45 protein-coding genes, 1 tRNA gene and 1 pseudogene (1 of these 47 only partly in view) are annotated in these 57,671 nt (G+C 44.5%); 21 read left to right on the top strand and 26 right to left on the bottom strand.

Features of this window, described 5'->3' with window-relative positions; all coding sequences use genetic code 11:
* From BFP72_RS11175 to BFP72_RS11160, 4 genes and pseudogenes are all read right to left on the bottom strand, one after another.
* Positions 1-192, bottom strand: the start of a protein-coding gene (locus tag BFP72_RS11175) for a hypothetical protein (RefSeq protein WP_099599219.1). The gene continues 291 nt to the left of window position 1, outside the view; the window shows 192 of its 483 coding nt (coding positions 1-192); the start codon lies at positions 190-192; the stop codon falls past the left edge of the window.
* Positions 193-308: 116 nt separating this feature from the next.
* The gene (locus BFP72_RS11170; RefSeq protein WP_099599218.1) at positions 309-923 is read right to left on the bottom strand and encodes an ATP-binding cassette domain-containing protein; all 615 of its coding nucleotides are present in this window, start codon (positions 921-923) and stop codon (positions 309-311) included.
* Positions 924-938: 15 nt separating this feature from the next.
* Positions 939-1,406 (bottom strand): annotated as a pseudogene (gene fabZ / locus BFP72_RS11165) (3-hydroxyacyl-ACP dehydratase FabZ); the annotation flags it as partial.
* 99 nt (positions 1,407-1,505) lie between these two features.
* A complete protein-coding gene (locus BFP72_RS11160) occupies positions 1,506-2,768 on the bottom strand; it encodes an HD domain-containing protein (protein WP_099599216.1) in 1,263 nt (420 codons plus the stop codon).
* 95 nt (positions 2,769-2,863) lie between these two features.
* On the opposite strand from BFP72_RS11160, the gene BFP72_RS11155 reads away from it, so the two are divergent.
* The 3 genes from BFP72_RS11155 to BFP72_RS11145 are packed head-to-tail and all read left to right on the top strand — an operon-like array spanning position 2,864 to position 6,070.
* On the top strand, positions 2,864-4,420 hold the full coding sequence (locus BFP72_RS11155) for a PglZ domain-containing protein (RefSeq protein WP_099599215.1): 1,557 nt from the start codon (positions 2,864-2,866) through the stop codon (positions 4,418-4,420).
* Positions 4,421-4,425: 5 nt separating this feature from the next.
* The gene (tsaE, locus tag BFP72_RS11150; RefSeq protein ID WP_099599214.1) at positions 4,426-4,860 is read left to right on the top strand and encodes a tRNA (adenosine(37)-N6)-threonylcarbamoyltransferase complex ATPase subunit type 1 TsaE; all 435 of its coding nucleotides are present in this window, start codon (positions 4,426-4,428) and stop codon (positions 4,858-4,860) included.
* The gene (locus BFP72_RS11145; RefSeq protein WP_185123726.1) at positions 4,841-6,070 is read left to right on the top strand and encodes an alanine dehydrogenase; all 1,230 of its coding nucleotides are present in this window, start codon (positions 4,841-4,843) and stop codon (positions 6,068-6,070) included. Before tsaE ends, BFP72_RS11145 begins: the two co-directional genes overlap by 20 nt.
* A gap of 103 nt (positions 6,071-6,173) precedes the next feature.
* Here the strand turns inward: BFP72_RS11145 and BFP72_RS11140 are convergent, their stop codons facing one another.
* Positions 6,174-8,792, bottom strand: a complete 2,619-nt coding sequence (locus BFP72_RS11140; protein WP_099599213.1) for a valine--tRNA ligase — start codon at positions 8,790-8,792, stop codon at positions 6,174-6,176.
* A gap of 172 nt (positions 8,793-8,964) precedes the next feature.
* A complete protein-coding gene (gene recA, locus BFP72_RS11135; protein WP_099599212.1) occupies positions 8,965-9,975 on the bottom strand; it encodes a recombinase RecA in 1,011 nt (336 codons plus the stop codon).
* A 324-nt stretch (positions 9,976-10,299) separates the two neighbouring features.
* Here recA and BFP72_RS11130 point away from each other — a divergent pair, with 324 nt between their 5' ends.
* The 7 genes from BFP72_RS11130 (at position 10,300) to tsf (ending at position 15,525) form a co-directional block, all read left to right on the top strand.
* A complete protein-coding gene (locus tag BFP72_RS11130) occupies positions 10,300-10,983 on the top strand; it encodes a response regulator (RefSeq protein WP_099599211.1) in 684 nt (227 codons plus the stop codon).
* Between the two features lie 15 nt (positions 10,984-10,998).
* Positions 10,999-12,039 carry a cell wall metabolism sensor histidine kinase WalK gene (locus BFP72_RS11125; RefSeq protein WP_099599210.1) on the top strand — a complete coding sequence of 347 codons (1,041 nt, stop codon included), beginning with the start codon at positions 10,999-11,001 and terminating at the stop codon, positions 12,037-12,039.
* A gap of 45 nt (positions 12,040-12,084) precedes the next feature.
* Positions 12,085-12,801, top strand: coding sequence for an RluA family pseudouridine synthase (locus BFP72_RS11120; protein WP_099600763.1), 717 nt, complete (start codon positions 12,085-12,087; stop codon positions 12,799-12,801).
* 129 nt (positions 12,802-12,930) lie between these two features.
* On the top strand, positions 12,931-13,374 hold the full coding sequence (rplM, locus tag BFP72_RS11115; RefSeq protein ID WP_099599209.1) for a 50S ribosomal protein L13: 444 nt from the start codon (positions 12,931-12,933) through the stop codon (positions 13,372-13,374).
* Positions 13,375-13,379: 5 nt separating this feature from the next.
* On the top strand, positions 13,380-13,766 hold the full coding sequence (gene rpsI, locus BFP72_RS11110; protein ID WP_099599208.1) for a 30S ribosomal protein S9: 387 nt from the start codon (positions 13,380-13,382) through the stop codon (positions 13,764-13,766).
* Between the two features lie 33 nt (positions 13,767-13,799).
* The gene (rpsB, locus tag BFP72_RS11105; protein ID WP_099599207.1) at positions 13,800-14,558 is read left to right on the top strand and encodes a 30S ribosomal protein S2; all 759 of its coding nucleotides are present in this window, start codon (positions 13,800-13,802) and stop codon (positions 14,556-14,558) included.
* Between the two features lie 136 nt (positions 14,559-14,694).
* Positions 14,695-15,525: a translation elongation factor Ts gene (tsf, locus tag BFP72_RS11100; protein WP_099599206.1), complete on the top strand. Its 831-nt coding sequence runs from the start codon at positions 14,695-14,697 to the stop codon at positions 15,523-15,525.
* A gap of 59 nt (positions 15,526-15,584) precedes the next feature.
* Here tsf and BFP72_RS11095 read toward each other — a convergent pair whose 3' ends face one another.
* The 11 genes from BFP72_RS11095 to BFP72_RS11045 all read right to left on the bottom strand — a co-directional run bounded on the left by BFP72_RS11095 (position 15,585) and on the right by BFP72_RS11045 (position 28,619).
* Positions 15,585-15,974, bottom strand: coding sequence for a response regulator (locus BFP72_RS11095; protein WP_099599205.1), 390 nt, complete (start codon positions 15,972-15,974; stop codon positions 15,585-15,587).
* 167 nt (positions 15,975-16,141) lie between these two features.
* Positions 16,142-18,226, bottom strand: coding sequence for a methionine--tRNA ligase (metG, locus tag BFP72_RS11090; protein WP_099599204.1), 2,085 nt, complete (start codon positions 18,224-18,226; stop codon positions 16,142-16,144).
* 59 nt (positions 18,227-18,285) lie between these two features.
* Positions 18,286-19,941 carry a transglutaminase-like domain-containing protein gene (locus BFP72_RS11085; protein ID WP_099599203.1) on the bottom strand — a complete coding sequence of 552 codons (1,656 nt, stop codon included), beginning with the start codon at positions 19,939-19,941 and terminating at the stop codon, positions 18,286-18,288.
* Between the two features lie 88 nt (positions 19,942-20,029).
* Positions 20,030-21,352: an RIP metalloprotease RseP gene (gene rseP, locus BFP72_RS11080; RefSeq protein WP_099599202.1), complete on the bottom strand. Its 1,323-nt coding sequence runs from the start codon at positions 21,350-21,352 to the stop codon at positions 20,030-20,032.
* The gene (locus BFP72_RS11075) at positions 21,352-22,503 is read right to left on the bottom strand and encodes a 1-deoxy-D-xylulose-5-phosphate reductoisomerase (RefSeq protein ID WP_099599201.1); all 1,152 of its coding nucleotides are present in this window, start codon (positions 22,501-22,503) and stop codon (positions 21,352-21,354) included. Before BFP72_RS11075 ends, rseP begins: the two co-directional genes overlap by 1 nt.
* 16 nt (positions 22,504-22,519) lie before the next feature.
* Entirely contained in the window at positions 22,520-24,016 is a 1,497-nt protein-coding gene (locus BFP72_RS11070) for a GH3 auxin-responsive promoter family protein (RefSeq protein WP_099599200.1), read from the bottom strand.
* Between the two features lie 59 nt (positions 24,017-24,075).
* Entirely contained in the window at positions 24,076-25,122 is a 1,047-nt protein-coding gene (locus BFP72_RS11065) for a M42 family metallopeptidase (RefSeq protein ID WP_099599199.1), read from the bottom strand.
* A 113-nt stretch (positions 25,123-25,235) separates the two neighbouring features.
* Positions 25,236-25,319, bottom strand: a tRNA-Leu gene (locus tag BFP72_RS11060).
* Positions 25,320-25,375: 56 nt separating this feature from the next.
* Entirely contained in the window at positions 25,376-26,341 is a 966-nt protein-coding gene (gene egtD / locus BFP72_RS11055) for an L-histidine N(alpha)-methyltransferase (RefSeq protein ID WP_099599198.1), read from the bottom strand.
* Positions 26,334-27,647 (bottom strand): ergothioneine biosynthesis protein EgtB, encoded by a 1,314-nt coding sequence (egtB, locus tag BFP72_RS11050; protein WP_255397195.1) that lies wholly within the window; start codon positions 27,645-27,647, stop codon positions 26,334-26,336. Before egtB ends, egtD begins: the two co-directional genes overlap by 8 nt.
* A 123-nt stretch (positions 27,648-27,770) precedes the next feature.
* Complete coding sequence (locus tag BFP72_RS11045) at positions 27,771-28,619, bottom strand: pirin family protein (protein WP_369824024.1); 849 nt, start codon at positions 28,617-28,619, stop codon at positions 27,771-27,773.
* 159 nt (positions 28,620-28,778) lie between these two features.
* Between BFP72_RS11045 and BFP72_RS11040 the strand changes: the two genes are divergently transcribed.
* The gene (locus BFP72_RS11040) at positions 28,779-29,294 is read left to right on the top strand and encodes a GNAT family N-acetyltransferase (RefSeq protein ID WP_099599197.1); all 516 of its coding nucleotides are present in this window, start codon (positions 28,779-28,781) and stop codon (positions 29,292-29,294) included.
* Between the two features lie 43 nt (positions 29,295-29,337).
* Positions 29,338-30,441, top strand: coding sequence for a hypothetical protein (locus BFP72_RS11035; RefSeq protein WP_099599196.1), 1,104 nt, complete (start codon positions 29,338-29,340; stop codon positions 30,439-30,441).
* A 2-nt stretch (positions 30,442-30,443) separates the two neighbouring features.
* On the opposite strand, the gene BFP72_RS11030 is transcribed toward BFP72_RS11035, so the two are convergent.
* The 4 genes from BFP72_RS11030 to BFP72_RS11015 all read right to left on the bottom strand — a co-directional run bounded on the left by BFP72_RS11030 (position 30,444) and on the right by BFP72_RS11015 (position 42,287).
* Positions 30,444-31,055, bottom strand: coding sequence for an ATP-binding cassette domain-containing protein (locus BFP72_RS11030; RefSeq protein WP_158233380.1), 612 nt, complete (start codon positions 31,053-31,055; stop codon positions 30,444-30,446).
* Positions 31,049-31,726 carry a molybdate ABC transporter permease subunit gene (gene modB / locus BFP72_RS11025; RefSeq protein ID WP_099599194.1) on the bottom strand — a complete coding sequence of 226 codons (678 nt, stop codon included), beginning with the start codon at positions 31,724-31,726 and terminating at the stop codon, positions 31,049-31,051. Before modB ends, BFP72_RS11030 begins: the two co-directional genes overlap by 7 nt.
* A 138-nt stretch (positions 31,727-31,864) precedes the next feature.
* A complete protein-coding gene (gene modA / locus BFP72_RS11020; RefSeq protein ID WP_143520041.1) occupies positions 31,865-32,599 on the bottom strand; it encodes a molybdate ABC transporter substrate-binding protein in 735 nt (244 codons plus the stop codon).
* 151 nt (positions 32,600-32,750) lie between these two features.
* On the bottom strand, positions 32,751-42,287 hold the full coding sequence (locus BFP72_RS11015; RefSeq protein WP_099599192.1) for a T9SS type A sorting domain-containing protein: 9,537 nt from the start codon (positions 42,285-42,287) through the stop codon (positions 32,751-32,753).
* 482 nt (positions 42,288-42,769) lie between these two features.
* Here BFP72_RS11015 and BFP72_RS11010 point away from each other — a divergent pair, with 482 nt between their 5' ends.
* Positions 42,770-43,114 carry a DUF423 domain-containing protein gene (locus tag BFP72_RS11010; RefSeq protein WP_255397194.1) on the top strand — a complete coding sequence of 115 codons (345 nt, stop codon included), beginning with the start codon at positions 42,770-42,772 and terminating at the stop codon, positions 43,112-43,114.
* Between the two features lie 51 nt (positions 43,115-43,165).
* On the opposite strand, the gene BFP72_RS11005 is transcribed toward BFP72_RS11010, so the two are convergent.
* Together BFP72_RS11005 and gyrB are read right to left on the bottom strand one after the other, a co-directional pair.
* Positions 43,166-44,029, bottom strand: a complete 864-nt coding sequence (locus BFP72_RS11005; protein ID WP_099599190.1) for a peptidyl-prolyl cis-trans isomerase — start codon at positions 44,027-44,029, stop codon at positions 43,166-43,168.
* A gap of 135 nt (positions 44,030-44,164) precedes the next feature.
* The gene (gene gyrB, locus BFP72_RS11000; protein WP_099599189.1) at positions 44,165-46,126 is read right to left on the bottom strand and encodes a DNA topoisomerase (ATP-hydrolyzing) subunit B; all 1,962 of its coding nucleotides are present in this window, start codon (positions 46,124-46,126) and stop codon (positions 44,165-44,167) included.
* Between the two features lie 147 nt (positions 46,127-46,273).
* Between gyrB and murB the strand changes: the two genes are divergently transcribed.
* From murB to BFP72_RS10980, 4 genes are all read left to right on the top strand, one after another.
* Entirely contained in the window at positions 46,274-47,290 is a 1,017-nt protein-coding gene (gene murB / locus BFP72_RS10995; RefSeq protein WP_099599188.1) for a UDP-N-acetylmuramate dehydrogenase, read from the top strand.
* Between the two features lie 678 nt (positions 47,291-47,968).
* Positions 47,969-49,036, top strand: a complete 1,068-nt coding sequence (locus tag BFP72_RS10990; protein WP_099599187.1) for a WG repeat-containing protein — start codon at positions 47,969-47,971, stop codon at positions 49,034-49,036.
* Between the two features lie 250 nt (positions 49,037-49,286).
* Complete coding sequence (locus BFP72_RS10985; protein ID WP_099599186.1) at positions 49,287-49,871, top strand: Crp/Fnr family transcriptional regulator; 585 nt, start codon at positions 49,287-49,289, stop codon at positions 49,869-49,871.
* A 67-nt stretch (positions 49,872-49,938) separates the two neighbouring features.
* Positions 49,939-50,391 carry a DUF1569 domain-containing protein gene (locus tag BFP72_RS10980; RefSeq protein WP_099599185.1) on the top strand — a complete coding sequence of 151 codons (453 nt, stop codon included), beginning with the start codon at positions 49,939-49,941 and terminating at the stop codon, positions 50,389-50,391.
* A 95-nt stretch (positions 50,392-50,486) separates the two neighbouring features.
* On the opposite strand, the gene BFP72_RS10975 is transcribed toward BFP72_RS10980, so the two are convergent.
* Genes BFP72_RS10975 through BFP72_RS10965 form a run of 3 tightly spaced genes read right to left on the bottom strand, consistent with a single transcriptional unit; the run spans position 50,487 to position 53,293 of the window.
* A complete protein-coding gene (locus BFP72_RS10975; protein WP_099599184.1) occupies positions 50,487-51,539 on the bottom strand; it encodes a VWA domain-containing protein in 1,053 nt (350 codons plus the stop codon).
* The gene (locus BFP72_RS10970) at positions 51,532-52,395 is read right to left on the bottom strand and encodes a hypothetical protein (RefSeq protein WP_099599183.1); all 864 of its coding nucleotides are present in this window, start codon (positions 52,393-52,395) and stop codon (positions 51,532-51,534) included. The genes BFP72_RS10975 and BFP72_RS10970 overlap by 8 nt, the downstream gene beginning before the upstream one ends.
* 19 nt (positions 52,396-52,414) lie before the next feature.
* Positions 52,415-53,293 (bottom strand): DUF58 domain-containing protein, encoded by an 879-nt coding sequence (locus tag BFP72_RS10965; protein ID WP_099599182.1) that lies wholly within the window; start codon positions 53,291-53,293, stop codon positions 52,415-52,417.
* 47 nt (positions 53,294-53,340) lie between these two features.
* On the opposite strand from BFP72_RS10965, the gene BFP72_RS10960 reads away from it, so the two are divergent.
* From BFP72_RS10960 to BFP72_RS10945, 4 genes are all read left to right on the top strand, one after another.
* Positions 53,341-54,021 (top strand): DUF4296 domain-containing protein, encoded by a 681-nt coding sequence (locus BFP72_RS10960; RefSeq protein ID WP_099599181.1) that lies wholly within the window; start codon positions 53,341-53,343, stop codon positions 54,019-54,021.
* 11 nt (positions 54,022-54,032) lie between these two features.
* Positions 54,033-56,429, top strand: a complete 2,397-nt coding sequence (locus BFP72_RS10955) for an endonuclease MutS2 (RefSeq protein WP_255397193.1) — start codon at positions 54,033-54,035, stop codon at positions 56,427-56,429.
* 146 nt (positions 56,430-56,575) lie between these two features.
* The gene (locus tag BFP72_RS10950; protein WP_099600759.1) at positions 56,576-56,806 is read left to right on the top strand and encodes a cytochrome b5 domain-containing protein; all 231 of its coding nucleotides are present in this window, start codon (positions 56,576-56,578) and stop codon (positions 56,804-56,806) included.
* Between the two features lie 4 nt (positions 56,807-56,810).
* Complete coding sequence (locus tag BFP72_RS10945) at positions 56,811-57,665, top strand: N-acetylglucosamine kinase (RefSeq protein WP_099599180.1); 855 nt, start codon at positions 56,811-56,813, stop codon at positions 57,663-57,665.
* Positions 57,666-57,671 lie beyond the last annotated feature (6 nt).

Below are 57,671 nucleotides of genomic sequence, written 5' to 3'. Positions count from 1 at the left end.
GTCTGTTTGTCCGTCTTCAGCGTTTACGCTGGTTGCAATTGCCGTAGCATGAGTGAGTTCAGTAGCGATTTCTTCGAGGTTGTTTCCTCCGTCACCATCGTCACCGTCACTGTCGTCATCTCCTCCACAGCTTGCTAGTGTGAGTAGCGATAGGAAAAGTACTGCAGGCAAATAGTTTAAAAACTTTTTCATAATACTAAATTGTTGTTGTTGTTGAAAAAATAAAATTTGATCTATATCAAAAATAATTTTTTTTGTGTTCTCTACCTAATTATATCTCAAGGATATATCATAGTATTTTTGGTGGGCTAGGGATTCATCTCAATGGTCCTCGTACACATGCTGTATTCATGGCTTTGATTGGAGGCGATGAGGAGGGTGCATTCGCTTGGGAGTTGCTGTATTTGCGTCAGGTACCAGTCGATTCCCGTTTGATCTAGGTTGGCTGTGGGTTCGTCCAGTAGCAGCAGGTCGGCTTTGGTGAAAAAACAAAGACCAAGCTTGAGTCGCTGCTTCATGCCACTCGAAAAATTCTTGATGAGTTTGTTTTCTTGTTTTTGGAAGTACATGGTTTGGATCATCTGGTTTATGGATAGATCCTCGCGCATGGTTTTGAACTGGAAGTGAAACGTGAGCATTTCTAGCAAACTGAAATCTTCGATAAGTTCGAGGTAGGGGCTAGAAAATACAAGATGGTCAATCCAGTGATCTTGGTCCAGTGTGCCTTGGTCAGAGCGGTAAATGATCTCGCCATGGCTTGGCAGGGTCATGCCACCAATGGTTTTGAGGAGGGTAGATTTCCCACTGCCATTGGAACCGGTGATGGCGATGCGATCACCGGGAAGAAAGTGCTCTTCTATATCCTTGAAAATCCATTCTTTGTTGGAGAACCGCTTACTGATTTTGTCAAGGATTACTTCCATGTTGAATGGATGTGTTTAGGCGTCTTTTCTTACGATGCTGGCAGTCATTGATCCTTCAGAGGCCAACTTTCCGTTGACGTGCGCGGTGCCTTTCATTTTGGCAATACCTCTTTTGATCGGCTGCAGCAATTCGCATTTGATGTCCAAGGTGTCACCTGGCAAGACCATTTTTCTAAATTTGAAGCCCTCTACACCTAGGAAGTACGTCCAGTAGTTTTCTGGATCTGGTACAGAATTGAGTACCAAAATACCACCGATCTGTGCCATAGCTTCGATTTGAAGTACACCTGGCATGACAGGGTTGTTGGGGAAGTGTCCTTGAAAAAACGGTTCGTTGAAAGTGACGTTTTTGATGCCTGCTACATGAATATCGTCCAAATGGTAAATCTTGTCAATCAACAGAAAGGGGTATCTGTGAGGCAGTATTTGCGCAATTTGATTGATGTCATATACTGGGGGTAAATTTGGATCATAAGCTGGTACACCTGTTGTCTCTTTCTCCATTGTCATTCTATTTACTTGGCTAGATATTTTCTGAGTCGGCAAATTTAGTGTTTTTTACCAAAGTCGATCGCTTAGCTCCTAAAAAATGCGGTGGGAGCTTGGCTTTTGGAAATTAGCCGTGTGTGCCCAACAGAAATAATGCTTGGTGACTATTTTACTCATGGCTTTGATGTTGGGTAGGTCCGTGGCAATTTCTATGTCTACCAGTTCTCCTTTTTTGGTTAGTATTTTGATTTTTTGATCGCTATTGATGTAGGCTGCATTGCTGATTTGGCCTGCACTGGAGAAGAAGGAGGTTTCTTCGTCATTGAGGCCAGTACTCTGCTGTATTTTGTCCTTCATCTGCTGTACGAAGGATGCCTCTGGAGCGTGGTTGTCTAAGATGATTTTAAAGATATTTCTATCCAAGAGGTTTTTGCTGAGTGTAGAGAGGACAAAATCGGAGTGTGTGGACCAAAATTTCATGGAACCCCAAATGTCACTGTCATCTAGTAGTGAAAAACGTTCGATCAGTCGTGGGTCGTTGTTGAAGTCTTGGTTGGTGATGTCATGTTCTAAGAAGAATTTGAGAGCAGGGGTGGCAATCACTTCTACTTGTGCATGAGTCAATTGCTTGGCTCGTTTGATTAGCTGTATGAGCATTTCTTCTGCGCTCACTGCGGTTTTGTGGAGATAGACTTGCCAGTACATGAGCCGTCGCGCACTGAGGAAGTTCTCGATGCTGTAGATGCCCTTTTCTTCCACGACAATTTCGTCCTGCCTTACGTTGATCATGTTGATGATGCGTTCGGACCCAATGCTGCCTTCTGATACTCCTGTGAAGTAGCTGTCACGCTTGAGATAGTCCAGTCGATCTATGTCCAACTGGCTCGAAACCAACTGGTGGAAAAAATTTCTTTCGTAGGTGCCCGAAAAAATATCCAAGCCCATTTGAAGGGCTCCCCCAAACTGTTCGTTTATTTTCTGAAAAAAAAGTAAAGAGATGTCTTCGTGCTTGATGGAGTCTAAGAGGTTGAATTCCAGGGTGTGAGAAAAAGGCCCGTGTCCAATATCGTGAAGTAGAATGGCAAGCAGGGATCCTTCAAGTTCATGGTCGGATATTTCGACACCTTTGGCTCGGAGATTGTGCAGGGTCTGCTGCATCAGATACATTGAACCTATCGCATGGTGAAACCGTGTATGTAGTGCACCAGGGTATACCAAATTGGTCAGTCCAAGTTGTTTGATTCTCCTGAGCCTCTGGAAATAGGGGTGCTCGATTACTTCAAAAATGAGGTCGTTGGGAATCGTGATGAAACCATAAACTGGATCATTGATGATTTTGTTTTTATTGGTAGTCAAAATGAACTGGGATTAATAGGTAGTATGCCTCGATTTTTCTTATTTTGAAATTCTTTACCTTCTGCTGAATAGTGGATCAAATCTAAATAAATATTATGCGTAACAACAAAATATTGTGGGCTGATGACGAAATCGATTTATTGAAACCGCATATTATTTTTCTCAACAACAAAGGGTATGAAGTGACTCCTGTCAATAGTGGGTCGGATGCCTTGGATGCTTTGGCATCTGATGTGTTCGATATTGTGTTTTTGGATGAGAACATGCCGGGATTGACAGGATTGGAGACTTTGTCTCAAATCAAAGAAAACTATCCCAGTTTGCCTGTGGTGATGATCACTAAGAGTGAAGAAGAGCATATCATGGAGGAGGCAATTGGAGCTAAGATTGCAGACTATTTGATCAAGCCTCTCAATCCCAATCAGATCTTGCTTTCGGTCAAGCGAATCTTGGACAACAAACGCTTGGTTTCGGAGCAGACCAATATGAGCTATCAACAGGAGTTTCGCAATATCAGCATGGATATCAACGAAAATTTGGATTTCCAGGAGTGGATAGACGTCTACAAGAAGATGGTGTACTGGGAGCTACGAATCGATGAGACCGAAGAGAAAGACATGGCAGAGATTCTGACCATGCAAAAAGACGAAGCAAATAGCGGTTTTGGTAGTTTCGTGATGGATACCTACGAGTCGTGGCTCAATGACCCTAATGTGGAGAAGCCCCTGCTGTCTCATCGGGTGATGAAAGAGGAGGTGTTTCCCCTGATAGGACAGGGCGAACCCGTATTCGTGTTTATCATAGACAACCTGCGCTATGATCAATGGAACCTCATGGAACCTGTCATTTCTGAGTTTTACTCGATCGAAAGGGAAGTGCCTTTTTACTCGATTTTGCCTACGACTACAGCTTACGCTCGAAATGCCATTTTCAGTGGGATGCTTCCGGATGAGATGGCTAAAAAGCACGCTGACCTATGGGTAGGGGAAGAGGAGGACGAAGGAAAGAATAATAATGAGAAGGAATTTCTCCAGAGAAACCTAGACCGAAACAATATCAAAGCGTCCATTTCGTACAACAAGATTTTGCAAAAGAATCAAGGCAAGCAACTGGTCAATAATGTCAATAACTTGATGACAAATGACCTCAATATGATTGTCTATAACTTTGTGGATGTGCTGTCACATGCACGGACAGACATGAAGATGATTCGCGAGTTAGCTCCAGATGAGTCCGCCTACCGTTCGTTGACCATGTCTTGGTTCAACCACTCTACTCTGCTCGAGATACTGCGTATGTTGTCAGAGAAGAAGGTGAAGGTAGTCATTACGACGGATCACGGCACGATTCGCGTCAAGCGACCAGTCAAAATAGTAGGAGATAAAAATACCAATACCAATTTGCGCTATAAAGTGGGGCGAAACCTCAATGTGAAGAGTAGTGAGGTATATATCTGTAAAAATCCGGATGACTTACATTTGCCTAAGCCAAATGTGTCGAGTTCGTATGTGTTTGCACAGAAGGATTCTTTTTTGGCTTATCCCAACAATTACAACTACTATGTGAATTATTACAAGGACACTTTTCAACATGGCGGGATCTCGCTTGAAGAAATGATCGTCCCCTTGATACATTTAAAACCAAAGAACTAGAAAGGATGGAATTGGAGTTGAAATCTCTAGAAGACATAGCCCAAGTGGCAAAGTCTGTCATCGAGTATGCGGGCGATCATAAGGTATGGTTGTTTGAAGGAGATATGGGTGCTGGCAAGACAACCTTAGTGAAGGCAGTATGTCAGCAGATGGGAATAGTAGATGAGACGAGTAGTCCTACGTTTTCATTGGTCAACGTGTATGAAGACGCCATGGGGCGAGAGTTTTATCACTTTGATTTTTATCGGCTCAACGACGAGGAAGAGGCTTTGGATATCGGGTGTGATGAGTATTTTTATTCGGGACAGCATTGTTTTATAGAATGGGCAGAGAAAATCCCCTCATTGATTCCACCCAAAAACCTGAAAATAAATATTAACTTGACTTCAGATAATAGTCGAGTAATCAGCCTGAGCAAAGATGACGGAACAAATTCGTGAGAGTGTCTCCTCCCTAATAGAGGAATCTAAACTGTATCCACAGGAGAAGTTAGCGCCTATCAAACGCAGTTCGAAACAATTGCATATTGGGATTCCCAAAGAAAATTCTACTTATGAAAATCGCGTGCCACTCACACCTAAAGCGGTAGGTGCGCTCACAGATCAAGGACACAAAGTGATCATAGAACCGGGTACTGGAGAAGCGGCTAATTTTTCGGACCAAGAGTATACAGAGGCCGGAGCGAACTTGGCTGCTGGTGCGGAGGAGGTGTTTCAGTCCGAAATGATTGTCAAGGTGGAGTTCCCTACAGCAAAGGAGATCGACTGGATGACCTCTCGTCAAACGATCATTTCGACGATACATGCGGAAGAAAAGGATATTAGGAGTAGGCTGGACTTGCTGAATCAAAAAAAGGCGATTGCAGTAGGGTATGAGTTTATCGAGGATAAAGTGGGAGGGCTACCCATCGTACGTGCAATGAGTGAGATCGCAGGGGTCTCGGTCATGTCGATTGCTGCAGAATACATGTCCGCTGACCAACATGGCGCAGGGGCCATACTGGGTGGAATCACTGGTGTGCCACCTACCAATGTGGTGATCATCGGTGCAGGGACAGTGACTGAATATGCATCGCGCGTAGCGATTGCTTTGGGGGCTTCTGTCAAGATATTTGATAGGCATCTATACAAACTCCATCGATTGAAGCATATTTTGTCTGCGTCTGTGTTTACTTCTACCATCGATACCGTAGCACTCAAGAAGGCTCTTTGCGAGGCAGATGTGGTGATCTGTGCTGTGCGAAGTGAAAAAGGACAGCTCAAAAAGATTATATCGGAGGACATGGTCAAGGGGATGAAAAATGGAGCCGTCATTGTCGATGTGAGTATTGATGAAGGAGGGTGTGTAGAGACATCCATTCCGACCAACTTGAAGAAACCAGTCTTTGTCAAGCACGGGGTGATTCACTACTGTGTTCCCAATATAGCATCCAAGTATCCAAGGACCTCTACCAAAGCATTGAGTAATATTTTCACACCCATTCTCAATGGGATAGCAGCGTATGGAGGGGTAGATCAGATGATTTTTGAAAACAAGTGGTTCATGAAAGGAGTGTATTCATATAAGGGGTTCATGACCAATTATCATTTGGCTAATAAGTTTGGATTGAGATTCAAAGATTTGAATCTGCTGATGGCTGCTCGCTTTTGATACAGGTCATCGCGTGTTCAAGTTGTGGTTGACCTTATGTCCATATAAAAGGCTGCTGGTATGATTCCCAACAGCCTTTCGTGTTTTGAAACGGCGCACTCACTTAGAGCTTGGACTCCAGCATGGCGATTTTAGCTTCTGCGTCTTCTTTCTTTTTCTTCTCCATGGCTACTACTTCTTGAGGAGCATTGTTGACAAATTTCTCATTGCTCAATTTTTTGTCAATACCCAGGATGAAGCCTTTGAGGCGTTTGATTTCTGCTTCCGCTTCTTCTTTTTGGTCGTCTGCTTTGGCATGCTCTCCGAGCAAGACAAAATATTCGTCTCTATCGATGATAAAGCTCTCCGCATTGTCCTCTTTGTCGTTGGTTTGAGCGATAGATGCCGTATTGGCGAGCTTTTGGATCGCAGCAAAGTAGGGCTCAAGAGCAACAAAGTCTTCTGACTTGACCTTCAGGTCCAAGGCTTGTTTTGGTGAAATGCCATAAGTATTTCTTACGTTGCGGATGTTGGAGATCGCCTCAAAAGCGAAGGCTGTACTTTTGATGTAGGCCTGATCTATTTTTTCTGCTTTTGGCCATTCTGCTACGATGAGGTAGTCTTTGTCTTCTCTATCCTTGAGGTTGTGCCAGATTTCTTCGGACAAAAAGGGCATAAATGGGTGAAGAATTCTCATCAGTTTTTCGATGTATCCGATTGCTTGGTCATAGGTCAGTTGATCTACGGGCTGTTGATACTCGGGTTTGATCAATTCAAGGTACCATGAACAAAAGTCATCCCATATGAGCTTGTAGGTACTCATCAATGCTTCAGATAATCTGAATTTTGTAAACAAATCATCCAGTTCTATCAATACTTGATTGACGCGATTGTCAAACCACTGGTTGGCTAGTGTCGCGCTTGCTTCTTGAGGCTGGTCTACTATTTCCCAAGATTTGATGAGCCTAAATGCGTTCCATATTTTATTGGCAAAGTTTCTGCCTTGTTCGCATAGTTTTTCGTCAAACAAGAGGTCGTTTCCAGCGGCAGAGCTGAGCAACATGCCAACACGAACCCCGTCAGCGCCATACTGGTCTATCAGACCAAGGGCATCGGGAGAATTGCCGAGTGATTTGGACATTTTGCGTCGTTTGAGGTCCCTCACCATTCCTGTAAAGTATACTTTTTCGAAAGGTTTGTCATGACCGAACTCGTACCCGGAGAGAATCATACGAGCCACCCAGAAGAAAATGATGTCCCACCCTGTGACGAGTACTTGCGTAGGGTAGTAGTATTTGTACTCTTCGTTGTCTGGATTTTCGAACCCATCGAATACAGATATTGGAAGTAGAGCGCTGCTAAACCATGTGTCTACGACATCTTCGTCTTGTTTGAGATCATCAAGAGTCAGGTTTGTATCGCCTGTGTCCTGGATGGCCATGGCTAGTGCTTCTTCCTTGGTTTTGCCTACAGCTACTCCGTCTTCGCCATAGTAGTATGCGGGGATTTGTTGCCCCCACCATAGCTGTCGTGAGATTGGCCAGTCTTTGATGTTTTCGAGCCAGTGCTTGTATGTGTTTTTAAATTTGTCTGGAAAAAACTGAATGTTGTCATTCATGACGTTTTCCAAGGCAGGTCCTACGAGTTTTTGCATGTCCACGAACCACTGCAGAGATAGTTTAGGTTCGATGACTGTGTCAGGGTTTCTTTCTGAGAATCCGACGTTGTGTCTGAGGCTTTCGGTTTTGATGAGAATGCCTTGCTCTTTGAGTTGCTTGGAGATGTTTTTTCGAGCTTCTTCGCGTGATTGGCCGACAAAGAATTGGGCTGTCTCATTGAGTGTGGCGTCATCGTTGAGGATGTCTATAGTCTCTAAGTTGTGTTTTTGTCCTAGGTCATAGTCATTGGTGTCATGTGCAGGGGTGACTTTGAGGCATCCTGTTCCAAACTCAATGTCAACATATTCGTCTTCGATGATGGGAATACTGCGGTTGACAATCGGTACGATGGCGCGCTTTCCTTTGAGGTGGGTGTAGCGTTCGTCGTTGGGGTTGATACATATGGCTGTATCTCCTAGTATTGTTTCAGGTCTTGTTGTGGCGATTGTTAGTTTTTCGTCACTTCCCTCTACAGCATATTCTACGTAGTACAAGGCAGCATCTACATCTTTGTAGATGACTTCCTCATTGGAGATGGTGGTTTTTGCTTGAGGATCCCAGTTGACCATTTTGTAGTCTCGGTAGATGTATCCTTTTTTGAAGTAGCTGATGAATACATCAACTACTGCCTTGGAGTTTTTTTCATCCATGGTGAAGAAGGTCCTGTCCCAATCGCAGGAAGCTCCAAGTCTTTGGAGTTGATTGAGGATGATGCCTCCGTATTTTTCTTTCCACTCAAATGCATGCGCAAGGAACTCTTCACGAGTCAAGTCTGCTTTGGTAATGCCTTTTTCACGGAGAAGGTTGACTACTTTGGCTTCTGTGGCGATAGACGCATGATCGGTGCCTGGGATCCAGCAGGCTTCTTTGCCTTCCATACGTGCCTTTCTGATGAGTACATCTTGTATGGTATTGTTGAGCATGTGTCCCATGTGCAGGACACCTGTGACGTTGGGAGGTGGGATGAGTATGGTGTATGGTTCTTTGTTGGGATCTGGTTTGGAACTGAAAAAATCACGGTCCAACCACTCTTTGTATCTCTTACCTTCTACCTCTGAAGGGTCGTATTTTGCAGATATTGACATGCTTACCTAGTTAAAAAATTGCAAGCGCAAAATTATAAAAATTAGCGTGCTATATGAGAGGTAGCGGTACTTTATTGTGTGATCGTGGAAAGATCGTCCCTTCGTGCTTTGAAAGGGCCAAAGAAAAAGAGCAAGACGATGGCCTTGCTCTTTTGTGGTGGTTATAAATATCTTATGCTTCTTCTACTTTGCCACCGATTTTGTTCTTGATGGCGAGTTCGAGTTCTTCCATCAACTCTGGATTGTCCAATAGGATGTTTTTGACAGAGTCCCGACCTTGTCCGAGCTTGTTGCCTTTGTAGGAGAACCACGAGCCTGCTTTGTTGACGATATTTAGTTCTACACCTATATCGATGATTTCCCCTACTTTGGATATTCCTTCGCCGTACATGATGTCAAACTCCACGACTTTGAATGGCGGAGCTACTTTGTTTTTGACTACTTTGACACGCGTTCTGTTTCCGAGGATGTTGTCTGCGCTTTCTTTGATCTGGCCAATGCGTCGAATGTCAAGTCTGACTGAGGCGTAGAACTTTAGTGCATTACCCCCTGTGGTCGTCTCAGGGTTGCCAAACATCACGCCGATTTTTTCTCTCAACTGGTTGATGAAAATACAAGAACAACCTGTTTTGTTGATTGCGCCAGTGAGCTTTCTTAAGGCTTGACTCATTAGTCTTGCCTGTAGCCCCATTTTGCTATCTCCCATTTCACCTTCGAGTTCGGCTTTGGGGACAAGTGCAGCTACAGAATCAATGACGATGATGTCAATAGCACCTGAGCGAATTAGGTGCTCTGCGATTTCTAGGGCTTGTTCTCCATTGTCTGGCTGTGAGATGAGTAGGTTTTCAGTGTCAATACCTAGTTTTTCAGCATAGTGTTTGTCAAATGCGTGCTCTGCATCGATGAATGCTGCCATGCCTCCTTGTTTTTGGGCTTCAGCGATACAGTGCATGCTGAGTGTAGTTTTTCCAGAGGATTCTGGACCATAGATTTCTACAATTCTGCCTTTGGGGATGCCTCCAATCCCCAAGGCAATGTCCAAACTCACAGAACCCGTAGGGATGGACGGGATATCTACTACACTTTCATCGGACAGTTTCATGACTGTGCCCTTGCCATAGGTTTTCTCCAGTTTGTCTAGTGTCAGTTGGAGTGCTTTGAGTTTTTCAGCGTTTTCGCTCATGGTGTTTTCTTTATGTTGCGGAATAGGCCTGCAATTTATGCCTATTCTGATTATTGTCTTCGTTATTTCTTTTTTGTAGAAAGAGTAAATATTTTAGCAATTATAATACGGATGATTGATATTAAAAACATAATACTAAAAAAATTAGCACTATGTTTTTTTAGAAGTGCTTTGAGGCTATCTACTAAAATACGCTAGTTATATTTCCCTAATATTACTATTTTGTTACTACTTGGGATTTTGTCATTCAAATTGAAGAAAAATCATAAGTTTTGGGCGTTTTTTAATCGTGGATTAATACATAGTTTTTTATTTAAATAAATCATGTCAGGAAAGAAGAAAATACTGGTAGTAGATGATGAGGTTGATATTTTGGATTTATTGAAATACAACTTGGAAAAGGAGGGGTTTGAGGTAGAAGTCGCTGAAAATGGAATGGAGGCTGTCGGTATTGCAAAAGAATTTGTCCCTGATTTGATTTTGTTGGATATCATGATGCCAGGCCAAGATGGGGTGGAGACGTGTCGTCAGCTGAGGGAGTTCAAGGAATTGTCCAATAGTTTTATCATTTTTTTGACAGCTCGGGTAGAGGAATACTCAGAGGTAGCTGCGTTTGAGAACGGAGCGGATGATTACCTGACCAAACCGATCAAGCCACGGGCATTGATGAGTCGGATCAATGCCATATTTAGACGTTCGAAAAAGGAAATTGATCAAGAAGAAAAAGTCACCGCAGGGGATTTGCATATCGACAAGCAGAGTTATACTGTCAAAAGAAATAACGAGGAGTTTTCCCTGCCGAAAAAGGAATTCGAGCTGCTTTATTTCTTGGCGCAACACCCGGGCAAGGTCTTTAGCCGAGACGAATTGCTTTACAATATATGGGGTACAGATGTGTACGTTTTGGCTCGAACAGTCGACGTACATGTACGAAAAGTCAGAGAAAAGATCGGCGAAGGCTATATATCGACCATCAAAGGGGTAGGGTATAAATTTGACGCAGAGTGATCGTGAATCATAGTTATGTTATTGAATTCTAGAGGGCTCGCCCTTATTTTGTCAGGCTGTATCGCTGCTATTGTTTTGGGCAGTTTGATGTTGCTACCTGATGTGCCTGATTATGCCTATTGGTTGGTGTTTTTCATCTCTTTCGGTACAGGGTATATATTGATCAACATTGTGCTTGAGTTTTTGTTTTTCAAAGAGCTCCGAAGTATTTACAATATGTTTGAACAGATTCGCTCTAATGACCTTTCGAAACTAGAGCGAAACAAGAAATACGGACATAGTTCACTCAATCAGATTCATGAAGAAATCTATGCGTATGCGCATGGCAAGGAGAATGAAATCGAAGAATTGAAGCAATTGGCCAAATTTAGGAGGCAGTTTCTGGCAGATGTATCGCATGAGCTCAAAACTCCGATTTTTGCTGCTCAAGGGTTTGTACATACGTTGCTCGATGGGGCGATTGATGATATGGACAATCGAATGAAGTTTCTCAAACGTGCGGCCAAAAATCTGGATGGCTTGGATATGCTTGTGCAGGACCTATTGACAGTGTCGCATATGGAGGCGGGAGATATCACGATGCAGCTAGAGCCAGTCGATCTTTGTGAAATGATCTTTGAGATCTTTGATCAGATGGAAAACAACGCTCATAAGCATCATATCACGCTCAAGATGAATCATGCGCGTGAAGAGGAGATCAAAGTACTCGTAGATGCACAGCGCATCCATCAAGTGTTGATCAATCTAGTTACTAATGCTATCAAATATTCGGATGAAGGCGGGATCGTGGAAGTGTCGCTTGTCGATCAAGGAGATAAGCAACTTGTCATCGTCAAGGACAATGGAATTGGTATTCCGCTAGAACATCTCAATCGCATTTTTGAGCGCTTTTACCGAGTGGACAAGAGTAGATCCAGAGCTATCGGTGGTACAGGTTTGGGGCTGTCTATTGTCAAACATATCGTAGAGGCTCATGGTAGCGAGATCAAGGTGGATAGCACACCAGGAGAGGGGTCCGTCTTCAGTTTCGAATTGGATAAGTATCAGTCGCAATAGTAACCCTTTCCTTTTCTTTGGCTTACTTTGCTCAAAAAAGTAGAAGTGTCAAAGAATATTAACCCTTTAGATCTAATTTGTTTTGAAGATGATCGTTTTTTGGTCATCAATAAACCGGCCTTGATATCTACTCTCGAAGATCGAGCAGATGCCCGAAATATATTGTCTATGTTTCGGGAAATATACCCTGGGGTATCGGTATGTCATCGATTGGACAAGGAGACTAGTGGTGCGTTGTTGATGGCAAAGGACGAAGAGGCTTATCGTGCTGCAGCATTGCAGTTTGAGGCGAGAGAAGTCGACAAGGTCTATCATGCCTTGGTCAAAGGGCAGTTCGCAGACGAGACACTACAGGTAGATATGCCATTGAGGATCGCAGGATCAGGTCGGGTCAAGATTGATTCGAAGCGAGGCAAAGAAGCGACTACTTTGTTTCGTCCCAAAGCCTACATGGGTAATTATACTTTGGTAGAAGCTAAACCCGTATCTGGTAGACGTCATCAGATTCGTGCACATTTGGCCTATTTGGGTTTTCCGATCTGTGGAGATGAATATTATGGAGGTGAGCCGGTCTTCCTCTCTGCGATCAAAAAGAACTATAAAATCTCGGAAGGAAGGGAAGAAAGACCTCTTTTTGATCGTGTGGCATTGCATGCCTATCAGATAGCACTTAGTCCGCTGGAAGGGCACACCATTCAAGTGGCGTGTGATTATCCCAAAGACTTGGACATGATCCTAAAGAAGATCGAGAAGTTTGGTTGAGGTAGTAATTATTTCTGAAAACTGCAATCTTATTTTTACTTCAGCTTTGTTATTGCTAAAATAAATTTCTATTTTTGTGTCCCTTTTCGAGGGGGAGTAGGATTTTGACTATAAAAATCATAGAAAACAGTGGATTCAATAAGTTATAAAACAGCCATTACGAACAATGCCACAGCTGACAAGCAGTGGGTCGTAGTAGATGCTGAAGGAAAAGTATTGGGAAGATTAGCAAGTGAGGTTGCTAAGATGATCAGAGGTAAGCACAAACCGGGCTATACGCCAAACGTAGATTGTGGTGACAATGTAATAGTGGTCAACTCTGATAAGGTAAAACTTACAGGAAAAAAGTGGACTGACAAGCAGTATGTGTCACACACAGGCTTCCCTGGAGGTCAGAGAACTCAAACTCCTAACGAAGTAAAGGCAAAGTCTTCTACTATCTTGGTAGAGAGAGCCGTAAGAGGTATGCTTCCAAAAAATAGATTAGGAAGAGCCTTGTTTAATAATTTGTTCGTTTACGAAGGAGCTGAGCACAAGCACGAAGCGCAAACTCCGAAAGAGATAAAACTTTAATCTGAATGGAAGTAATAAACACCATTGGTAGAAGAAAAACATCTGTAGCTAGGTTGTACATGACACCTGGCAAAGGCGATGTTAAGATCAACAACAGGGACTTGAAAGAGTATTTCCCTTTTGAAATTTATCAAACTATCGTAAAGCAACCTTTGGTATTGGTTGCCGAAGATGGAAACTATGATATGAATATCAATGTATCTGGTGGAGGAATGAAAGGTCAAGCAGAAGGAATTCGTTTGGCTATCTCTAGAGCATTGGTTGAAATCAATCCTGAACACAGACCTCCTTTGAAGAAGGAAGGTTTCATGACGAGAGATCCTAGAATGGTCGAGCGTAAGAAGCCGGGTAGAAGAAAGGCGAGAAGAGCATTCCAGTTCAGCAAGCGTTAATCAATATTGTATTTTATATATAAGTAAATTTTAATGGCCAAATTAGAGCACAAAGACTTACTTGATGCTGGTGTCCACTTCGGACACTTGACGAGAAAGTGGGATCCGAAAATGGCACCATACATCTTCATGGAGAAGAATGGTATCCATATTATCGATCTACATAAAACGCTTGATTGCCTCGAAGAAGCATCAAATGCACTCAAGCAGATAGTGAAATCAGGACGAAAAGTAATGTTCGTTGCGACCAAAAAGCAAGCGAGAGAAATCGTTTCTGAAGAAGCTAAGAGATTAAGAATGCCTTACGTCACTGACAGATGGCTAGGTGGTATGTTGACCAACTTTGCGACGATCAGAAAATCGTTGAAAAAGATGTCTTCAATGGACAAGATGTTGAAAGATGACGCTTTCAAAAACTTGGCGAAGAGAGAGAAGTTGATGATCAGCAGAGAAAAAGTTAAATTGGAGAGAATCTTAGGAGGTATCGCTGATTTGACAAGATTGCCAGCAGCACTTTTTGTTGTAGACATCAAAAGAGAGCATATCGCAATAAAAGAAGCACAAAAATTGAATATCCCTGTATTCGCTATGGTGGATACTAACTCTGATCCTAATCAGGTGGATTTCCCAATTCCTGCTAACGATGACGCATTCAAGTCTATCCAGTTGATCATGAATCACATTGGAAAAGAAGTGGAAGAGGCTTTGTCTGAAAGAAAGAAGGATAAGGAAGATGCTAAGGAGCAAGAGGCAGCAGCCGCTAAAGCAGCCGCTGACGAAAAAGGAGAGTAATCATACTATTTTGAAATAGTATCCATATATGAAAATTGAATCCCAATAATTTTGGGGTTCAATTTTTGTTTAAACCCGTCCGAAAAATGAGATGGGTATTTGAAAAGAAGTTAGAAAACATAAACTATATTTAGAAATGGCAATTACTGCACAAGAAGTAAACAAGCTGCGTCAAATGACTGGAGCGGGTATGATGGATTGTAAAAAGGCTTTGGTTGAAGCTGAAGGTGATTTTGACAAGGCAATCGAATTGCTTAGAAAAAAGGGACAAAAAGTATCTGCCTCTAGAGCAGATAGAGAGACCAACGAAGGAGTCGTGTTTGTGAAAACAAATGCTGACAATACTACAGGTGTAGTGGTTGCTTTCTCTTGTGAGACTGATTTCGTGGCGAAAAACGAAGAGTTCATGGCTTTGGGTAACGATCTAGCTACAGCTGCTTTTGAAAACAAACCAGCAGATGCTGCTGCTTTGAAAGAATTGAAGTCTGGAGACTTGACGTTTAACGATCGTATCATCGAAATGATCGGTAAAATCGGTGAAAAGATGGATGTAATCGCTTATGAAGTGATGGAAGGCGAAGCAATCGTACCTTACGTGCACGCAGGAAGTAAATTGGGTGTGTTGGTATCCTTGAAAAATACAGGTGGTGTAGATGTGACTGAAGCGGGTAGAGATGTAGCGATGCAAATTGCTGCTATGAACCCTGTAGCAGTTGACAAAGACGGTGTAGACGCTACCATCGTAGAAAAGGAAATCGAGATTGGAAAGGATCAAGCAAGACAAGAAGGCAAGCCAGAGGCTATGTTGGAGAAGATTGCTTTGGGTAAATTGAACAAGTTCTACAAAGAGAACACCTTGTTGGCTCAAGCCTTCGTGAAAGACAACAAGCAGTCAATTGCACAGTACTTGGATGGTGTAAACAAAGGAATGACCGTCGTTGAATTCAAAAGAATCGCGATTGGTTAATCCATTAGGATAATTGAAGTTGGTTACTGAGCCGTCTGTCTTTTGACAGATGGCTTTTTTTATACATCAAGCTGAGTGAGTGCTTCGTCGATGGCCTCTTGGATTTCTTGGGTGTCAAAAGGCTTTGTGAAAAATTTGTGAATGATTTTTTGTTCGATTGCAGTTTCGATTTCTTGGTTGTAATCAAATGCGGTAAGGATGAAGTAAGCAATGTTGGAGAACTTGGCACGAGCCTTAGTGATGAATTCGACCCCATTCATGGTTGGCATACGCATGTCACTGATCACGACGATGATTTGATCGTGGTGGCTTTCGAGTTTTTCTAATCCTTCGGGACCTGAGAGCGCAGTGACTACTTGATACAGAGATTCAAAACTTTTTTCGAATAAAAACAAATTGAGTTCCTCGTCATCTACATAGAGTACAGTGATATTTTTTGTATCAGTCATTGCATTAGTCTTTGTTTGAAAGGAGTTGAGTACCAGACGATTGATGTTCTGGCGTTCATGTCCATGTCATACTTGTATGGAGTATATCTAAATCTAGTCTATTTTGGAATAGCATCCAAGCCCTCTCAAACCCTCTTGTCGGTTGATTTGAGAGGGGGTAGGTGTTGCTAGCTTACTTGAGAGCCGTTTTGAACGTTTTTGTCAGCTTGTAATAAACTGAGCTGTCCTTCGCTGTCTTCTGCCATCAGTATCATGCCCTGTGATTCAATTCCCATGATTTTGCGCGGAGCTAGGTTCACAAGCATAGTGACTTGTTTGCCGACCATTTCTTCGGGACTGTAGTGCTTGGCTATGCCACTCAATACGGTACGTGTATCAATACCGGTATCTACTTTGAATTTGAGTAGTTTGTTTGATTTGGGTACTGCTTCAGCTTCAAGGATTGTCCCTATACGTATGTCCATTTTCATGAAGTCGTCAAAGATCATTTCTTTTTTCTGCGGTTCTACGTTTTCTACGGTTTGTTGCACAGGCTTTGAATTTTCTAATTTTTCAATTTGTTTGTCTATTGCTTCGTCTTCTATTTTTTCAAAGAGGAGTGTCGCTTTTTCTATGTTTTGACCTACGAATAGTAGATCCGCTCGTCCTGCATCAGACCAGGTGAAGTCACCCAGGTTGATCATTTGTGCGAGTTTGTCTGATGTCCTTGGTAAGAAGGGCAGAGAAACAATAGAGAGGTTTGCGGCGATCTGCAGAGCGATATTGAGTATAGTGGCAGTTCTTTTTTCATCTGTTTTGATGAGTTTCCATGGTTCTGTTTCTGCGAGGTATTTGTTGCCAAGGCGTGCTAGATCCATTACATGGGCGAGAGCTTCTCTGAATCGATACTTGTCTAGACTATCCGCAATTCGTGAAGGGAACTCAGCAAGTTCTTTGAGTACTTCTTGATCGACAGCTTCATGTGCGCTTACTTTGGGTAGTTTGCCGTCGAAATATTTGTGGGTTAGTACAACTGCACGGTTGACGAAGTTGCCGTAGATTGCGACGAGTTCGTTGTTGTTTCTGGCTTGGAAATCTTTCCAGGTGAAGTCGTTGTCTTTGGACTCAGGTGCGTTGGCACAAAGGACGTAGCGAAGGACGTCTTCTTTGTCTGGGAAGTCTTCGATGTATTCGTGTAGCCATACTGCCCAGTTTCTACTGGTAGATATCTTGTCGCCTTCTAAGTTGAGAAACTCATTGGCAGGGACGTTTTGTGGTAGAATATAGCCTCCATGTGCGTGCAAGATAGCAGGGAAGATGATGCAGTGAAAGACAATATTGTCCTTGCCAATGAAGTGAATGAGGCAGGATTCATCCTCTTTTTTCTTTTGGGTCTTCCAGTAGTCTTCCCAGTTTTTACCTTTGTCGGCGGCCCATGCCTTGGTAGCGGAGATGTAACCAATGGGCGCATCTAACCAGACGTATAGTTTTTTGCCTTCTGCATCAGGGAGGGGGACGTCAACTCCCCAGTCTAGGTCACGAGTCATAGCACGTGGTTGTAGCCCTGCTTTTAGCCACGAGCTACATTGTCCATAGACATTGGGTTTCCATTGTCCTTTTTTCCCTTCGATGAGCCATTTTTCTAGCCACGGTTGGTATTTGTCTAGGGGGAGGTACCAATGCTTGGTGGACTTCAATATAGGCGCTTTTCCACTCAATGTGGAAACAGGATTGATGAGGTCTGTGGAGTTGTGAGATGTACCACATTTCTCACACTGGTCACCATAGGCAGCCTCATAGTTGCAATTGGGGCAAGTGCCTGTCACATAGCGATCTGCTAAAAACTGGCAGTACTCCTCGTCATAAAATTGTTCAGACTCTTTTTCTACAAACTCTCCTTTTTCGTAGAGGTTGGTGAAAAATTCTTGTGAAGTTTCGTGGTGGATATCAGAAGAGGTACGGTGATAGATGTCAAAATCAATTCCAAACTTCTCAAAAGTGTTTTTGTTGATTTGGTGGTATTTGTCAATTATGGCTTGTGGGGTAGTGCCCTCTTTTTTTGCTCTGAGGGTGATCGCAGCACCGTGCTCGTCACTTCCACAGACGTAAGTTACCTCTTTGCCTTTGGAACGGAGGTATCTGACGAAGATGTCGGAGGGTAAATATGCTCCAGCGATGTGTCCAATATGTAGGGGGCCATTGGCATATGGGAGCGCAGAAGTAATCGTATATCTTTTGAAATCTTTTTGCACGAATTTTTTTTGGACAAAGATAGAAAGATTAGAAAGTAGAGAGGTGTTTCGGTCTGTTTTTGATCGAAGTAATTTTGGGATTATTCTTTGAACTTAAGGTTCTTTTTGATCAATTCTGAAAGCGCTTCTTCACGATGCTCTCCACTGATTTTGATCAAGTAAAAGCTGCTACCATCAGGGATCATGATTATAACTTGATGAGGTGTTTTGATGCAATAGTGTTCGCGCTTGAGGTCTTTGAGTGTTGTGATTTCATGGCTTGCATTGTTCCATTGCTGTAGGTAGTGTGTTTGATAATTGTCTGATAGGATAGGGGGAGTAATGTATTCAAAGGAAATATGGCTGTTGTCGCTGGTTAGCACAAGGAACAGTGGAGAGATGCGTGTAGTGTCTAGAGGGGTGATGTGGAAGCCTTTTGGGATGTCAAGTTGTAGGCCTAACCCTTTGTTTTCGTAGTATGGTGACTTGATCTTTTCTTGTTTGGTGCTGATTCGGTGTGCTTTGCCGTCTTTTAGGTAATTGAGCGTATGGATAGATGTGAGCATGGGAAGATCAAAGAGTGGCAAGATACCAGTGTATAGATCACTGGTGGCTAGAGGGAGGTAGAGTGCAGAGCTGATCGGACTGTGTGGGTTTGGGTTGAAGATGACCCATTCGTCGGCGATCCCAATTTGTACCCAATATTTTCGTACCCACTGTCCATGTTGGTAATAGTATCCATGAACCAATCGTGAGGGGAGTTCGATACTTCTAGCCAGTTTGAGTAGCTGCAATGAGGGGTGTTTGAAGTCCAGTGATCGGCAATAAAGAGTCAATTGGTAGGCGATTTCTTCTGGAGTTGTGAGGGTTCTGGTCAGAGAATCTGCTATTGAGAAGTAATTTAAGTCCTGGGTGTTGAGCCAGGTATTGGAGGCTGTTGTTTGTGCTAGCTTCATACTGTCTATAGGTAGAGGAGTGAAGCTGTTGTCTGTGAGGTTGATGGTACTGTTTTGTTCGTTGGTTGTGGTCAGTGCGAGTTGAATAGCGTTGACGTTTTTAGGGTCAGGAAGCCATATGTTGGAGGGGAGTTGTTTGAGACCATAGCTTTGCGACATAAACTGAATCAGAGAGTCAATTGGGCGTAGGGGTTGGATGTTTAGTCTGCCTATTGGTGAGTTTTGTATCGAACTGTATAGTACAAAGTCTTGGTTGTATATGCTCTCTATTGGGCGTTTGCCTGGAATGGAGTCTTGGACGATCCAATACTTTTGAGCGAGGATTATTTCGTAACTGGAGATTGTTCTCCAGAGAGGGACGGCTTGGCCATGATCAGGAGAATAGGCAAGGCATTGTATGCTGTCACCTACTTGGTTTAGTTGGCGTTGACTCAATTGTTGAAGGCCATAGGGGCCTAGTATGGAAGGAGAGTAGCTTGGTGCTCGCGTCGAATCAGGGGTGTAGTAGATGAACTGGGTGGTGTCGCCGGCTAGTACACTCAGATCAGTCGATACTGATACTAATGCTCCATAGGATAGCTCATAGAATTGATGCCGTACATAGGCTTGGGTTGTACCCTCATCGTGTCGATAGTTGAGTTGTAGAGTGGTAGTGGTCCGTACTGTATCTAAATATATGTGGTTTGTTTCGTACGTGCCGACCTTGTTGTTGTTCCAGGTAATGCGATATTGTTGGGGTTGGCCAAAGGAGGGTAGGCTGAGAAGGATAAGTAGCGGGGTTAGATGGAGTTTTAGTTTCATCAACTATTGCTTGGAGTTATTGGCGACAAGTTAAGAAAAAAGCCAAGCTGTGAGGCTTGGCTTGGTTGTTTTTTATTAGGAATGAGCTTTAGAACAAGGCCTTGAATACATCGTTGAAGATTGCAAATCCCATAAGGCCGAGCAAGAGTACCATGCCCACTTTCTGGGCTCCTTCGAGGAATTTGTCGGAGGGTTTTTGGCCAGACAACATCTCGTAGGTCAAGAATACCACATGTCCACCGTCAAGTGCTGGAATCGGCAGGAAGTTCATGAAGGCGAGAACCATAGACAGGAGACCAGTCAACCCCCAGAACTTGTCCCAGTTCCATGTGCCACCAAACATCTGTGCGATACCAATAGGTCCACTGAGAGACTTGGATGCAGATACTTCCCCTCTGAATATTTTGCCGAATGCTTTGATGTTGACCCATACTACGTTGAAAGCCTGTTCTGTGCCTTTGTTGACAGATTCGCCAAAGGTGTATTCTTCGTGCGAGAAGTCTAAAAGTGGTTCAGCAACAAACCCAAGGGTTCCATCTTCCCCCACTTTAAGATCAAGGGTTTTTTCTCCTGCATCTTCGGTTTGGACTGTGGCTTGAATATCTTTCTCTTTGTTTTTAGTCAAAATTTCTTTGAGCTGATCAAAGTACATGACAGGCTGGTTGTTGATCGAGATGAATCGATCTCCGGCTTCAAGTCCACCTTTGGCGGCAGCACTACCGAGTTGGACTTGCCCGACTTTGAAGGGTTGCCTTGCTCCTAAAAATTGGCCATCGTACTCCTTTTTGTCCGCAAATTTGTTTAGGAAGCCATCTGGTAGTGTGATGGTGAGTATCGAATCACCACGTAAGACTTGAAAGGTAGAGTTCTCTTTTAGTATTACTTCGTTGTTGACCAGGTCTGAAAAACGCTCGTAATCTTGTCCATTTACGGCTGTGATACGGTCCCCAGTTTGGAAACCAACTTCTTGTGCTAACTTGTAGGCATAGATACCGTTTTGGTTTAGCGCTTCTTTGGTGAGGTAAGATTCGCCATTGTTGTAGGTCATGGTTATGAAAATCACAATGCCAGTGATGACATTGACGATGATCCCACCCATCATGACAATCAGTCTTTGCCAAGCTGGTTTGGCGCGAAACTCCCATGGCTCAGGTTCTGCAGATAGGTTTTTGGTGTCTAGCGATTCATCGATCATTCCTGAGATTTTGACAAATCCACCAAGAGGAATAGCCCCAAAAGAATATTCGGTCTCTCCGTATTGAAACCCCCAGATTTTGGGAGGGAAACCGATGGAGTACTTTTCTACTCTCATGCCAAAGGCTTTGGCGGCCAACAAGTGTCCCAACTCGTGTAATCCTACCAAAATCGATAATCCCAACATCAATTGGGCTGCCATTATTATTGCTTCCATCAACGAATTATGTCTAGTGCTATTTTTCTTGTTTCTTTATCGGTCTCTACATAATCTTCCAAACTTGGTGAAGATATGAAAGAGATCTGATCCATGCATTTTTCAACTACATCGGACATCTCTAAAAAACCTATACGATCTTTCAAGAACTCAGATACAGCGATTTCATTAGCGGCATTGAGAGTACATGGAAGGTTTCCTCCTTTTTCCAAGGCCTCAAATGACAGTGCCAGATTTCTAAAAGTACCCATGTCTGGTTTTTCGAATGTCAAAGATGGGTATTCTGTAAAATTGAACCTAGGAAAAGTACTTTTAATTCGGTCAGGGTAAGTCATAGCGTATTGTATAGGGAGCTTCATGTCCGGTAAACCCATTTGTGCCTTGATGGAGCCGTCTTCGAACTGTACCATCGAATGGATGATGGACTGAGGATGGACAATCACTTCGATCTGGTCGGGACGGAGACCGAATAACCACTTGGCTTCTATGACTTCTAAGCCTTTGTTCATCAGGGAGGCAGAGTCGATGGTGATTTTTGCTCCCATATCCCAGTTGGGATGCTTGAGTGCTGCTTCTTTTTTGACGGATTGTAAAAACGCCTTGTCTTTCCCTCGAAAGGGGCCACCTGAGGCCGTCAAGATGATTTTTTCGATGGGGTTGCCGACTTCTCCTGTCAGACACTGGAAGATGGCCGAATGCTCCGAGTCAACGGGGAGTATGGTCGCGTGGTATTCTTGGGTCAGTTGAGTGATGAGCTCGCCAGCTACGACGAGTGTCTCTTTGTTGGCGAGGGCAATGATTTTGCCTGCCTTGATGGCATGTATGGTGGGTAGGAGTCCTGCATATCCCACGAGTGCAGTGAGTACGATATCGACAACTTCCAGCTCTGCGATATGGCAGAGCCCTGCTTCTCCTGCAAAGACTTTGATGTCGTGTTTGTCCAATGCTTCGAATACCTGGTCATACTTGTCTTCGTTGGCTATGACTACCACGCTTGGCTTGAATCGAAGGGCTTGCTGGATCAGCAAGTCTGCGTTGCTGTAGGCTGAGATGGCTTCCAGTTCGAACTGATCGGGGTTGGCAGCTATCACATCGAGGGCTTGAGTGCCTATCGATCCTGTCGAACCTAGTATGGATATTGTTTTTTTCAACGGTTGTCGTGTTTTTTTATCTTCTGTATTTCATCAATTCATTTGCAATCTTGCGGTCGTTGGACAAACGAGGAACTTTGTTTTGTCCTCCGAGCTTGCCCTGTGACTTCATGTAGTCTATAAAGGCGTTTTTTTGGAGAGGGATGATCTCTAGCTCCTCCAAAATACTCCCGACGATTAGGTCCTCATAGTAGGAGTTGAGTTCGGTGAGTTTTTTGTCCAAAATTCTTTTGAATTTTTGGAAGTCAGCAGGAGGTTGATCGAACTCTATGAACCACTGGTGTCGTGGCAGTCCTGACTCTGGTGTTACTTGTGGAGCTACTGTGAACTCCACGATTTCTGCTTCACTGTGTTGGGATAAGGTAAAGTTCATGGCTTTCTCTACCTCCTGGCCGATCACATGTTCGCCAAACGCGGAGATGAAGTGTTTGATGCGACCAGTAACCAGTATTCTGTAAGGTTGTTTGGAGACAAATTCAATGGTGTCACCAATGGAGTATCCCCAGAGCCCGGCGTTGCTATTTATGATAAGGGCGTAATTGACGCCTAGTTCTACTTCTCCGATACTCAGACGAGGAGGGTTGTCATCAAAGTATTGGTCGGCAGGTATGAACTCAAAGAATATCCCTGAGTTGAGCAACAGTAGGAGTCCGTTTTGATCTAGGGTGTCTTGGTAGGCTATGAACCCCTCGGAGGCAGGGTAGGTTTCTACCGAATCGATAGTTTTGCCAATGCTTTCGAAAAGTTTGCCTCGGTAGGGCTCGAAGTTAACACCACCATAGACGAAGAGTGAAAAGTTAGGAAATACATCCTTGATCGGTTTACCGGTTTTTTCGGTGATGCGATCAAAGTACATCTGTACCCAAGGTGGGATGCCAGAGATGAGGCTCATGTCCTTGTTGAGGGTTTCTTCGACGATGGTATCAAGTTTGGTTTCCCAGTCCTCGATGCAGTTTGTGTCATAGCTGGGCATCTGATTGGATCGGAGGTAGCCGGGTACGTGATGGTTGACAATACCGGACAGACGTCCCGTGTGTATGCCGGCTGTTTGGGTCAGTATTGGGCTGCCTGATAGAAAGATGAGATGCTTGTCTAAAAATGCACTTTGCCCGGAGTTGTGCACATAGGTGAGGAGTGCATTTCTTGCACTGTTGATGTGATTGGGTATGGAGTCTTTGGTGATGGGGATATACTTGGTGCCTGAGGTTGTACCTGAGGTTTTGGCGAAATATTCTGGTTGGCCAGGCCACAGGATATCGTTTTCGCCTTGCTTGATTTTTTCCACATAGTCTTTCAGTCCCTCGTAATCCGATACTGGTACTGCTGATTTGAAGTCTTCGTAGCTCTCTATGTCTGCAAAGTGATGGTCTCGACCATACTGAGTGTTTTTGGCTTTGGAGACTATGTCTTTGAGGATTTTGTTTTGCGTTGCGACAGGATCAAGTGACCACTTTTTTTGTGCATTGACGATGTATTTGGCAAAAGGCTTACTGAGTGCAGATCGGAATCCCATAATTTAATTGAATTGACGAAGTTTTGATCGTGACCAATCGAATGATTCGCAATATAAAATTATTTCCAGCTCCAGTCGTGACTAGTCAGCTTTTCTAATGCAGCGATGAGCAAATCCGTTGATCCAGTGATGTCGTCCTTGTGGGCCATTTCGATGACTTGGTGGAGGTGACGTGTGGGGATGGAGATGGCGCCAGCTATGGCTCCATTTTTACCTCTTTGCTGGATGCCAGCTGTGTCAGTACCTCCTGCTACGAGGATTTCATTTTGCCATGGGATGTTTTGACTGTCCGCCGTGTCTCTCAAGAATTGAACCATGCGCTGGTCACAAATGGTCATCGCGTCAAGAATCTTGATGGCTGTGCCATGACCGAGTTTGGTGACGTACTCGTGCGGCTGTGCTCCTGGTAGATCATAGGCGATGGTAGTGTCTAGTGCAATCCCAAAGTCTGGATTGATGCTGTGTGCGGCGACATTGGCGCCACGGAGCCCTACCTCTTCCTGGACAGAAAATACAGCATAGAGGTCAGCAGAAGGGGCGGTGATTTTTTTTAGGGTTTCTATCAGGATGAATACAGATACTCTATTGTCTATGGATTTGCAATTGATACAGTCACCCATTTCGATGAGTTCTCGGTCTCGTGTGATCGAATCTCCTACGGCTATGACTTTTTCAACTTCTTCTTTGTTCATGCCTAGATCGATGAAGTAGTCTTCCATTTTTGCCACCTTTTGACGCTCTTCGGGGCTCATGACGTGGATAGGTTTGCTACCCATCACGCCGATTACATCTTGGCGTCCATGTATGATGACACGCTGTGCAGTGAGGGTTTTCGGGTCAAAGCCTCCGAGAGGTTGGAATCTAACAAAACCATTGTCATCTATGTGACTGACGATGAAACCGATTTCATCCATGTGCGCCGCAACCATTACCTTTTTGTCTGTGGTTCCTTTCTTGAATGCGATGAGGTTGCCCATGTTGTCGATCTCGTAGGAGTCCACATACTCTTTGATTTCTTCGATGATCAGGTTTCTGATACGCGATTCAAATCCTGGCGCACCAGCGATTTCACAGATATTTTTTAGTAGCGGAGTATTGAATGACATGCTGTTACGTGATTTTGGTGATGTGCGGATCATGAGACTGATAGGAGTAGGGCTGCACTCTGTGCGAGTGATAAGTCTCTAATGATTTAAGCTTTAGCACAATGTTTAAAGAGTGCGCACGAGAAGATTCGAACTTCCACGGACGTGAGTCCACCACCCCCTCAAGATGGCGTGTCTACCAATTTCACCACGTGCGCTTAAATTTGGAATGCAAAAATAGGATTTAACTTGAATAATCCATGAAAAAAGTGAATTAAACTGCAGACCAAATGGAATCTACAAAGTATCCTCTCTGATCCTCAAGGTGATAGCTTACTTCAAATCCGCATTTTTTTGCTAATTCCTCGATTTCATCTGGGGAATATTTCTTGGAAATCTCAGTTTGAATGGTCTCCCATTTTTGAAAATGGATGCTGTGTCCTTCGATATGCACTACTTGATCGTGTAGGCTCATGAGTGAACTTTTGCATTCTCCTGTCACGGGGTTGTAGAATGGGTAATGTCTAAACTGATCCACCTTGAAATCGCCTCCTAGTTCTTCGTTGATTCGCTGTAGCAAGTTGAGGTTGAATTCAGCGGTGACTCCTTGGGCATCATCGTAGGCGGCTAGGATTTGAGCGGGATTTTTTTTCAGATCTATGCCGATGAGAAGTAGGTCGCCGGGGTGGATGTCTTGTCTGACTTTGGAAAGAAAATCTACTGCTTGCTCTAAACTGAAGTTGCCTATGTTTGAGCCTAAGAAGAGGATGATATTGCGTCGATCGCTCGAATGGCTCAACTGGTCGAGTGCCTCGAAATAATCCCCTTGCATAGGTGATATGCTGAGATTGGGCAAAGAATGTCTCATTGACTCCTCAAGGCCGTCCAGTGCATGCTGAGATATATCGATGGGTATGTAGTCAAATTGTGCTTTTTGGGAGAGGAAGTACTCTAGAAGCACTTTGGTTTTGTAGCCATCTCCTGCACCAAACTCTACCAGATTGAAAGTTTCTCCATGAGGAGAAAATGCTTTGAGAATGCGGTCTTTTTGCGTGTCAAAGATGTTGTATTCTGCCTTAGTGAGGTAGTATTCCTCTAACTGCATGATCTGCTGAAACAGCTGGTCTCCGCGTTGGTTGTAAAAGTATTTGGAAGGCAGTGTTTTAGGATTGCTTTGCAACCCTTGGAGTGTGTCCACCAAAAAGGTCTGGTCTTGTATGATGTCGATGGTTTCAGTCATGATGTGCGAGTCGTATACCTGAGAAAAGCCAGTTCAGGTGCGGGTGAAAAAAGTTTCTATATGTAGGTCGAATGTGGTCTTGTGGGGTGGCATATGAGCCACCGCGGAGTACCATTTGGTTGATCATGAATTTGCCGTTGTACTCACCCAGTGCTCCTGATGGCTCCTGGTAGTAAGGGTAGGGCTGGTAGGAGGAATTGGTCCATTCCCATAGGTCACCAAAGAACTGGTAGTTGCCTTCAGTTGGAGGTAGAGGTCTGAAATTTTCTTGGTTTACGAAGTTGCTTGATGCAGGGATTGTTGGTTGATGCAGTTGACAAGCGGCTTCCCATTCGAACTCGGTAGGTAGTCGCATGCCTTTCCATTTGGCAAAGGCACTTGCTTCGAACTGACTGACATGACTGACTGGCTCGTCAGGGGTTATAGGGAGTAGCCCATGTAGTGTGTAGTTGTACCATTGACCTTCGATCAAGTGCCAATGAAACGGAGCTTGCTTTTGTTCTATTTGGATCCATTCCCAGGCCTCTGCGTACCAGTACTTGAATTCTTGATATCCTCCATCTTGTATAAATTCGAGGTACTCGCGATTCGTGATGAGTCTGTCAGCGATGTTGAAAGCGTGTAAATAAACTTGATGTACTCCATGCTCATTGTCAAAACTAAAACCGTTTTGTTCGTGTCCTATACGGTAGAGACCGGCGGGGACTTCCAAAAAACCAAGTGGTTTTGGAGAGACATCCAATTGTAATTTGGGGATCGGCTGGTATGCAGGGAATAATGGGTTGGTACCGAGGATGTATTTGATGTCGTAGAGTAGTAGTTCTTGGTGTTGCTGCTCATGTTGGAGTCCGATCTCGATGACTTGTATTTCTTCGTCACTCAGGCAGTCTTTGGAGTCAAAGTAGTCGCTCATTTGTTTGTCGATGTAGGCTCGGTATTGGTATACTTCGTCTACAGATGGTCTCGTAAGATTGCCTCGATTGGTGCGTAAGACTCGTTTGCCGATGGACTCGTAGTAGCTATTGAATACAAAATTGTAGTCGGGGTGGTAGACTTGGTAGTTTGGGAGATATGCTTCGAGGAGCATTTTTTCAAAAAACCAAGTGGTGTGCCCAAGGTGCCATTTTGGGGGGCTGACATCTACGACAGGTTGCACGACATAATCTTCGACTTGCAGCGGGGTACAGATTTTTTCGGATTGCGCTCTGACATGGAGGTATTTGTCTTGTAGCGATTTGAGCAGAGAGGCTCCTGTTGGTGTGGGGATAGAGGATGGGATAGTCGGATAAGTTTTGGTGCTATACAATTTACGACTATAACGGGTAAATGAAAAAAGGAGTTCCCTAAAAATAGGTTGGAGCTACATTTTGTAATCAAAAGGCAAGTGTTTTTATCAACACCTGCCTTTTGATTTTTACTTGTCCATCTCTCAGAACTGCATGGGTACCTCGATGAGAAGCACTCGGGCGTTGGCAGTTGCTTGTATCTCGATATGCTCCGTGTCCCATATGCCTAGCGCATCGCGTTTGCCGAGATGGTGGTCGTAGATGTGTGCTTCTCCTTCCAGGATCATGACATAAACGCCATTTTTCTCGGGATTTTTGAGTGCATAGCTGATCGTATGGTTTTTATCAATTCGGCCGAGATGAAGCCAGGCGTCTTGATGAATCCATACTCCCTCGTCATCGGCACTTGGAGATACGATTTGCTGGAGCTGGTTGGGTAGTTCTTCACCGAGCGTGATCTGATCATATCTGGGTTCAACATCCTTTTGGTTTGGAAAGATCCAGATTTGCAACAATTTTACATCCTTGTCTGGATTGGCATTGTACTCACTGTGGTATACTCCTGTTCCTGCACTCATCATTTGTACATCTCCTGCCCGAATGACTTCTTGGTTGCCCATGTTGTCTTTGTGTTCGAGTGCCCCCTCTAGTGGAATAGTGATGATCTCCATGTTGTCATGGGGGTGAAAGCCAAAGCCTTTTCCTCCTGTGACTTGATCATCGTTGAGTACACGCAAAGCACCGAAGTTGGTACGGTTGGCGTCATAAAACCCCGCAAAACTGAAGGAGTGATGAGCATTGAGCCACCCGTGATCAGCATGTCCACGGCTATTGGCGTAATGAAAGATGGTTTTCATGTTGGAACTCTCTGTTTTAGTTGTTGATGTACGCATGTCTTGTGTTGTTTGTCGCATCATTTGTTTGTAATCCGATGTTTTGACTCGGATGTTGGTGGCACGAAAGCTTTGATTTTTTTCAGCGTTTGTTTTCATGACTTTGTCATTCAAAAATATATCATTTGGATAGTAGGTTATACTGCTTCATGTATAAATATGTTACAACAAATATTGTTTTATTATTGTGTTTTTTGTTTGGGGATCACGTGGGTATTCTAATATACTTGTATAGTGTACCCTCATTTGGATAAAAGAATGATAGAGTTTGTCGAAGCAACAAGTAAGGAGCAACTTGAAGTCATCCGGGTTCTTGCCGTAGAGATTTGGAATGAGCACTACCCTGCCATCATTGGGCAGGAACAGGTCGATTATATGCTGACCACATTTCAGACAGTAGAGAAGATCGATGAGCAGATCAACGAAGGGTATGTATATGTCCTGATATGTGATGCAGACGGTGATTTGGGGTATTGCGCTTATCGGATCGAGGAGCAGGCGTTGTTTTTGAGTAAAATCTATGTGCGCTCTGTGCACAGGAAGAGAGGTGTCGCTCGAGCTACTATGGGTTATCTTGCGGAGCTTGCCGTAGAGCATCATAGACAGACTATCTATCTGACAGTCAATAAGTATAATTTGGACGCAATTCACACTTACGAAAAAATGGGTTTTGTAAAGAAGGATGAGATCGTCGTGGACATAGGAGGAGGTTTTGTGATGGATGATTTTGTGATGGATGTATCAGTAGATTCATCTTTGACTTTAGGTGATTAGCGAATGGCTCTATTATATTTGTCGAAACTCTAGACTTACGTGTATGAAGACCAATCTTAGCTTACTCTCTGTGCTACTCTGCACTCTCTTATTTCCCAATACCTTGACCGCACAGGATGCGGAGAGTGATTCTACGATATATCCCTATGTATTGCCAATTTGGGGCCAAAAGGCTCAAGATAGAGGTTTTGGAGATCAACTTCAGCTTCCTTTTGGTTTCAATGTCAATTATGTCAATGCTTTCATTGATATGGAAATCACGGAATTTGGTCTAGCAATAGCCGGGCATGATTTGAGTGGAGTAGTCAATAAGGAAACCTTGAATTTTACGAATGTCAATGCCACTACCAACGGACTCAACTATCGTGCGGATGCTTGGGTTCTTCCATTTTTGGATGTGTACGCACTGTTTTCTGCGGTGACGGGCGGGACTGACGTGAGTCTGCAACCTACTTGGACAGATGCGACTGGTGAGACAATCTTGCAGTTGCCAGAGTTTTCTTCGAGTGTGGAGTTTGACGCATTGGCATATGGAATCGGTACCACTTTTATTTTTGGGTGGGAAGGTTATTTTTTGAGTACGGATGTCAATATATCTCGTACGGATACGGAGCTACTCAAGGATCAAGTAGGGTATCTTACTTTGTCGGCACGGGTAGGGCATCGTTTTTTTCTGAACAAGAACAATCGGGACTTGTTTGTTGCACCATATTTTGGGATGATGTATCGAAATTTTGTCGGATCCAAAGGGAACAATGGGACGATCAATATGGATGAAGTGTTTCCTGATTTGCAAGACACGTTTGATACAACGGTCGATGCAAAAATTCAAGCCAATGATGATGAAATAGCAATGCTGAACAGTAATCCTATTCAAAATGCTGGTGAAATAGCGAAGCTCACTGCAGAGAACGCAGCGCTCAATACCATCAAGACAAAAGTAGATGATAGTGGAGTCTTCTCTACAGAAATTGACTATTTCATCAAGAAGGATTTGAAGCAGACCGTTACGTTTCAGTTTGGTTTCAATCTACAGCTCAACAAGCATTGGATGGTACGTGGAGAGTACGGTGTTGCAGATTCTCAGCGTTTTCTCATGACAGGGCTACAATACCGCTTTGGTGTCAAGAAAAGAGGGCTGCAGTAGATTTATTCGCTGAGAGTCATCTCAAAGATGTCGTTCGTGAAGTAGTTCAAGTCTTCGATGAGGTGACTGGAGATGATTACCGTTTTGTTTTGCTGTACAAAATAATCCTTGAGGTAAGCGCTGATATTCCTTTTGGTACTGCTGTCGAGTGCGGCAAAGGGTTCGTCCATCAACAGCACATCAGGATTGTACGCCAAGGCTCTACCGATAGCTACCCGTTGCTTTTGTCCACCAGATAGCTGATCAGGGTGTTGAAATAGCACGCTTCGAAGTTCCAATACATTGATGAGTTTTTGCACTTCTGTTTCACTGATTTGCTGATTGTAGCGGATGTTTTGATCTGCATCGAGATTGGGGAATAATGCATAATCCTGAAACACCAATCCTACCTTTCGGTCTTGAGGTTTGACAAAAGTTTGCATGTCATTCCAAACTCGTTGGTCAAACAAAATATGTCCCAAAAAACGGCGATTCAGCCCAGCGATGGCATGGAGTAGCGAACTCTTGCCAATGCCTGATCTTCCGAAAAGCCCCTTGATCTCTCCTTTGGCCAGGGAGAAGGCTGCTTCACTCTGGAAGTTAGGGAATTGAAACGTGAGGTTGACGTCTAGCATAGTATGGGACGTGTTGGATTCTTTTGTATCCATTGTAGTGCCAGCAATACCACAAAAGAAAAACCGAGTAAAATCAGTGCATAGTGGTTGGCTTGATCATAGTTCATCATTTCCATCTGATGAAAAATTGCAATCGATGCAACACGGGTTTCATTGGGGATGTTGCCTCCGATCATTAGGATCACTCCAAATTCACCGATGGTATGGGCAAAAGTCAATACACAAGCCGATAGGATGGATGGTTTGACATTGGGGATCAGTACTTTGATGAAGGTTGTCCAATTGGATTTTCCCAAGGAATAGGAAGCTTGCGTCAATGAAGAGGGAAGGTTTTCGAGAGCGGATAGGATGGGATTGATCATGAAAGGAAAACTAAAGATCACCGAAGCTATCAAGACACCTTGGAAGCTGAAAGCGAGTCGCACCTCAAAGAGGTGCTGCCATAGACTCCCGATAAGACCATCAGGCCGAAATGCCAACAGGAAATAAAAGCCTAGGACAGAAGGTGGAAGAATCAAAGGCATAGCAACGAGTGCTTTGATAAGTTTTCTCCCCCAAAAACGGTGCATGGATAGCCCATACAAGATAGGTACGCACAGGATCAATAGCATGACGGTAGTGTAGAGTGCCAATTTTGTGCTTAGCCAGAGTGGGGTCCAAAATTCTTCCATCGAGAGCGAAGATAGCCAACAATTGAGATTTGAAGAGGCAGAAGGTAGGGATATTCGGGGCTACCAGCTTACGATTTCATTTCTGCTTTTTGTTTTAGAAACTTGTTTGATTTCATTGTACACTCAATAAATGGATGTCTAGTGAGCAGGTAAGTAGCCATATTTGGCTAGAATGTTGGCTGTGTCTGGGTCAGTAGTGAGGAATAACAAGAACGATTGTCCTGTCTGATTAAGGGGCAACGCAGACTGGGGGATGACGGGTAGTAGGGCAGTAGGGATGTCAGTCCAGCAGCAAGCTACTTGTGATTGTAGTTTGAGAACTGAGGACTTGGAAGTGAAGGCCAAATCGACATTTTGCGTGTAGATGAACTGGTTGGTGATGGATATGTTGTTGCCAAACACGAGTTTTTCTTGCACAAGAGAGGTCACCTCTAGGCTGTCTAGGTATTGGATCGCGAGGGCTCCAAAAGGAGCCAATTCTGGTTGTGCCAAACCGATCGTATGGCACTCGGAACTAAGGATGTAATGTTGGGGGTCAGTGAGGGGTGTTTTTGACCAGATGACCAGTTGGTTGTAGGCAAATGTTGAGGGGGGAAAGGAACGGATGTTTCTATGGTGAAGTTGCTGAGTGTATTTGGTATTGGCTGATAAAAACAAGTCATAGGGTGCGCCATTCATGATTTGGTTGGTCAGAGCTCCGGAACTGTTGGTAATGATCTCGACGGGTATTCCTTTTTTACTTTCGTAGATTGTCTTGACTTCTGCCAAAAAATCAGCCATACTGGACGCAGCAGCGACACGGACAGGTTGGGAGAGTGCTGTAGTGGAGACTAAAAAAAAGAATGACAAATAAAGCGTGAGATGTCGTATCACTGAAATCAATACTGGGATGATGGATGTTCAAATCTAACCTAAATTTTAGATTGGGGTTGAACATAGCATGTCTATTTCAATCTATAAAAAAAGAGCCAAGACTCAAGTATTAGCTTGTGCCTTGGCTCTTCGATTGATAGTTTTTCTCTTGTTATCGAAGAGACAGTTTCTCGACGATTTTGTTGTCACCTTGCTGTATGATCAGATGATAGAGACCTGACTGGAGATGTCTCAGTTCACTGAGGTCAATGTCACTGGTGCCCAGAGGGAGATCTTGGTAAGTTTGCTGATAGATCAAATGCCCCGTCAAACTGTAGATAGCCAAATATACTGGACTATTCTCATCCCCAGTCGTGAAGCGCACTTTGATGTTGTCCACAGTGGTGGGGTTGGGGTATATCAGCATATCGACTCCAGTGTGGTAACTGTCGTTGTTGATGAGGATCGCTGAGTAGGTTGTTGTTTGCCCATCGAAATCTACCTGTACCAATCGGTAGTAGGATTGACCGAAGTAGGGTTGCTCATCCAAATAACTGTACTGTGACAGGTTGCTCGTCGTGCCATTGCCTAGGATGTTGCCGATTGTTTCGAATGTTTCTCCATCTGATGATCTTTGGATTTCGAAGTAGTCGTTGTTGAGTTCGGAAGCCGTTTTCCAGATCAACTCTACGTTTTGATTGACAAGTACTCCTTCGAAACTGATCAAGTCTACCGGGAGTGCTTCGTCGGTTTGACCTCCAAGGGTGAAGAAACTCAAGGACGTAGTGTTTTTGGTATTGGCAGTGATTGTCCCTGCACTCGTATTTGCTCCTGAGGATAGCCCTCCACGTCCCATGTCAGTCCAAGTATCGTCATTGTCCACGCCGTTGCCTCCTCCGATATTGTCCAAAATGGATACTACCGTAGTTTCTGTCGGGATCAATACGTTGGACTGAGGTCCATATGTCATGCCTATAGTAGCACTTTGGATTGCCGATGAGTGTACCACCCAAAACTCATGTATAGATACTTCGGTCGTTCCGATGTTGGAGACATTGTTGCTCAAGAACCCTGTAGGGTCAATGTTGACATAGCGTGCGGTCCAGTCCGACCCGCCCGTAGCGTCTTCGTTGACAACTGTTGGTGCAAAAATCCCATTGTCTCCTGTTGGGAAGGTGAAGCTAGAGTTGGCCAGTAAGTTTATTTTTTTGACCACTCCATCTACGTGACTGATAGCACTTCCTCCTGTATATGTCGCGGAAGTACTAAACGCAAGGATGTTGTCAATGCTAAACACCCCTGACTTGAATACGGTGTTGTCTGTCGCTATGACTCCATCTATGAGACTCAAGTTTCCGTTGATTTGGAGAGTTGTTCCTCCTGTCAGCACAATCGCATTTTCAGATGCAGAAGAGTTGTTGATGACTACATTGAATATATTAAAGTCTCCAGTGATGGTTTGGGTGGTAGACCCCAAGAAAGAGACGGTAGATGTCCCTCCCGTACTCGTGGTGATGGTGGTCGTGCTTCGGCTCAAATCTCCGTACAAATCAAAGAAACTGTCGTTGGCAGTAGATAGTGTTCCAGCTACCAAGTTGACATCACCATTCACTTCGAATACCGCATCAGAAGCCATGTTGACGGTTCCGTCATTGAGTATGAAATCGCCTCCCACAGTGAATTCTTTGTCGTCCGCTAGGTTGAGTACTCCTTCGTTTACAATGAGGTTTTCACAGATGTTGATATCACTGTTGGATACGAAAGTTTTGGTTCCCGATCCGTTCAATGTCAGTTGTCTCACCTCGTTGGTCTCTACCATGATGGTGTAGTCTCCAGACCCACCATACTCCAAGGCACCACCTGTGCAGTCAAAGAAGTTGAGGTAGTCACCTGCAGGAAGAGCCGCAGTGGTACCGTCGCTATTGATTCGTATGGTTCCAGAACCACTGACTTGGCCAAGAATATGACCGTTGGTTCCGTCGATCTCTAGTGTTCCGTCGGTAGGGAGAATCAATCTACTGAAACTGATGTTGTTGGTGTTTAGCACCAATGTTTTGCCTGAAGCGATTTCTATGGCTCCACCTGTCACCGCACTCAAGTCGGTTTGTCTGACGTCTGAGCCGTTGTATATGCCGTCGCTGTTCTGGTCATAAAAGTAGTTTTCAGCGACGTTGTGGTTGCCCGATGTAGCACCGTTGGCATCAAAGATCAAAGCTTCGAATGCGTCTGGTATCGTGGCAGGATCTCCCGCAAAGTACTCACCAGAGAAGTCTGTTTCGGTAGCAATCGGGAAAGTGATCGTATTCAGGGCATCATCCACATTGTCATCTAGATCTGGGTCTGATTCGATCATGCCGTCTCCATCTGTGTCAGGGAAAGGGTTCTGTACCGCCAAGTTGGGATCTGTGAATATGGCTCTAGCACCTCTGTATGTATCTTCGGAATCTGTACCGATCACGTCATCGTCGTAGCTGGCGATGATGTTGGCATTGAAGTCTGTCAAGCCGGTTGCATTGATCAACCAGTGGTATTGCAAGATGGCGTCTTGTATCGATTGTTCTTCGCTGAGCATGATGGGTGCCACTGCATTTCTTGGACGAATTCTAAGTTTGCCTAGTGTAGACCCAGAATCTCCTCCTGTAAAGTCAACTAATACAGGTGTGTATCGATTGCCTTCACCGACAGGGAATACGAAGTTGGTGGTCGAGTTGGCTGCAAACTCTTTTTCCATACCAAAGTCAATGATCGAACTGTTGGTCTGAATTTGATTTTGTTCGCCAAAATCCAAAAGACTAGCGCCATTGCCTTCGCCATTGGTGATCGTACCCGTCGAGGTAAATAGCAAGAGGGCTGGGCCAATGTCAAAAATCCCTTCATCCAATGTCAAGTTGTTGTTGATTTGGAAATCTTGATTCGCATCGGGCAAGGTGACTCCATTCTCATTGCTGATGGTCAGGTTTCCAAAAACACCCTCGCCTGATGTGGATAACGTCTGCTCACTATTCGTACGTTTGAATCGTATACCTGAGTCTACTAAGTTATTGTTCGAAATGTGTATGCCATTGTTTACCATACTTTGTCCTATGAAATCAATGGTGTTGTCATTGTCGGCCAGTGTGCCTTCAGAGAGATCAAAGGTTGCTCCTGAGATTTCAATACTTGTCTCCAAGGATAGTGTGCCTGCGCCTGTTTTCTCAAAATCATAAAATTCAACGGTACTTGAATTAGTTCCTCCGAGGGTTACAGTGCCTGCGTCTACGTCAAAGATCGTTTTGTTGATTCCCGCAGTGTACACTGCATTGTCATTGATCGTCATGTTGCCGTACAGTGTCAAGTCCAAGTTGTTACTTCTGAATTCGACATCAGAAGAAAGAGTCAGATCCCCTTCGATAGTCAAGTCTCTCGTTTTCAGTTGTATGACTTCACTCTCAGAACCGAAGGTGCTTTGTAGGGCGAGGTTATACAAAGGAATGTTACTGTTGATGCTGAAATTATTGTTGGTGTTTTCGAGCAAATCAATCAAAATAGTAGAGCCAGTCAAGTCGTAAGTATCAGGCTCCAAAAGCAAAGAGGCTTTGAGCGCACTGTTGGCTGTTTCTCCATTTTGATTGAAGAAAATCAACTGCCCGCCTGTGAAGGTTAAGTTACTGCCAGTATTTATCACTTCGAGCATTCCTCTTCGGTAGTCTCCTTTTGTCCCTGACCCTATACTTACGGTACCGTCTGTAATGATCAGGTCTAGAATACCTGCCTCTGAGAAGAATCCACGTCGAATTTGTGAACCTACTTGTAGTGTAGATGCTGCATTGTTGACTTCTATTGATGCATTATTACTTGCAGAGTACTCTATGTAGTTGTTGCCATTGCCTACTCCAGTATTCATGTCTAAACTACCACCGCTGAGTATCAAACTCCCGTCAAGGATGAGCCCAGTATCGTCTCCTTCTATTTTAAGCAGGCCATTTTTGATCTCTAATCCACCCGACCCTGAGGATGCGTCTGGGTTTGATAGATTGGGGAGGTTGAAGTCTCCGGTAGAGGCGTCTGTCAGTGTGATGTCGATACTCGAATCGTCTAAGATGAGCGTTCCATTCACTATTTCAATCGGTTGTTCTCCGATTTCAGAGGGAAGTGGGAAGGTTACCGTATTGTTTACAGCGAAGCTGGATGTATTATCTGTGCCTTTGTTCATCACCATACGGTACAAATTAGGAGTGACAGATGCTGATGAATTGTTAATGAAGGTTTTAGACTCACTGCCAGTAAACTCAAGTATAGCGTTGTTGTTTGTGCCCGTTCCATTGTACAGATTCAAGGAAGAACTACCTGTTAACCCTGTTTCAATTTCAACATTTCCTGCTAGTAATATGGTGTGTCGATAGCTATTGAGGTTGTTGTTTTCTACAGTGAAGCTGGCTGCACCAGATCCATTTCCGTTTTCAAGTTTCAAATCACTATCTAAAGTGATTGTAACCTCTCTGTCGTCACCGATTTCGACAGAACAGCCACTATTGTCTTGCCATGAGATTCTTAAATCCCCTTGAATATGGGTGTCATGATTTAGCCTCCAATTTGAGCCACGGTCTATTCTTACATCTTGCTTGATGGTGATGGGAATGGACGTTTGAAGTACTCTATTGGTACCTCCTTCAGCTTCTATTCTTAGCCTTGGATACACCTCGACATTGCTCATCATGTTTACGGTGTTGTTGTTACTAGTGACTTGGTAAGTGAAACTACTGTTTGGTTCATTAGACCAAGTTCCTAGATCGGTTTCTCCAGTAAACTGTGGAGTGTTAGCTGCTGTGACTTCAAGGTACAAGTCGCCTTCACCCGACACAAGTCCTAGGTTAAGGTCAGCATCATTTTTTGTGACCCAGAGTCTAGGAGGATAACCACCTGCGGAAGCATCGTATCTCAACTCGGCGATCTCTATGTCTACATTTGCATTGACCCAGTGGTTCTGGTTGGCATTGCCATAGTTTTGGATGACAGCTATGTCACCCGCCTGTGGGTAACCGTCATCACCGCCACCTGATCCATCCGCATTGTGTGTCCATTTGGTTTGATCGTTCCAGTTTTTCCTTGAATTAAGTTTTGTGTAGAAGATGTCTGGAGAGCCAATGAAACGAGCGGCATCACCTGCTGTGAAATTGGTGTTTGTCAAAGTGAATCCAGACCCATCACCATCAAAAAGAATGGAATAGTCTGTGTTTTCAAAAGCTGGGTTAGAGGGAGTTACTACAGTATGAGTTTCAGAACTTCTTGTATAATCTCCTCCGTCTTCTACTTTACCAGATACGTAGCTAGCTAAGTTTGCTCCAGCAGAAGGGTCGTCATCATTGTTTCCAAAAAATTGAACATAATCCAATGTTGGTGCTGCATCAAAACCTTCGGTGCGTATTCTCCAGTAGTAGGTTAAACCTTCTCCAGTAGAGATGTCTGTTGTTTTGAGTTCTCCTTGTACAGGGTTGATGGTAATGTATGCCTCACCGTCTTCGCCTAGGTCTCCAATAGAGGATAGGCTGAGTAGGACCGGGGTGTATTTGGAAGAAGCATCGCCACTTGTCCCAATGCCAAGGGGGAACAAGAAATCATCGTCATCTAGAGCGTCTAAGGTTGCATTCCCATTGATGTTGTTGCTAGATCCACCAGTAGGGTTGACCGTACTTGTGATTTTTAGCGTAACTCCTCCGTCGGATGCATTGCCATCGGTGATGATCATGTCTTCTACAGAGAAACATCCTGCACACCCCCCGAAACTGGCTTGCGAGCTACTTAGTGATATGTCTAGCTCGTCTATAGTTAAATTGTTTGAACCAATATTCAATCTGCCATGTAGGATTTGTAGTCTACGGATAATTACATCATTGTCAATGGATATGATTTGGTCTTGGCAGTTTAACCTGAAGTTTCCAAACTCCGCGCCAGGTTCAGTGTCAATAGTGAAAGTTGCTGGACGGAATTTTAATAGGGCACCAATATCAGTGACACCCGCTTCGAATATGCCAAGTGTACCTGCATTATAGACACCTCCATAAAATCGGATACTTCTTCTTCCTTGATCCAGTATCCCTGATTCGAGGCGGAATGAACTATTGTCTCCAGTACGCAGGGCATTTTGGACATTGGTATCTCCTGTATCTACGTCTTTATTGGGCGCGTCTAAGAATAGGGTAGACTCCTCTGGCTTGTTTATCGTGATATTATAGAAAACCTGCTCATTGTTTTCTGTCCCATTCCCTACAGAGGCAAGACTGACGGCCAGGTTTTCCATACTCAGCGTACCGTCAATGGATCCGTCAAATATGGTCGTATTTTGATGAGATACGGGTATTGGCGTTGTGTTAGAGTTTGAGATGTTTTCGGGTAATAAACTGTCATCACCAAAGTAGTATTCTGCATTTTCACTTATGGTAAAATTCCTGCCTATGGTTACGTCTTGACCCAGATGATCAAAGCGTATAGGATTGGTGCCGTCCCCTATGGTGAGGTCGTTGAGCACGACAAGTGGCTGAGCTTGCATGATGACATCTGCTCCTGAGCCATCCCCTGATTGTCCTCCAGCTAGGAAAACGATGTTGTCGTCGGTAGTTTTGACGTTGACGGTGGTGTTGCCGTCGGCATCATTGATGGCACCACCTCCTGAGTTGGTCATGATGACATCATAGAATGGGGCTTTGGATACTACCTTGAAAGGAACGGTATTGTCCATATTCATGATGACCGTACCTCCAGTCACTTCGATGTTTTGGGCATCCGAGTTGATGAATATACCGCCTCCGAGATCGTCAGTTGCATCCTCATCATTGGCTGTGCCTGTTGAGCTGGTGGTATTGTAGTTGGATCTTTGGATTTCGAGTGTACCTCCCGACATTCTGAATACATTGGCTGCTTCGGGTAGGCAGAAGGCGAAATAGTCAGGTTGTGTGCCGCCTCCGAATGTACCACTTGGGCCTGTGCCACTTCCTCCATTGACATATACATGTCCGCCACTTTGGGTATAGCTACCTATGTCGTTTGTCGCTTGTATCGAAGTTCGAATTTGATTGGCATACAATGCTCCTCCAGTGACTTCTATGCCTCCAGCATCACGGATGGTGATCCCACTCTGTACCAAAAATTCTGCTACCCCTGCCGAAATCTTGAACTGGCCGTAGGGTACGAGTGCCGAACCACTTGTTTTGATGATTTCTGCACCATCTACCCATAGTTGAGCGGAAGAAGAGATGGAGTAGTTGCCTCCTTGATTTAGTGTGAAGTTCACATTCGATCCCAATTTGGCAGTCCCTGTGACCAAGGCAAAGGCATTGTTGTTGGTGCCTCCATAGCTGAGGTCACTGTCAACGCTGTAGTTTGCTCTACCGTAGAGGTTGAAATTGCCGTCTGCACTGGCTGTTATGCTCAAGGTGTGTGCAGCCGATTCCTTATCAATTTTGATTCGGTAGAAATTCGTGATAGCGCTACAAGTCAGCAACTGATCTTTCTCCGTGTTGAGGAAGTTGAGGTCTACAATCCCGTCCGTGGCAGTACTTGTCAAGTTGGCAGAGGTACGTTGGGTGAAGTTTGCCGGGCCATTGATGGAGAAGTTTCCATAACTATTGAATTGGTGGCGCTGATTGGCATCTCCTGTTGTGAGAGAGGCACTGGCTGCTATCGATACGTTGTTGACTACATCGATCGTTAGATTGGCATCAGAGAAGCTCACGTCTGTGTATGTCTCTCCGTTGTTTCTATGGATTTGCAATTGACCTTGTGTGAGGTTGAGGTTTCTGGTAAGGTACAAATCTCGTTGCAGAATGGCTATATCGGTACTGCTGCTCATATTGAGGGTCATACTTCTGGATACTGCACCGTTGGGATCAGTAGTGATTCCTGTGCCGAGGTCTTGGTTGAGCAGGAGTGGGATACCTGTAGAAGCAGTGTTGAGCGTGATTACTCCACCCAATAGTTGGTCCGCAAAGGCTGAGTAGTCTCCTTTTGGAAGGTTCTCCAAGTAAGCGGAATTGTCTCCATTGGGTACGCCTTGAAGTGACAATGTGCCTGCCCCTGAAATGGAGGTAAAATCATTGTCAGTGGAAGTCAAAAGGTTTAGTCTACCTGATGAGCGCAAAGCGAGGGATTGTACGGTTACATTGTCTAAGACAGTGGAGCCATCCAGTTGGTACATGGAGATCGTACGACCCGCTGTGATGATGACCTTGTCTGCAGACCCAGGTACTTCATTGTTAGGGTTGTCAAATAGGGGAGTAGTCGCTCCGTCTAGAGTCCAAGAGTTTGGGTCCCCCCAAGATCCTGTTTGAAAGGAATACCAGGTTTGTTGCACATCTCCCAAGGGGCTCAATGTATTGTCTTCCGTTGCTACAGTATAGAAGTCGTCTGTCAGCGTGACTCCCGAGAAGGAAATAGTATTATTGACATCATCGATAGATACGGTACCGCCTGCATCTGACCAATTGCCTACGTTGGCACTTGATCGAGAGATGAGTTTATAGTTGGAGGCATTTGCCAATGCTACATCGGGGATGCCTGCTTCGTCTAGGTTGAAGGTAATGTCTACATCCAGTGGAGTCCCCGTGTCCGTTTGGTCGATGTACCACACACGTTGCATTCTTGCAGGAGATGCACCTCCTATACCAGCTATGTCAGATTCCAGTAGGGCATTGTTTATGGTCTTGTGCCCTGCAAATACATAGTCACCATCGTCCAATCCGCTGTTTGCAGTCAGCTGAAGCCCTTCACTAGTCGATGTAGAGAGCGCTGTAGCTCCTGTAGCTTTCCCTATACCGAAAACACCATAGGTGTGCTCGGAGTTGACTTCTAGATCACCCGCATAGAAATCGTTGGCAGTGGCCAACCCATATCTTGCATTCAGATAGTTTTGTACGATGATATATTTTGTGTCGTCTAGTCTTTCGCTGAAGAGAAAAATTTCTGCTATTTCTCCGTCATAATAACTGCCTGAACCTGAGCTTCCTAATCTTGAAGGCCCATTTCCAGTTTCTCCGTCGTATGAGATGGTGTTGACAGTAGTTTCTGAGTTGATGAGTTCATCATTGTTGTAGAGCCAAAAGTCACTGGTTGATGGGTCAAAACCCATTCTAGCCAGATGAAAGTTGTTGACAGTAAAGATATTGTCTTGGGTAGGATCATTGTGTGAAGACTGTACGTCAAATCCTCCTGCGCTATTTCTAACAAATACCTGCACATCATTTAGCTTGTTGTTGTCTGCAGGGGTGCCGTCTCCACCGTTGGAAAGGAGTGTGAAAAAGGAAGCATTTCCTGTTGTTCGAGGAAATTGCATGACATAGCCAGAATTGGTAGAAGGTTGTTTGAAAATCACAAATACATCTCCTGTTTGGGTAGGCTCATTACCAGATAGTCCGAAAAAATCTTGCGTGTTAGGCCCTTGCATGAAGCTATTGGACGAAGCAACAAAATCTACAGTGGGGTGTTCGTTGATATCTACAGCTGCAGTATTGAAGGAGGGTCTTCGGGTCGCGTTGGTTTGCGTCATGTCTCGCCCGTTTCCACTCCAGTCAGACCAGGTCTGTACTTTGTTGTCAATCGTAGATATTCCTTGATCTGCTCTGAGCCATAGCTCGAGTGTCGAGCTGCCGTCGGTAGTTCCTAGTCCGGCAGGACCAGTTTGTGCCGACAAGATCAATGGATAAGTAAAGATTAGGGCTGCAAGTATGATTTTCTTCATTAGTGATGTATTTATTATACTGGCTTGGATTATATTCTTTTTGTCTCAAGTCATAGGACATGCCTATCAACGACTTGGGGACAGTCATTCATGTGGATACAATTCGAACAGGTACAGGTGGGAGTGTGACTTTTTAATTTGCTGCTGATCTCATTAAAAAGTCTAAATGTATGGTTCAAAAAAAAGTTAAGTTGCTGATATAGTTGTTATTTACTAAAACGTGGTAAAGTTATATTATTATGTTACTAGATGAATTCTTCATGATATAAATTATTGCAAAAATTAGCAGAATATATGAATAAGGAAATAGGGTAAACACCTAAAGAATAAAATTGCTTCATTGCTTAGTGCTTGTTTTACATTTTTTTTGGTAAATGCCAGTTAAAGTCTGTTTGAGGGATGTATTTTTAAGTTTGTATATAGTCGTGTCGTATTGAAGTAAAAAAAAAATGGATAGAGGTATACTTAGAATAGGGGGTGTCATGGCGATACTGACTATTGTCATTGGGGCTTTTGGAGCACATGGGTTACAATTTGTATTGGAAGCGAATGATTCGGTTGCCATATTTGAAACGGCCGTACGCTATCAGGGAACGCACGCTCTCGGTATTTTGATACTGGGCGTGATGACTGCTGAGTTTGATCGCAAATGGCTCAAACTTGCCGAGGTGTTTTTTTTGACGGGTATTCTGTTTTTTAGCGGGTCATTGTATGTGTTGAGTGTGACAGGGATGAAATTCCTTGGAGCGATCACACCTATAGGAGGGGTTTGCCTGATCGCTGGGTGGGTCATGATGATCACATCACTCAAAAAGAAAAAATCTTAAAGATGAAACAAGTACTGTATCTAGAGATTATTCTAGATACAGTACTTAAGTTTAGCGAATGTTCGGGTCTATGATGACCTCATAGGAGTCAATGATGTCTTGGATAGCGGCCGTTTTGAGTTTTTCTAAATGCATGCCATGTACGTCGGCTTTGACGCTGTCTTTGACTTCTTCGAATGTAGGTTGGCGTCCACTGCCTCGATCTACAAGCATGATGACATGGTAGCCTTTGTTGGATTGAAAGGGCCCTACCCAGTGTTGGTTGGAAAGGCCTTGGTTTTGAAGTTGCTCGGCAAAACCCTCTCCGAAATGATGATCGATGTAGGAGAGTGTGCGCTTGTTGTAATAGGTGTGGTACTTAAAGGTGTCACCTCTGCCATGCGCCTCGTCAAAAGGGATGTCGTTTTGATTCAGATCTTCTCTTTCCAGTCTTGATTTGTACAATGCATCCTGTAGGTTCTTGTTGTTTTGGTCGAAATACACGTGTGCAAAGCTCAGCGTAGGCTCGATGTAGTAGTCATTCAAGTTGCTGTCATAATGTTCCTTGAGCTCTTCGTCGCTTAGTTCTACGGGTACATAAGCAAGGCCTTGTACCATGATTTCCATTTTTTGGATGAGCCAGGCGCGTACAATAGAGTCTTGGTCTCCTAGTCCTTTTCGTAGAGCTTCTCTATAAAGAGCCTCGTCCCATACATAGTCTTGGATTACCTTTTGCAAGACATCCTCACTGATGCTGTCTAGCTTTCTTTCGTACTCATCCCGCTGGGTGTTGTATCTGAATTTGGCATGGTAATACAGCGAATTGTTGTCTACATAAATAGGCTCTTTTTTTGTTTTGGGAGGCTTGTGCATGTATATCAACATGGCTATGGCGCCTAGGGCTATTGCGAAAATGTAGGAAATGACTTTTTTCATGAATCGGTTTGGCTTGGGTGGAAATAGTAAGAAGTCAAATTAAGAAAAATAGTAGAGGACTCAAATATGAGTGAAATAAAAAAAGGAGCTGTTCGGCTCCTTTTTAAATGTTTTCGTATGATGCCAAATGTTTATTTACACATCGACTTTAGCGTATTTGGCATTTTTCTCTATAAACTCTCTTCTCGGAGCGACTTCATCTCCCATCAGTACGGAGAATAAGTGGTCCGCTTCTGCAGCTGAGTCTACAGTTACTTTCTTCAAACTACGAAACTCTGGGTTCATCGTGGTAGTCCAGAGCTGTTCTGGGTTCATCTCTCCAAGACCTTTGTAGCGCTGTACACCCACAGAATCTTCTTTGCCAGAATCACCGATCATTTGCGAGGTGACGTTGGCTCTGTCTTCTTCTGACCAAGCGTAGCGTTCTTGTTTGCCTTTTTTGAGTAGGTACAGAGGAGGCAAAGCGATGTAGAGGTAGCCATTGTCTATCAAAGATCTCATGTATCGGAAAAAGAAGGTCAAGATCAAAGTACGAATGTGACTACCATCGATATCCGCATCTGTCATGATGATGATCTTGTGGTATCTCAGTTTTTCCATGTTGAGAGCCTTAGGGTCTTCGTCGGTACCAAACTTGACGCCAAGGGCTGTGATCATGTTTTTGATCTCATCATTGTCGTAGATGCGGTGTTCTTGTGCTTTTTCTACGTTGAGTATTTTTCCTCGGAGAGGTAAGATCGCTTGGAATTTGCGGTCACGCCCCTGCTTGGCAGATCCTCCTGCCGAGTCTCCCTCTACCAGATAGAGTTCGCACTGGGCTGGATCGCGCTCGGAGCAATCGGCTAGTTTTCCTGGGAGTCCGGTGCCAGACAGGACGTTTTTTCTTTGAACCATCTCTCGTGCTTTTCGCGCAGCGTTTCGAGCTTGAGCGGCTAGGATGACCTTTTGTACGATCATCTTTGCTTCTTTAGGGTTCTCTTCGAGAAAGTTGTTTAGAATCTCACTGACACTGGTGTCGACGGCACCCATAGCGTCTGAGTTACCTAGTTTGGTTTTGGTTTGTCCTTCGAACTGCGGCTCAGCTACTTTGACTGAGATGATGGCAGTCAATCCTTCTCTAAAGTCGTCACCTGTAATGTCAACTTTTATTTTGTCTAGCATGCCCGATTTGTCCGCGTAGGCTTTGAGTGTACGCGTCAGGGCTCGTCTGAATCCCGCGACGTGTGTTCCTCCTTCGATGGTGTTGATGTTGTTGACGTAGGATACGACATTTTCGGTGTACGACGTGTTGTATGTCAGCGCTACTTGTACGGGGATTTCGCCCTTTTCTCCTTCCATATAGATTGGAGTAGGGATGAGTTTTTCTCTAGAGCTATCGAGGTATTCTACGAACTCCACGAGACCACCTTCTGAGTGGAATGTGTCGCTTTTGAAACTGCCGTCTTCTTCTGTTTCTCTTTCGTCAGTTAGCAAGACGGTGATTCCTGCATTGAGGAAAGAAAGCTCTCTGAGTCGCGTAGCTACTGTTTCGTATTTGTATTCTGATATGGTAAAGATACTCTTGTCAGGCATGAAGTGGACATGCGTACCTGTGATATCCGTGGTGCCGATTTCTTTGACATCATATTTGGGTATACCACAAGAGTATTCTTGTTGAAAGATCTTGCCGCCTCTATGGACAGTCACTTCGAGCATTGTAGATAGTGCATTGACACAGGATACCCCTACACCGTGTAGACCTCCCGATACTTTGTAAGTGTCTTTGTCAAACTTACCTCCAGCATGAAGGACGGTCATGACGACTTCTAGAGCCGATTTTTTTTCTTTTTCGTGGTAGTCGGTAGGTATCCCTCTACCGTTGTCAGTGACGAGGATGGAGTTGTCTGGCTTGATGGTGACATTGATGGTGTCACAGTGTCCTGCGAGTGCTTCATCGATTGAGTTGTCAACGACCTCCCAAATCATGTGGTGTAGTCCTTTGATCCCGACATCACCGATGTACATGGCTGGTCGTTTTCTTACGGCTTCTAATCCTTCGAGGACCGTAATATTACTTGCCGAATAATCTCCTTTTGGTGTTTTGTTTTCTTCGCTCATTTCCACTTTTTAAAATCCTCCAAAGCTACTAAAAATAGCGTCCTAATTCTGTGATATTATGGAGTTTTTTGCCCCAAAAACAGGGATATATTGAGGGCTTTGATAAATTGCAGCCTTTATTGCAAGTTCCAATCATAATTCGATTCTATGTCATTGATTCAAACCGATGTTTCCCTAAAACCTTACAATACTTTCGGGCTGGATGTGGTGGCGCAGTACTTCGCTGAGGTGACTACTGAGTCTGAGCTAAAAGAAGCACTAGAATGGGCTAAGGAGGCAGGAGTGGAGCCTTATATCCTTGGCGGTGGATCGAATGTCTTGCTGACACAGGATATGAAAACACTCGTGATCAAGAATGCCCTCAAGGGCGTGACTGTGCTGGAAGAAACTGACACGGAGGTTCGAGTACAAGTCGCCAGTGGAGAGGTGTGGCACGCGTTTGTCCTGCACAGTATCGCTCAAGGCTGGGGAGGGATAGAGAATCTGTCGCTGATCCCTGGGACTGTGGGTGCTGCACCTATGCAGAATATCGGCGCGTATGGCGTAGAGATCAAAGACGTGTTTGGCTCACTGACCGCACTGGATAGGGGGAGCTTGGAGACTAGAACCTTTGCCGCTGACGATTGTCAGTTTGGGTACCGTGAGAGTGTGTTCAAGAAGGAGTTGAAAGGCAAATACATCATCACCTCGGTGACTTTGGTGCTCTCCAAAAGTGCCCAACTCAACACGAGCTATGGCGCCATCAATGAGACCCTGATGGAGCGCGGGATTGCCAACCCGACGATACGTGACGTGAGTGATGCGGTCATAGCGATCCGCCAGTCCAAACTACCCGACCCAAAAGTGATCGGCAACTCAGGGAGCTTTTTTAAAAACCCGGTGATCGCTAGTGCGCAATATGAGCAACTCAAAGACCACTACGAAATCCCCGGCTACCCTCAGCCAGATGGGCAAGTGAAAGTCCCCGCAGGATGGCTCATCGAGCAAGCAGGCTGGAAGGGCAAGCGAATCGGTGCGATCGGTGTACATGACAAACAAGCCCTCGTGCTCGTCAACCACGGAGGGGGTAGTGGGCAAGCCCTCTATGATCTAGCGATGGAGATCCAAGCCTCCGTCCAGTCCAAATTCGGGATCGAGATCCTGCCTGAGGTCAACGTACTGTAGCTTTGTTCAATACTTTGGTTTGGTACAAGCAAGGATTGCTTTGAGACAGGTCAAGGGCTGCCAACTTTTTGATGATCAGTTCTATCCTCATTGACCATTCTCCCCTTTTTTTACCCGAATAATGCTACTGTTTCATGCGGGTAAAATGACCTTAAATTCAAACACGTGTCTTTGACGCTCCGAACACACGTGCTTGAGAGCCGGAACACACGTGTTCGATTTACCCCCTTCTCAATGCGTTTAAACGCACTTTTTTTCAATATGCAGAGGGGGATCGAGAGGGTTTTCTTGTTTTGTAGCTGAAAAAGAAATCTACACCCACCCAACCACCTAGTGATGAAAGCATACCTGTATTGTGCCGGGGTTTTCGGGGAGTACTGCAGGGACTGGAGGCGCATGCTGGCGTAGGGAAGAAGGTCATTCCCTGCGTATCCATCGACAATAAGCGGGTTGCTCGGATTTGCTTTCGAGATGGCTCACCTGAGTCGATCATGAAGCTTGAAAAATAATTACTTACCTAAACCTAGGGTTCATATCCTAAAATCAACCATTTTTAAGTGAAGTAAAGCGCAGGGTGTGCTTTATGTGTATGTTATTGTCAGTTTTTGCAACTCACTAGAGTCTAAGTCTTTTAAAGTGAAATATAACAAGGTATTGTGTCACTTAATTTGGTCCTTTTTGGTACCTAATCTTCTTTATTCCCAAGAGGTCATTGATGGTTCATTTCATAATGATTTAGCGGTAGTGAAAAAAGAAAATAAATATGGCATCATCAATACAAATGGATCATTCATTATTGGGCCAGAATATGAATTGATAATATATGATAAGATCGATCAGTTATATTTAATTTATCAAGCAGGAACTATAAGTCTACTAGATAAAAACTTGAATACCTTTTCAGATCATGTCTTTTCAGGAAGTTCTAGCGATATTAAATTCCGATTCCACCATTATAAATTCAGTAATGAATTAATGGCAGTTAAAGTGGACAGTCTTTATGGTTACCTTGATAAAAAGGGTGATTTTGCGATCACACCTAATTATAAGTTTGCTAGAAAGTTTAAGGATGGATATGCAATAGTTGGACTGGATCGCTATGGGCTTATTGATAAACAGGGACAAGTTATTCTTCCCGAAGAGTATGATGACGTTAAAGTTGAATACGACAGATATATAATTGCTTTTAAAGACGGATTTAGTAAAGTCTTACAGGGAGGTGTTGTTCTTGCCGATAGTATTAGAGGAAGTGTCAAGGAAATTTCTAAGAACCATCTGTTAATACTAAGATATGACAGCAAAATGCAACTTCTTAAATCGGATGGGGAATCGAGCTTGCGGGAAAACTATGACGAAATTGAATTTCAAATGTTTGCTCCTGGAGTAACTTTTAGAAATGGAAGTACCTGGGGGTATTATGACCTAGAATCCGAGAAATTGATTGTTCCTCAAGAATACGAAGAAATAAAAGCTTATTATGGTGGACACACCATTATTGTCAAGTCTGAAGGCAAGTATGGTCTAATTAACAAGGAAGGAGAAGTAATCCAAAAACCAATTTATGATGAAGTTAAGGCAACAACAGATGGTGTTTTAATAATTCAAGATGGTAAATATGGATTGTTCGATAAGAAAGGGAATGAAATATTTCCCTTAATTTATGATAGCATTGATTATGTAGGCAATTTTAAATATAAGGTAGTTCGGAAGGGAAAGTCTCAAATAATTAAGTATAAAGAAAAATAGATGATAATCGAGTAGACGGTTGTGAGCAATAAGCATCCTCTGATCTTAGGATAAGCGCGAGCGATCCTAAGATCAGAAATCTAGAAGGGCGTCCGTTGTTGGTGTTTTGCAGGATGTGTGATAGGTCATGCCTGTCCGATCATCTTGTAGAGAAGCTAGCAAATAAAGTGTATCTCTCCGTAGATAGATTGACTATTGCGTGCTAATTTCCACCCATCATAACTGGACCTATCACAAATAACCTATAGCAGTGAGAGAAAAACTTAGAGAATATTTTGAACAGGACCTATCCTTGTCTAAAGATGTGGAGGAGGTAGTCAATGCTTTTGAACATGTCGTCATTGACAAGAACGATTACCTCTTCAATGCCGGTTCGACCATTGACCACTATTACATTTTAGAAGAAGGGTTTGTGAGGTCCTTTGCCATCGATACCAAGGGCAATGATATTACCACTCACTTTTTTTCGAAGGGAGAAATAGTCATAGACTGGCCTGCTTTCTTCATGCATCAAAAGACCTCAGAGTACTACCAAGCGATGACAAAATGCTCTGCTTGGCGACTAGGTTTTGACAGGTTTCAAGAGCTCTTTCATTCGATCGCTGACTTTAGAGAAGCGGGGCGTACGCGGTTGGTAGGGAGCTACTTTGTGATGAAAAATCGCAACATTGAAATGATTACTAAATCTGCTAAAGAAAGGTATGAAGCGCTTTTTAGACAGCATCCTGAGGTCATCAAAAACGCATCGCTCAAACATATCGCGACTTTGCTGGGCATTACAGATACTTCTTTGAGTAGGATTAGAAAAGAAATGGCCAGCGGTTCGGTTTCTTGACATATGACAAGATTTGGAAGCGGGCGAATGCCCAATTTTGTCTCATCATTTAATTAACCATTGAATCATGAAAACAATCTTTGATCAAAACGTCTTGAGCGAACTACAGCTCAGAATCGACCACCTCTCACCACAAGCAACAGCAGCGTGGGGCAAAATGAATACTTATCAGATGCTTAGGCATTGTATTTTGAGTGAGCGAATGTTTCTAGGGGACAACGAATACAAGAGACTTTTTATAGGTAGACTTTTTGGGAAAGTAGCCTTGAAAGGGATTCTTAAAAATGACAATCCTCTGAAAGAAAATCAACCTACTCATCCAGCGTTTAAAATAACGGGCCAAGGAGACATAGTGCCTTTGAAGAACAACTGGAAGACACTACTGGAGAGATACTCGACGATCAGTCCAGACGAACTCGCTGGTTTTTTGCACCCGTTTTTTGGAGCGATGACCCGCGACCAGATAGGGCAGTATGTCTATAAGCATACAGATCATCATCTCCGACAGTTTAAGGCCTAGTGATACAGGTTTCCCCTTACTGGTCTGGGTAAGTACATGTGATCCTAAGACGGGTAGGAGGGGACTAAGACTCACTAGCCATTCTTCACTATCTGTCAATCCTGCAGGATGTTGCTGATGAAGGTGGACTTGAGAAGCATCCAGAGGAGGAAGAGGGCGATGGCCCACTTGAGATAGATGGGGTAGAAGTCTGTCGTGTCCTTGAACCGGTTTTCTTTGATCTCGGCTTTTTCGTACTTGTCGATCAGTTTGAAGACATTGACGAGTGCTTCATTGTCGGATACACGAAAGAACTGCCCGTGACCGATCTCTGCGATTTTGCGCAGTGTGCTTTCGTTGAGGGTGTTCTCGACGTAGTTGGTCCGACCAAAGAAATCTTTGCCGAAAGGTACGCGTCCTTCTTTTCCGATGGCTATCGTGTAGATCTTGATGTCGTAGGCATCGGCCAGTTCTGCCGCGATGATGGGGTCGATATTGCCCGCGGTGTTGTCTCCATCGCTGAGCAGGATCATGACTTTGGAGGCTGTTTCGGACTCTCTCATGCGGTTGGTGCCTACTGCTAGGGCACTGCCTATGGCGGTCCCCCCTTTTTGGATCAAGTCGAAATCAATGTCGTCAATGTAGGTGTTGAGCAGTTCGTAATCCGTGGTGAGTGGCGAGCGTGAATAGGCCTCACCAGAGAATACTACCAATCCGATACGGTCTTGGAATCTCCCCATGACGAACTTGCGTGCCACGTCTTTGGCAGCTTCGAGACGGTTGGGCTTGAAATCCTCGATCTGCATGGACTCGGAGATATCGATGAGCATCATGATGTCGATCCCTTCGGTCCATTGCTCTACTTTTTCATTGGTTTTTTGTGGGCGAGCGAGTGCTATGATGAGCAGGCAAAATACGAGCAGCATGATGACACTTGGAATTAACCTGAGCAGACTGATAGGACTCCATTTGATGTCTTTTTCTGTCAAGGCTATGGACAAACTTTGGCGTTTGCGTCGGTCGATGATCAGCCAGACCACCAGGATCAGTGGGAGGGCGAGAAAGGCGTAAAATACATCACCAAATTGCCAATGGAAATTTTGGAAGGTCTCCCAAGAGAACCAGTTGATCGACCACCAGTCTGAAGTGCTTGTTGCTAATTTACCCATGATTCACCTCTGCTTTTTTGACGTCAAATCTCTCTGCTGTGTATTGGTTCATCACCTCCAAGTTGTGATGTAGGTCTTCGATGGTGAGCTTGCCATAGATGGATTGATCGATGGTTTGCAGGACTTCTTGGAGTGTGTCCGCATAGCCCGTTAGGAGGATTTCTTTGGTGGTATATTTAGTATACGGTTTGTTTTCGAGGCTTTCCATGTAGCTTTTCCAGACGAGGAGCAGTGCTTCGATGGCTTGGGTGTCTTCACTGGACTGGATGGCCTGTACGGCAGTAGTCCAGCGTAGTTGATACCTTTTGTATTCCCTGCTGAGCAAGTAGACTTTGTACCTGGCGCGGATGTTTTTGCCAAAGAAGAAGAGGATGCCAAGCACCAAAAGCACAAACAGCCCTGCCCCGATGCCTAGGTAGAGGTAGTTGAGCGAGTAGTCGAGTGCCTCGAAGGCCACGTTGCTACGCAGAGCGATCGAGTCGGGTAGGACTTGGATCATAGGCTGGAGATAGATCGAGTCAAAATCCGAGAGGATCTTGATGCTGTCTCCCTTTTGCAGGACATAGATTGGGAGTTGTAGTTTTTGTACGAGATCGATCTCGAAGGTGCTGACGGTGTAGATCACACTGTCATAGGCCCAGGTGCTGTCGATGCTCGTCGGGGTATATCTGTGGCTGCTGTACTCGAAGGGCATATAGCCGTAGGTCGAGTCTGGGAAGATGATCTGCCAGTCACGGGGGTACTTGATCGCGAGGCTATACTCTACCTCTTCGCCGATTTGGAGACTGTCTTGCAAAAACTGTCCGGTAGGCAGAATCGTCTGACTCCATGCCTGTATCCCAAAACAGGTGCACATCAAAAGGAGAACTGTCTTCTTAACCACTCTTTTTTGCTTTATTTCTGACTTTAAACAATTTGATCAGTTTGGGTACATAGTCCTCGTCGGTACGGACTTGGAGGTAGTCGGCCTGATGTCGGCGGCAGAGTTGCTCTAGTTCGCTTTGTTTCTCTCCATACGTCTGGTTGAGTATGTTTCTAAACTCACTGGACGAAGTGTTGCGCCATAGTGTTTTGCCCGACTCTTTGTCTTGGAGTGGGATGATGCCCAAGTTGGGGAATGTGGTCTCGCGGATGTCCGTGATGTGGATCACGACGAGATCATGCGACTTGGCCAAGCCACGCAGGTCATGGTGGTAGTCCTCGTCGATGAAGTCAGAGAGTAGAATCACAATGCTTTTCTTTTTGAGCAAATCCATCGTAAAGCGAAAAGCTTTGTTGAGATCGGTCTTCTTGGAGACAGGCTTGAGCTTGAATATCTCGTTGACCAGATGAAACGAATGCTTCATGCCCTTGCCGGGCTTGACATACTTTTCTTTTCGATCCGAAAAGCAAATGAGACCGACTTGACTGTTTTCTTTGATTGCCGACATGGATAGCAGCGCGCAGATCTCTTTGCTGATGTCGATTTTTTGTTGGCCATCCACTCCGATTTCTTGAGACGCACTTACATCTAGGATAAAGAAAATGTTTTGTTCTTTCTCTTCCTTGAAGGTTTTGACGAAGGTCCCATGCCCTTTGGCAGAGACGTGCCAATCGATGGTACGCACGTCATCACCGTACTGATACGTCCTGACGTCATCGTGTTCGAGTCCCGATCCTTTGAAGATGGAATGAAAATCTCCCTGCATATGGGAGTTTAAGGCCTTCCTAATTCTGATCTCGTATTTCCTAAGCTTCTTGAGGATGTCCTTCATTCATTGTACTTTTGGAAGCTTAAAATTAAGAGAATCTTAAAATTTATATGAGAGACAAATTTATTTTTTTAGTAGCGGTGGCAACATTAACGTTTCTTAACGCTTGCCAGCGAAAGAATGAGGAAAAGGTCATCTCAAGAAATACCATGACGGAGATTCTCATCGATCAGCATATCCTGGAGGCAAAGGTGCTCTTGTTGAAGCTGCGTACCGATTCTTCTGCCAAGGTTTTCAATTCGTTGGAAAAGGAGTTGTTTGAGAAATACAAGGTGGATAAGGCTACTTTCGAAAGGAGTTTTCAATATTATCTCGCCCATCCCGAAAAACTCGATAAGATCTATGAGGTCGTCGTGGATAGTCTCAATGTCTACGATCAGAATGCAGGGGTAGCAGAGGAGGAGGAAGAGAAGCGAATCAAGGCAGAGGCTGAACTGAAGAAGCGACAAAAGAGATTGCGTGATTCGATTGCGCTGCTGCCTCAGATGGACTCTTTGGGCAATCCGCTCAGTTATGATTCGCTGGGCAACTTGCTGCGCTACGACTCATTGGGCAATTTGATCATGATGGATTCTGCGAGGATGGCCATGTCTGACTCGATATTGAACGTAGAGTCTGATACTGCAGTGGCTATGCCAGGTGATTCTATGCAGGTAGATTCTTCGCAGACCAAAGCTCCAGTCAAGAAACCCCTCGCCCGACCAAGCAAAAAGATACTTCCACAGCAATAAACTGTACATTTTTGAATCTGTATCCAAAAGAAATTGAAGTCAAACTGAGTTTTGACAAAGTAAAGGAAATCATAGGGGCTTATTGTCTTGGCCCCTTGGGAGAGCGATTTGTAGACCGCTTGACGTATTCGACGCAGGCCGATAAAATCAACGAATGGCTCAATCAGACGCGTGAGTTTGTATACATATTGACCAGTGGCGAGGGATTTCCCAATGCCAACTATGAGGACGTGACTCCATTTCTCAAACAGGCAGAAGTCCCGGGATCGTTTTTGGATGTAGAGGAACTGTACGAGATCAAGGGCGTGCTGGAGACACTCAGCAAGGTGCATGCGTTTTTTGAGAGTCGTACCGAGGCATACCCGGTATTGTCTCAGCGTCTTGGGAGTGTGCGGGTGGATGGACATCTCCTCGCGGCGATGCAGTCCAAGATCGATGAGAAGGGAGAGCTGCATGATGATGCCAGTCCAGAACTCATGCGTATACGTGCATCGATAGCCAAGTGCCAAGTGAGGGCTAGGACTGCCGTCAATAAAATACTCAAACAGGCAGGGGACCACGGCTATACGCCAGATGGTGCTACGCTGACCATCCGTGACGGACGACTGGTGATCCCTGTATTGGCGGAGCACAAGCGACACGTGCGAGGGTTTGTACATGATGAGTCTGCGACGGGACAGACGGTGTTTCTAGAGCCTGCCGAAGCGCTCGAGATCAACAACGAACTCCGGGAGCTTCGCTATGCCGAGCGACGAGAAATCATCCGTATTTTGACCGCCTTGACAGATTTGGTGCGCATGCATCAGGAGGATATCGGTAGGGGCTTACGCATGTTGGGTGTGCTGGACTTTATCCAAGCCAAGGCACGTTTTGCACAGGCTTTCGACTGTATCTGCCCCCAGGTTTCCCATACGCAGAAGATAGAATGGAAGCAAGCACGTCATCCTATATTGGAGCAGGCGCTGCAGGAGCAAGGGCGTAGCATCAAGGCCCTAGACATTGTACTCTCTTCGCAGGAGCGGATACTCTTGGTGTCCGGACCCAATGCCGGAGGGAAATCGGTGTGTCTCAAGACGATTGGACTCATCCAGTACATGGTGCAGTGTGGAGTGCCTGTATCGGTAGATGAGGAGTCTAAATTTGGAATTTTTGATTCGATGTTTTTGGATATTGGTGACGAGCAATCGATCGAAAATGACTTGAGTACCTACAGTTCGCACTTGACGAACATGAAGTTCTTTTTGGAGCATACGACCAGCAAGACGCTGTTTCTCATAGATGAGTTTGGTACGGGTACTGAACCGCAGTTTGGGGGAGCGATCGCTGAGGTAGTCCTGCTTGAACTTGCCAAATCCAAAGCCTACGGAGCGATCACCACGCACTACGGTAACCTCAAAAAACTAGCAGATCAAGTCAACGGGATCGTCAATGCGGCGATGAAGTATGATGTCAAGCACCTCGAACCACTCTACGAGTTGGAAATTGGTAAGCCTGGGAGTTCGTTTGCGCTAGAAATTGCAGGCAAGATCGGTCTCGACAAGCGGATGTTGGACAAGGCAAAAAAGAAGGCCGGTGTATCGCACGTACAGTTTGATAGACTTTTGAGTGAGCTCGAAGCAGAGAAAAATGCTATTGAAAAGCAAAAAAAGGAGATAGCAGCCAAAGACCGACGTCTCAATGAGGCCATCAAGGATTATGAGGATCTCAAAAGGTTCTTGGACAAGAAAAAGACAGAGGTACTCAAAGAAGCTAAATTAGAAGCCGCACGAGTGATCGAAGCATCCAATAGGAGAGTGGAGTCCACCATCAAGCAAATCCAAGAATCCAAAGCAGACAAAAAACGCGTGCAGGCCGCTCGCGAGCAACTGACGGCACACAAGGATAAGTTGAGCACAGAGGCGCAAAAAGAGAAGACAAAGGCCCCTGTAGCAGTGGTCGATCCAGTCATCGCGATTGGTGACAAGGTCAAAATCAAGGCGTCTGGAGCTGCGGGCGAAGTAGTAGCCATCAAGGGAAAGCAGCTTGAATTGACCTTGGGTGGATTGACATCCAGAGTCAAGCTCAAGGATGTAGAGAAAATATCGAGCAAGGAGTTTAAAAAGACGACCGATGATCGGGTGCAGCAGATGACGGGCATAGATCTCAATGCGAAAATGGCCCACTTCAACATGACGCTCGATATTCGGGGAGTGCGTGCTGAGGAAGCGATTGGTAAAGTAGAGGACTATATCGATGAAGCACTGCTGCTCGGACACCCAGAGGTGCGTATATTGCACGGCAAGGGGCACGGTGTATTGCGAGAATTGGTGAGGAATGTCTTGCGAGAAAATCGCAAAGTAGTCCAAGCAACGGACGAACATGTCGAACGAGGTGGTACGGGGATCACAGTAGTGACATTGGAGGATTGAAAGAGCATAGTGCCAAAAGTGTAGGCAACCAGGAGCTTGAGTGGTGGGCGTGGAGGCGGTCATGCAGCTCGGTACAGTATGATGGCCTTCATTCTAAAGTTTCCACTTCGTAACTTTCTAGTATTAAACACACATAACCGTTGAATTTGAAACCTTACACTAAACAACAATTGGCTCTCCGAAATGGGCAAGATCGAGAAGAGATCTGGGTCGCTTATCAAGGAGATATCTATGACGTGAGTGCCTCGAGAATGTGGCGCGACGGCAAGCACTATGAGCATTGGGCAGGACAGGATTTGACCGAAGAGTTAGCAGAAGCACCTCATACGGCCAAAGTATTTGATAAATTCACCATTATTGGGCGCTTAGAAAATTGAAGCAATGATATTGATCGCAGACAGTGGCTCCACCAAGACCGCATGGAGGATAATAGACAAAGACGGCAGGATCTCTCAAGCCAAATCCCCAGGAATCAATCCCTACTACATGAAGCAAGAGGATATCACTGCTACAGTGCGTGAGGGATTGGTAGAGTATGTGGATGAGGATATCGCCTATATTTATTTCTATGGCTCTGGATGCTCGTCGGACAAGAACAAGGCCTTGATCCAATCGGCACTTTCGGTGCTGTATCCTCAAGCTCAAATAGAGATTGATCACGACCTTTTGGCCGCTGCACGGGCTTTGTGTGGGGTGGAGTCAGGGATCGCTTGTATCCTTGGTACAGGTTCGAACTCTTGCCTCTATGACGGTACAGACATTGTAGACAATGTCACTTCGCTCGGATATCTACTAGGGGATGAGGGGAGCGGCAACCACCTGGGACGTGTACTGATCAAGCGTTACTTCAAAGGAGAATTGCCTGAGGAATTGAAGCAGAAATTCGATGAGTATTTTGGCTTGACCAAAAGTGACGTACTCGAAAACTTGTATCAGGGGAATATGCCCATTCGGTTTTTGGCGAATTTTTCGAAGTTCATCTTTCAGTATTTGCAGCATCCCTACTTCTATCAGCTGGTCTACGATTGTTTCAGAGAGTTTTTTGTGGAGAATGTTTGTCGATATGCTGGGCATCGGGATTTGCCGATTCATTTTGTGGGATCTGTGGCTTTCTATTACAGCAATGTCTTGCGTCGTGTCGGAGCGGACCTTGGGCTACAGATAGGCATCATAGCCGAAGATCCCGTGGCGGGGTTGGTGCTGTATCACAAGGAGAAAATGAAGGCCGAGGGGTGATCATAT

Source organism: Reichenbachiella sp. 5M10 (assembly GCF_002742335.1).
Taxonomy (GTDB): domain Bacteria; phylum Bacteroidota; class Bacteroidia; order Cytophagales; family Cyclobacteriaceae; genus Reichenbachiella.
Note: the sequence above shows the minus strand (reverse complement) of the source record. Positions and strands in the feature narration are given on the sequence as shown.

Excerpts from the sequence above, each read along its gene's own strand:
- BFP72_RS11065 (WP_099599199.1), bottom strand. The coding sequence starts at position 25,122 with ATGTCATTCAATACTCCGCTACTAAAAAATATCTGTGAAATCGCTGGT.
- BFP72_RS11070 (WP_099599200.1), bottom strand. The coding sequence starts at position 24,016 with ATGGGATTCCGATCTGCACTCAGTAAGCCTTTTGCCAAATACATCGTC.
- BFP72_RS11095 (WP_099599205.1), bottom strand. The coding sequence starts at position 15,974 with ATGACTGATACAAAAAATATCACTGTACTCTATGTAGATGACGAGGAA.
- BFP72_RS11015 (WP_099599192.1), bottom strand. The coding sequence starts at position 42,287 with ATGAAGAAAATCATACTTGCAGCCCTAATCTTTACTTATCCATTGATC.
- tsaE (WP_099599214.1), top strand. The coding sequence starts at position 4,426 with ATGGAATTGGAGTTGAAATCTCTAGAAGACATAGCCCAAGTGGCAAAG.
- BFP72_RS10975 (WP_099599184.1), bottom strand. The coding sequence starts at position 51,539 with ATGGGTAAATTAGCAACAAGCACTTCAGACTGGTGGTCGATCAACTGG.
- BFP72_RS11145 (WP_185123726.1), top strand. The coding sequence starts at position 4,841 with ATGACGGAACAAATTCGTGAGAGTGTCTCCTCCCTAATAGAGGAATCT.
- BFP72_RS10970 (WP_099599183.1), bottom strand. The coding sequence starts at position 52,395 with ATGTGCACCTGTTTTGGGATACAGGCATGGAGTCAGACGATTCTGCCT.
- BFP72_RS11140 (WP_099599213.1), bottom strand. The coding sequence starts at position 8,792 with ATGTCAATATCTGCAAAATACGACCCTTCAGAGGTAGAAGGTAAGAGA.
- BFP72_RS11005 (WP_099599190.1), bottom strand. The coding sequence starts at position 44,029 with ATGAAAAAAGTCATTTCCTACATTTTCGCAATAGCCCTAGGCGCCATA.
- BFP72_RS11045 (WP_369824024.1), bottom strand. The coding sequence starts at position 28,619 with ATGAAAACAAACGCTGAAAAAAATCAAAGCTTTCGTGCCACCAACATC.
- BFP72_RS11085 (WP_099599203.1), bottom strand. The coding sequence starts at position 19,941 with ATGAAACTAAAACTCCATCTAACCCCGCTACTTATCCTTCTCAGCCTA.
- rpsB (WP_099599207.1), top strand. The coding sequence starts at position 13,800 with ATGGCCAAATTAGAGCACAAAGACTTACTTGATGCTGGTGTCCACTTC.
- rpsI (WP_099599208.1), top strand. The coding sequence starts at position 13,380 with ATGGAAGTAATAAACACCATTGGTAGAAGAAAAACATCTGTAGCTAGG.
- BFP72_RS10960 (WP_099599181.1), top strand. The coding sequence starts at position 53,341 with ATGAGAGACAAATTTATTTTTTTAGTAGCGGTGGCAACATTAACGTTT.
- tsf (WP_099599206.1), top strand. The coding sequence starts at position 14,695 with ATGGCAATTACTGCACAAGAAGTAAACAAGCTGCGTCAAATGACTGGA.
- BFP72_RS11155 (WP_099599215.1), top strand. The coding sequence starts at position 2,864 with ATGCGTAACAACAAAATATTGTGGGCTGATGACGAAATCGATTTATTG.
- gyrB (WP_099599189.1), bottom strand. The coding sequence starts at position 46,126 with ATGAGCGAAGAAAACAAAACACCAAAAGGAGATTATTCGGCAAGTAAT.
- BFP72_RS11040 (WP_099599197.1), top strand. The coding sequence starts at position 28,779 with ATGATAGAGTTTGTCGAAGCAACAAGTAAGGAGCAACTTGAAGTCATC.
- recA (WP_099599212.1), bottom strand. The coding sequence starts at position 9,975 with ATGAGCGAAAACGCTGAAAAACTCAAAGCACTCCAACTGACACTAGAC.
- murB (WP_099599188.1), top strand. The coding sequence starts at position 46,274 with ATGTCATTGATTCAAACCGATGTTTCCCTAAAACCTTACAATACTTTC.
- BFP72_RS11035 (WP_099599196.1), top strand. The coding sequence starts at position 29,338 with ATGAAGACCAATCTTAGCTTACTCTCTGTGCTACTCTGCACTCTCTTA.
- rseP (WP_099599202.1), bottom strand. The coding sequence starts at position 21,352 with ATGGAAGCAATAATAATGGCAGCCCAATTGATGTTGGGATTATCGATT.
- BFP72_RS11130 (WP_099599211.1), top strand. The coding sequence starts at position 10,300 with ATGTCAGGAAAGAAGAAAATACTGGTAGTAGATGATGAGGTTGATATT.
- BFP72_RS11010 (WP_255397194.1), top strand. The coding sequence starts at position 42,770 with ATGGCGATACTGACTATTGTCATTGGGGCTTTTGGAGCACATGGGTTA.
- BFP72_RS10965 (WP_099599182.1), bottom strand. The coding sequence starts at position 53,293 with ATGAAGGACATCCTCAAGAAGCTTAGGAAATACGAGATCAGAATTAGG.
- BFP72_RS11030 (WP_158233380.1), bottom strand. The coding sequence starts at position 31,055 with ATGCTAGACGTCAACCTCACGTTTCAATTCCCTAACTTCCAGAGTGAA.
- BFP72_RS11125 (WP_099599210.1), top strand. The coding sequence starts at position 10,999 with ATGTTATTGAATTCTAGAGGGCTCGCCCTTATTTTGTCAGGCTGTATC.
- BFP72_RS10945 (WP_099599180.1), top strand. The coding sequence starts at position 56,811 with ATGATATTGATCGCAGACAGTGGCTCCACCAAGACCGCATGGAGGATA.
- BFP72_RS10980 (WP_099599185.1), top strand. The coding sequence starts at position 49,939 with ATGAAAACAATCTTTGATCAAAACGTCTTGAGCGAACTACAGCTCAGA.
- modB (WP_099599194.1), bottom strand. The coding sequence starts at position 31,726 with ATGGAAGAATTTTGGACCCCACTCTGGCTAAGCACAAAATTGGCACTC.
- BFP72_RS11170 (WP_099599218.1), bottom strand. The coding sequence starts at position 923 with ATGGAAGTAATCCTTGACAAAATCAGTAAGCGGTTCTCCAACAAAGAA.
- egtD (WP_099599198.1), bottom strand. The coding sequence starts at position 26,341 with ATGACTGAAACCATCGACATCATACAAGACCAGACCTTTTTGGTGGAC.